The organism is Microbacterium sp. AC215 (genome assembly GCF_979258645.1).
The window spans coordinates 1,570,991-1,626,674 of sequence record NZ_OZ409869.1; the positions used below are offsets into that span (position 1 = coordinate 1,570,991).

A 55,684-nucleotide genomic window follows, 5' to 3' on the forward strand; every position below is an offset into this window, starting at 1 on the left:
GAAGACCTCAGCACAGCGCACCGCCGAAGCCGCTCTCGACGCGGCGAAGGATGCGGCGAAGGACGCGAAGAAGCTGATCAAGTCCCTGCCCAAGAAAGACGCCAAGAAGCTGAAGCCTCTCGTCGAGGACGCGAAGGACGCGGCGAAAGTCTCGAAGAAGAAGGTCGCGGACCGGCCCAAGAAGGTCGCGAAGTCGGCGACCGCGGCGACCGCGCGCCTCACCCAGGCCACCGCACGCCTGGAGGCCGAGAAGAAGGCGTCGGACAGGAAGTCCGCCGCGAAGAAGGATCAGAAGAAGGCCGACAAGAAGTCCGCCGTCGCGCCGACGCCGGATGCGAAGCAGCCGGCCCCGAAGAAGGCCCCCAAGAAGGCCGAGGCGAAGAAGGCCGTGGCCACGAAGGCCGTGGTCGCGGCTCCGACCGTCGAGCCGACGGTCACGATCACGACCCCGACGTCGGCACCCGCACTGGCACCAGCACCAGCACCAGCACCGGCACCGGCACCGGCACCGGTACCAACAGAGACCTCTGCAGCGGCACCGGAGCTCAGCGCGCTGACCCTGGTCCAGCTGCGCGCCCGCGCCCGCGCCGAGGGCCGCACCGGATACTCGCGCCTGACGAAGGCCGCTCTGCTCGACCTCCTTGCGCGCTGACGTGCAGGAGGCGCTCGACCGGGGCGCCGACGCGCCTCCTCCCCGCACGCTGATCGACATCCTTCAGGAGACGACCCGGCGATATCCCGACGCCTCGGCCATCGAGGACGCGGACGGGGCGCTCAGCTACGCCGAGTTGCTCGCGCACGTCTGGCGTACGGCGGCCCTGCTGCACGAGAGAGGCGTGCGCCGCGGCGACCGCGTCGGCATCCGCATGTCGTCCGGACACCGCGAGCTGTACATCGCGATCCTCGGCACCATCGCGGCGGGCGCCGCCTATGTCCCCGTCGATGCCGACGACCCGCAGGAGCGTGCCGATCTCGTGTTCCACGAGGCCCGCATCGCGGGCACGATCACCGACGCCGGCTACATGCCGGCCGGGGCGACCGAGGCGGTCGATCTCCTCGGCGGCGAGTCACCTCATCCGCGCACCTCCGCGATCCCGATCGTCGCGCCGCCGACGGTCGACGACGATGCCTGGATCATCTTCACCTCCGGGTCGACCGGCGTGCCCAAGGGCGTCGCGGTCTCGCACCGTTCGGCCGCGGCCTTCGTCGACGCCGAGGCACGTCTGTTCCTCCAGGCCGCACCGCTGAGTCCCGGTGATCGCGTGCTCGCAGGCCTCTCGGTCGCCTTCGACGCGTCCTGTGAGGAGATGTGGCTCGCGTGGGGCCACGGCGCCTGCCTGGTGCCCGCACCGCGAGCTCTCGTGCGCTCGGGCGAAGACCTGGGGCCCTGGCTGCTCGGCCACGGCATCACCGTCGTCTCGACGGTGCCGACGCTCGCCGCCCTCTGGCCGCAGGACGCGATCGAGAACGTGCGCCTGCTGATCTTCGGCGGGGAGGCCTGCCCGCTCGAGCTCGTCGCCCGGTTGGCGTCGGACGGACGTGAGGTGTGGAACACCTACGGCCCGACCGAGGCCACGGTCGTGGCCTGCGCCTCGCTGATGGACGGTACGGGTCCCGTGCGTATCGGCCTCCCGCTCGACGGGTGGTCGCTCGCCGTGGTCGATGCTGACGGACAGCGCGTCGCCGAGGGCGAGACCGGCGAGCTGATCATCGGCGGAGTCGGTCTCGCCCGGTACCTCGACCCTGCGAAGGATGCCGAGAAGTACGCGCCCATGCCCACTCTCGGCTGGGACCGGGCCTACCGCTCCGGCGACGTCGTGCGGGTCGAGTCCGAGGGACTGATCTTCCAGGGTCGCGCCGATGACCAGGTCAAGATCGGCGGCCGCCGCATCGAGCTCGGCGAGGTCGAGGCGGCGCTGCAGGCGCTGAGCTCCGTCTCGGCGGCGACCGTGGTGGTGCAGAAGACCGAGACGGGCATGCCGATCCTCGTCGGCTATGTCGTGCCCGACGAGGGGTTCGACCGGCAGGTGGCGCGTGGTGAGCTCTCGGAGACGCTTCCCGCTCCGCTGATCCCCCTGCTCGCCATCGTCGACGACCTGCCCGTCCGCACGTCCGGGAAGGTCGACAAGGCGGCTCTCCCCTGGCCGCTCGATTCCGGCGACGCGAACGACTCGTCCCTGTCCGGCACGGCGGCGTGGCTCGCCGAGCAGTGGTTCGCCGTGCTCGGCGTGCGCCCGGGCGACGAGGACGCCGACTTCTTCCAGCTCGGCGGCGGGTCGCTCGCGGCCGCCCAGCTGGTCTCCCGCCTGCGCACCCGGGCGCCGGAGTTCACGATGACCGACGTCTACGATCTGCCGCGGCTGCGCCAGATGTCGGATGCCGTCGACGATGAGGCCGATGACGAGGACGCCGAGGAACGCGTCTTCAGCCAGCCCGTCCCGACTCCCCGACGGATGCAGTGGGTGCAGACGATCGCGGGTCTCCCGCTGTTCGTGTTCACCGGCATCCGCTGGCTGCTGTACCTGCTCGCCGCGAGCTGGCTCCTGCGGCTGTCCCCCGGATTCGAATTCCTGCCCGCTGTTCCGGTGTGGACGATCATCGTCGGCCTGCTGATCTTCGTCACCCCGGTGGGGAAGATGACGATCGCCGCCGTCGCCGCGCGTCTGCTGCTCGCCGGACTCCGCCCTGGCGACTATCCGCGCGGCGGCGGAGTGCATCTGCGTCTGTGGCTCGCGGAGCAGATCGCCCAGCAGGTCGACCCGGTCGGCCTGGCCGGTGCTCCCTGGGTCGTCTACTACGCACGAGCTCTCGGCGCCCGCATCCACAGAGATGTCGATCTGCACACCGTCCCGCCGATCACGGGCATGCTCGACATCGGCTCCGGAGCCTCCATCGAGCCCGAGGTCGACCTCACCGGCTATTGGATCGATGGCGACACCGTGCGCATCGGCGGCATCCGCATCGGCGCGGGAGCGACCATCGGCGCCCGCAGCACCCTCGCCCCCGGCACGAAGATCGGTCGCGGCGCCGAGATCGCACCCGGCTCGGCCGTGTTCGGTCGAGTCCGCGCCGGGCAGCGCTGGGCAGGATCGCCGGCGGCACGCGTCGGCGGAGTGTCGCGGCCGTTCGCGGAGGGCCGCCCACCCAGCCGCACCCGGTGGTTGTGGGCCTACGCCGTCTCCTCCGCCGCGCTCGGCGTCCTCCCTGTCCTCTCGCTCGCCGCCGGCGCCTGGGTGCTCGCGCTGGGCATGCGCGGGTCCGACTCCCTGACAGCGGCCGTCCCGAGCATCCTGGCGCTGCTGGTTCCTGCAGTGCTGCTCGCCGGATTCGTGTTCGCCGGTCTCGTGCTCGTCTTCGTGCGTGTGCTCGGAGCCGGTCTCGGCGAAGGCGTGTACCCGGTGCGCTCGCGCATCGCCTGGCAGGCGTGGACGACCGAGCGTCTGCTCGATTCCGCCCGTACCTTCCTCTTCCCGCTGTACTCGAGCAGTGCCACTCCCTTCTGGCTCAGGGCCCTCGGGGCCGAGGTCGGGCGCGACGTCGAGGCGTCGACCGTGCTGCTCATCCCGAAGCTCACGACCATCGCCGACGGAGCGTTCCTCGCCGACGACACCATGGTCGCGACCTACGAGCTGCAGGGCGGATGGATGCGGCTGGGCACCGCGCGCATCGGCAAGCGCGCGTTCCTCGGCAACTCCGGCATGGCCGCCGGTGGGCACAACGTGCCTCGCGACGGCCTCGTCGCCGTCCTGTCCGTCGCTCCGCCCAAGGCCAAGGCGGGCTCATCGTGGCTGGGCTCGCCCGCCGCGCGACTGCGCCGTGTGGTCAACGACTCCGATCTCGAGCGCACGTATCGCCCGCGCCCGGGACTCCGCCTCGCGCGGGCTCTGTGGGAGCTGTGCCGCATCATCCCGGTGTTCGTGACCTGCGCGATCGGAGTGAGTGTGATGCTCACGCTCGCCGCGGTGGTCGAGGCCTGGGGACTCGCATGGGCTGTGCTGCTCTCGAGCGCCGTGATGCTCGCCGCAGGCGCCTTCGCCGCTCTGATCACCACCGCCGCCAAGTGGCTGATCGTGGGGCCGATCCGTGCCGGCGAGCATCCGCTCTGGTCGAGCTTCGTGTGGCGCACGGAGGTGTCGGACACGTTCACGGAGATGGTGGCCGCACCCTGGTTCGCCAACGCCGCATCGGGCACTCCTGCACTCGCCATCTGGCTGCGCACCCTCGGCGCGAAGATCGGCCGAGGCGTCTGGACCGACAGCTACTGGCTGCCCGAGCCCGACCTGGTCACCCTCGGGGACGGTGCGACCGTGAACCGCGGATGTGTGGTTCAGACGCATCTGTTCCATGATCGAGTGATGAGCATCGACGCAGTGACCCTCGAGAGCGGTGCGACCCTCGGTCCGCACAGCGTGATCCTGCCCGCGGCCACGATCGGATCGGATGCCACGGTCGGGCCCGCCTCACTCGTGATGCGGGGCGAGTTCGTGCCGATCGGCAGTCGATGGAGCGGCAACCCCATCGGGCCGTGGCGTGCCGTCAAAGTGCGCTCCTACCAGGCCTCGAACGCATGACCGTCGACCCCTACACCCCGCACAGCGGCGATCGGCGCTACGGGGTGCTGCACTACGACCTGGCCATCGACTATCGCGTGACCACGAACCGCATCGCGGGCACGGCGACGATCCGGCTGCAGATGCAGGAATCGGCGAAGCACGTCTCGTTCGACCTCGTCGGGCTCAAAGTCACGAAGGTGCGGGTCGTCGGTGATCGCGCCGCCTCGTTCAGACAGGACGACCGGCGGCTCAAAGTGGTCTTCGGGGGCGAGCGGGCGAGCGGTCAGGAGCTCACGGTCGCGGTCGAGTACTCCGGTTCTCCGTCGCCCCGGCGCACTCGATGGGGGCTCCTCGGGTGGGAAGAACTCGAAGACGGCGTGCTCGTCGCGTCGCAGCCGACCGGCGCGCCGACCTGGTTCCCCTGCAACGACCTGCCCTCGGACAAGGCGACGTATCGGTTGGAGTTCACGGCCGATCCCGAGTACACCGTGGTCAGCGGCGGCGCAGCCACGCGATCGACGCAGCGCGGTCGCACCCGATGGATCTTCGAGCAGCCGGTGCCGACCGCGACATACCTGATGACCGTGCAGATCGGCCAGTACGACGATGACAGGGTCGCTCTCGGCACGACTCCCGGGCGTCTGTTCCACCCGCGGGCGCTCGCGGGCCGCGTGCGCTCCGACTTCGCCCCGCTGCCGCGCATGATGGAGACGTTCGTCGAAGCCTTCGGCACGTATCCCTACGAGTCCTACAAGGTCGTCATCACACCCGACGATCTCGAGATCCCCCTCGAAGCGCAGGGCATGGCGATCTTCGGTGCCAATCACGTGGACGGAGCCGGGGGCAGCGAGCGCCTCATCGCGCATGAGCTCGCGCACCAGTGGTTCGGCAACAGCGTCGGCGTCGCCCGCTGGCGGGACGTCTGGCTGAACGAGGGATTCGCCTGCTACGCCGAGTGGCTGTGGTCGGAAGCGTCCGGCGCGTCGACCGCCCACGAGAACGCTCTTGCCCATCACGCGGCCCTCCGCGGCCTTCCCCAGGATCTGCTGCTCTCGGATCCCGGTCCGAACGACATGTTCGACGATCGCGTCTACAAGCGCGGCGCCCTCACCCTGCATGCCCTGCGACTCACGATCGGCGATGAGCAGTTCTTCGCCCTGACGCGGGAGTGGACCGCGCGGTTCGCGCGACTCGCTGTCACCAGCGACGACTTCCTCGGCCTCGTCGGCGAGGTGGCCGACGACCGGGCGCGCACCCTGGTGCGGACCTGGATCGACGAACTCCCGCTGCCCGCGCTTCCTGCATCCCGGTCCTGAGACCGAGAGGGATCACCCCCGAGCGACGCTCAGCACGTACCCCGGTGGCCCGACCAGCGTCGTGACGTCGATCGTGGCGGCACGACCCGGAAGCGCTGCCGACCACACGCAGGGATCCGTGTTCGCGCGCGGTCGGAGGAGCACCTCTGACGGCTCTGTCTCGAATCCGCGACCATCCGCCTTGACCGCCGCCTCGATGCGCGTCCACCCCGCGAGATCCGGGGCTGCGCCGTCAGGGAACATCGTTCGCAGCTCGTCGACCCGGCCGGCCGCAGATGCCTGCTCGACATCGACGCCGAGCGACGCCGCGGTCCCCACCGCTGCCGGAGCCACTGCGACGACGACGAGACCCTCCGCATGACTCACGCTGAGCAAGACGCCGTCGGCGCGCGGCCGACCGTGGTCCGCCCCGCACCTGGCACAGCGGCTCGAGATGACGACGTCGTGAGTCCCGGTGATCCTGCGTACGAGGGCGCGCATCAGTGCCCTGCCGGCGAGGAACGCCTGGGCACGGCTGCCGCTCAGCTCGCGGAGGCGTTCCCGCTGACCCATCGCCGCGGCATCGGCTTCAGTGAAATCGTGCAGCTGTGAGGGCGATGCCCAGGCGATCGTGATGTCACGCCAAGTGGTCTCTCCTGCGATTCCCCCTGCGCTCATCACACCGAGAACCGCCGATCAGAGGTTCAGATTTCGAAGTCGACGGCCACACGGGAGGCGACGACCGAGCGCACATACGCCACGACCTCTTCGTGCGCCGGGTGCACCTGGTACTCCTCGAGAGCAGCGATCGAATCGACGTCCGCGACGAGGGTGACGTCCCAGTTCGCGTCGGGATAAGCGACGTTCGCGCCCGCGGTGATCGAGCGCAGCTGCGGCACGACGCCGTCGAGAGCGTTCAGACGACGGGCGACCTCGGCGGCCTGCTCGGCGCGTGTCGCCGCATCGTCGGCTGCGAGCTTCCAGGTGACGACGTGACGGATCATCGGGCTTCCTTCTCGAGTGCGTCCTGCTGCACGGCTGATTCGAGCGCGTCGCGCAGTCGGTCGGCGGACAGACGCCAGTGCGCGTGCAGGTCGCCGTCGATCAGGACGACGGGGATCTTCTCCCACCACAGCTCGTAGAGCACAGGATCGTCGGCGATCGAGGCCTCCACGATCTCGATGCGCTCGGCTGCCGCGTCAGGCAGGTCGGCGACGACGGCGTCGATGATCTCGGACGCGACATCGCAGAGATGGCAGTCCGGCTTGCCGATGAGGGTCAGCGTGGTCACGCCGACGGCACCTCGATATCGCGGCCCTGCGCGATCCACTCGCCCGTTCCGCCCTCGACGTTGGTGGCGTCGTATCCGCGGGACTCGAGCGCTTCGACGACGCGCGCCGACCGCCCACCCGCTTGGCAGATGACGTCGAACGACTCTGCGGGCAGCTCTTCGAGCCGGTTGCCGATCTCGGACATCGGGATGTTGACGGCCCCGGGTACGTGACCGGCGGCGAACTCATCCACCTCTCGGACATCGATGAGCGGGGTGTTCGACCGCTCGGCGAGTTCGGTGACGGTGATCGACTTCATGGCATGCTCCTGCGACGAGTGGGAAACCGGGGGCAGAGACACAAAGCGCCCGTCCGGAGACAGGCGCTCGTGTCTGGTCGCTTACTTCTTGTTGCGACGCTGGTGGCGAGTCTTACGAAGCAGCTTGCGGTGCTTCTTCTTCGCCATGCGCTTGCGGCGCTTCTTGATGACAGAACCCACGGAAACCTCACTAAGTCAGTGGCTGGGTGTCGTCGGTGACGGACACCCGGGTACGGGCACGGAAAAATGCCTCGGATCAGTCTAGCAAACCGTGGAGCTTCTGCTGCACGCGCTCACGAGACGACGCCGAGGACGTCAGCCGACGTCGGCTATCGGTCGCTGCAGGGCCTCGGCGACCGCGGATTCCGGAACACGGAAACTGCGACCGAAGCGGATGGCTGGCAGCTCCCCAGCGTGCACCATCCGATAGACCGTCATCTTCGACACACGCATGAGTTCGGCGACCTCGGCCACCGTAAGGAACCGGACATCTGGAACCTCGGGCATCCCACGTACCCCTTTCTGGATTGTGTGCACACTCTATGGGCAAGGTGGGACACGTGTAAACCCATGTGGCCTGTGTGATCAGTGTGCATCCCCGATGGTCGCGAAGGCGCGCACGGGAAAGGTCCCGAATCCGCGCACGGCCCGCGGAACGGGCGAGGTCACAGCGGAGACATAGGACGTATGCCGGAACCGCTCAGACTGCCCTGCGAGGCTGACCACACGACTCACGATGGCACCATCCGAGTCACGCGGGCTGGGGCCCGCGGCCTCGCCCCTGACGACACGCCCCCCGATCGTCAGGGGCGATGTGTGTCTCCGGCCGCGATCAGCCGCCGAGGCGCTTGAGGGCCGTCGCGACCACGTGCTTCGCCGATGCCGCGGCGCGGCCGACGACCTCGGCCGCGTGTGCGGCTCCGTCGGGCAGCGGCAGTCCGGGGTAGTCGATGTCGGGTGCGTCGTCGCCGTAGGCATCCATGAGGAAGGGCACGAGCCAGTCGTCGACGACCTCGAGCGGCTCGACGGCCAAGCTGTAGAAACGACGCTGCCCGTCTTCGCGGACGCTGACCAGCTCGGCCTCGCGCAGGACCTTCAGATGCTTCGAGACGGTCGGCTGGCTGATGCCGAGGTCGGCGACGATCTGGCTCACGCTCGTTCCGGCATCCCCTTCGGCGGTGCGTCGCAGGAGAAGCTGGAGAATGTCTCGCCTCGTACCGTCTGCGATCACGTCGAAGATGTCCGTCATGTGATCAGGGTAGTCGTCCCCGGCACGGAGTACCATGACGAAGGCTCGGCGATCAGCGCCGTGCATCCGCGCACGTCGGAGCAGGAAGATCGAAGGGGGACGCGATGTCGGGCATCGTTTCGGCGTCGTCGCCTCGACAGCGTCTCCAGAACGCCGCCTCCTGGGGCAAGCACATCATCACGTCGTCGCCCTCGCGCTTCGCGATCGTCATCTTCGCGCTGCTCATCCTGGTCTTCACGGTGCTGCTCTCGCTGCCGATCGCCTCGGCCTCGCGCACGGTCACGCCGTTGGCGGATGCACTGTTCACCGCGGTCTCCACCATCTGCGTCACGGGACTCGCGACCGTCGATATGGCGACGTACTGGTCGCCCTTCGGTCACGTGCTGATCTTCATCGGCGTCAACATCGGCGCGCTCGGCGTTCTCACCCTCGCCTCGTTGATGGGCATGCTCATCTCCAAGAGACTGGGACTCCGCGCCAAGCTCCTCGCCGCGGGAGACACCAACCCCCTTCGCGCGCACGGTGGCGTGGTGAACGAGAGCCAGACCGTCCGGCTGGGCGAAGTCGGTCAGCTCCTGACGACCGTGGCCGTCTCCGCGCTGATCATCGAGGGCGTGCTCGCGGTCCTCCTCTACCCCGCACTCGTGATGGCCGGGGTCGAGCCGATCGCAGCGCTCTGGGAGGCCCCCTACTTCGCCGCGATGGCCTTCACCAACACCGGCTTCGCGCCGAACGCCGGCGGAGTCGCCGTGTTCGCCGACGACTATCTCGTCCTCACGCTGCTGATGGCCGGCGTGTTCCTCGGCAGCATCGGCTTCCCGGTGATCTACACCCTGGCCAAGCACGTGTGGCACGTGAAGAAGTGGTCGTTGCACACCAAGCTCACCCTGGTCACCACGGTGCTGCTCTTCATGCTCGGCGCCGCCGTCTTCCTGATCCTCGAGTACGCGAACCCGAAGACGTTCGGGTCGATGGATGCCGCGGACACGACCTTCCAGGCGTTCTTCCTGTCCGCGATGACGAGGTCGGGCGGCTTCAACGTGATCGAGATGGACGATCTGAACGGCTCATCCCTCCTCGCCGCGAGCATGCTGATGTTCGTCGGCGGCGGCTCGGCCTCCACCGCCGGCGGAATCAAGGTGACGACCCTCGCGGTGCTCGCGATCGCGGTGTGGTCAGAGGCCAAGGGCCGTCAGTCCGTCGAGGCGTTCGGCCGTCGCATCCCCAGCGACGTGCAGCGCGTCGCGTTGAGCGTCGTCGCCTGGGGAGCCACGATCGTGGCACTCTCGACGATCATCATCGCCCAGATCACCAAGGCGGACATCAGCCACGTCCTCTTCGACGTCATCTCGGCTTTCGCCACCGTCGGACTCTCGACCGGCCTCACCGCCGATCTCCCCGACGCCGGTTCGTACGTCCTCGCGACCACCATCTTCATGGGGCGCGTTGGTACAGTGACTCTCGCCGCGGCCGTCGCCGCGACATCGCGAACGCAGTACTACTCACTGCCCGTGGAAAGGCCGATCGTTGGTTGAAGTCCTCCGGGGCGACGCTCCCGTCCTCGTCATCGGTCTCGGCCGGTTCGGTGCCGCCTGCGCAGGCGAACTCGATCGTCTCGACCGCGAGGTCCTGGCGATCGACGACAACCTCGAGCTCGTGCAGAAATGGTCGGACCGCGTCACGCACACGGTGCAGGCCGACGCCAAGAACATCGACGCCCTGCGGCAGATCGGCGCGCAGGACTTCCAGGTCGCCGTCGTCGCCGTCGGCTCGTCGATCGAGGCGTCGGTGCTGATCACCGCGAACCTCGTCGACCTCAAGGTGCCGCAGATCTGGGCCAAGGCGGTCTCGCAGTCGCACGGCAAGATCCTCGCCCGCGTCGGCGCCAACCACGTCATCTACCCCGAGCGAGAAGCCGGTGAGCGCGTCGCGCACCTCGTCTCCGGCCGGATGCTCGACTTCATCCGCTTCGACGACGACTTCGTGCTGGCCAAGATGTACCCGCCGAAGTTCATCCGCGGCGTGGGTCTGAACGAGTCCGGCGTGCGCAGCAAGTACAAGGTCACGGTCGTGGGAGTGAAGAGCCCGGGCAAGCCGTTCCGCTACGCCGAGGCGAACACGATCGTGACCAACCACGATCTGATCATCGTCTCGGGCACCAACAGCGACATCGAGCGCTTCGCCGCCCTCGACCGCTGACCGGCATCCGCGCGACGGACGTCAGGCGTCGATGTCGAGCGCGATCTCGACGAGGTCGTCGACCGCGACGCCCTCACGGTCTTGCAGTGCCTTCTTGATCGGCACGATGTAGCCGCCGTCCTTGGGCCAGAGGGCGGTGGTCACCGTCGTGTCGCCGATCGTGACGGATGCGGGGATCATCCCCCATCCGTAGGTGACGACGCTCGCGACCTCACCGATCATCTCGCTCTCCGCCGGCGGCACGGTGACGAAATGGAACGGCGCGGGACCGCGCCAGAACCAGATCTCCCCGGAGAACCGCAGCTGCATGTCAGGCTCCGGCCGCGAGTTCCTTCGCGCGTGCGAGCGCGGCAGCGGCGGCATCCGCGAAGGTGCGATCGAGGTGCGCGTCCTGCAGCACCGCCACGGCCTTCTCGGTGGTGCCCTTGGGGCTCGTGACCCTGCGGCGGAGCTCGGACGGCTCCTCACCCGACGCATCGAGCAGCGCAGTGGCGCCAATGAAGGTCTGCTCCACCATGACCCGCGCGTCGCTCTCGCTGAAGCCCATTCCGACGGCTGCCTTCGTCAGCTCCTCGATGAGCAGGTAGACGTAGGCGGGGCCGGAACCCGAGATCGTCGAGAGTGCGTCGATCTGCGATTCGGGAACCTCGACGACCGCGCCCACGGTGGCGAAGAGGCGGTGCACGAGGGCGAGATCGTCGTCGGATGCCGCTGCCCCCGCGGCCAGACCGGTGACTCCCTTGCCAACTGTCGAGGGCGTGTTCGGCATCGATCGAATGACCCGCACGTCGGCGCCGAGGTTGTCGGCGAAGGTCTGGAGCGTGACTCCCGCAGCGAGGCTCACGACGATCGCGTCGTCGGCCAGATGCGAGGCGATCTCGCGCAGCAGATCGGGCACCATCGCGGGCTTCACCCCGACGAGGACGATGCGAGCCTTCGCGACCGCATCCGCGTTGCCGTCGGTGGTCTCGGACAGGGCGATGCTCCTGACCCCGTCGAGGTCGGCAAGGGCCGCCGCCTTCTCGGGCGTGCGGTTCGTCGCGGTGATTCCCCCGTCGACCTGGATGCCGGATGCGACCACCCCTCGGAGGATCGCGCCGCCCATCGATCCGGCACCGAGGAACGCGAGAGCGGGAAGCGAGTCAGCCATGTCGCCATCCTACGGCGGGCGCACCGGGCGACCACGGACGAGCCGATCTAGACTCGACGCATGAGTGCATCCGGCGGCGGCAAGGCCATTCTCGCGGCGTTCCTGGCGAACCTGGGCATAGCCCTGGCGAAGTTCCTCGCGTGGGCGCTGTCGGGATCCGCATCGATGCTCGCCGAGGCGATCCACTCGGTCGCCGACTCCGGCAACCAGCTGCTGCTCATGCTGGGCGGACGCAAGGCGAAGCGCGAGGCGGACAGGGCGCACCCCTTCGGCTACGGGCGGGAACGGTACGTCTACGCGTTCGTGGTGTCGATCATCCTGTTCTCCGTCGGAGGTCTGTTCGCGATCTACGAGGCGATCGACAAGCTCACGCACCCGCATGAACTCGACAAGACGTGGTGGTGGCTGCCGATCGTCGTGCTGGTGGTCGCGATCGGCCTCGAGTCGTTCTCGCTGCGCACCGCCGTCAGAGAGAGCAATCTCGTCCGTGACACGGGCCAGTCCTGGGTGTCGTTCGTGCGCCGCGCGAAGGCGCCGGAGCTCCCCGTCGTGCTCCTCGAGGACGTCGGGGCACTCACCGGTCTCACGTTCGCACTGCTCGGCGTCGGTCTCACCGTGATCACCGGAAACCCGCTGTTCGACGCACTCGGCACATTGATGATCGGCATCCTGCTCGTACTCATCGCGATCGTGCTCGGCGTCGAGACGAAGAGCCTCCTCGTGGGCGAGGGCGCCACGCAGGCCGATCACGATCGCATCGTCGACGCGATCAACGCGGGCGACGAGATCGAGAAGATCATCCACATGAAGACCCTCTACCTGGGCCCGGACGAGCTCATGGTCGCGGCGAAGATCGCACTCAACGCCAACAAGCCGCTGCGCGAGGCAGCTGTCGACATCGATGCGATCGAGGCCCGCATCCGCGAGGCTCTTCCGATCGCACGCGTGATCTACATCGAGCCCGACGTGTACCGGCCGTCGCTCGACCCCGAGCCGTCGACCGACGTCTTCGTGCTCAAGTCCTCCGACTGATCGCGCGCGGGGTGCCGTAGCCGTCAGCGCCGCTGCTCGAAGAAGCTCCGCAGCAGGGCCGCGGCGGCATCCGCTTCGACCCCGCCGACGACCTCGGCGCGGTACGGCAGCCGACGGTCGCGCAGCACGTCGTACATGGAGCCGGCGGCCCCCGCCTTGTCGTCCCACGCGCCGAAGACGACGCGGCCGATCCGCGCCTGCAGGATCGCCCCCGCGCACATGATGCAGGGCTCGAGGGTCACGACGAGGGTGTGGCCGTCGAGATTCCACGAGCCGACGGATGCCGCGGCCGACCGCAGCGCCGCGATCTCGGCGTGCCCCGCGGGGTCGTGGGTCGCCTCACGATGATTGCGTCCTTCGGCGATGATCCGGCCCTCTGCGTCGAGCACCACCGCGCCGACCGGGATCTCCGAGGCCGCCGATGCCTCGGCCGCGAGCTCGAGCGCGCGTCGCATCGCACGGGCGTCGGAGGCGGTCATGCGTCGAGCCTACGACAGCCGCTCGGGCGGCCGACGGCATCCGATGTCGTACCGGAGCCCCCGGCGCATTAGCCTGTATCCATGCGTGTCCACGTCGCCGACCACCCTCTCGTCACTCACAAGCTCTCGGTGCTGCGCGACCATCGCACCCCGTCGCCCGTCTTCCGGCAGCTGACCGAAGAGCTCGTGACGCTTCTCGCGTATGAGGCGACCCGCAACGTGAAGGTCAGTCCGGTCGAGATCACCACTCCCGTGACGACGACGATGGGCGTGAAGATCTCGGAGCCCCGTCCGATCGTCGTGCCGATCCTGCGCGCCGGCCTCGGCATGCTCGAAGGCCTGGTGAAGCTGCTGCCGACGGCAGAGGTCGGGTTCCTGGGCATGGTCCGCGACGAGGAGACCTTCGAGCCGACCACCTACGCCGAGCGCCTTCCCGACGACCTGAGCGATCGTCAGTGCTTCGCGATCGATCCGATGCTCGCGACCGGCGGCTCGCTGGCTGCCGCCATCCAGTTCCTCTTCGACCGCGGGGCCAAGGACGTCACGGCGATCTGCCTGCTCGGCACTCCCGAAGGCCTCGCCGCCATCGAGGCGCTCGTCGGAGACCGCGACGTGACGATCGTGCTCGGGGCCCTGGATGAGCGCCTCAATGAGAAGGGCTACATCGTGCCCGGACTCGGCGACGCCGGCGATCGGCTCTACGGCACCGTCTGACGGATCTCCGGCTCGCGCGGTTCGTCCTCGAGAAGGGGCACGCCGAAGCTCGCCACGACGTCTCGCACCTCGCCGAGGTACTGCTGAGCCTGTTCGGTGAGCGGTATGGCCGTGCGTCCGATCCAGCCGATCTCGATGCGCTCGTCGACGTCGAGGGGCACGGCGACGATCTCGGGATCGAGATCGTCGCTGATGATGCCGGTCGAGATCGTGTATCCGTCGAGACCGATCATCAGGTTGAAGATCGTCGCTCGATCGGAGACCCGGATCTCCCGCGCACTCGAGAGGGTCGAGAGGATCTCCTCCGCGAAGTAGAACGAGTTGTTCGCGCCCTGGTCGAAGGTGAGTCGCGGAAGGCCGACGAGATCGTCAAGGGTCGCACGGTCTCGCGACGCGAGTGCGTTCCGTCTTGAGACGAAGATGTGCGGCTCGGCGATGAAGAGCGGATGGAATGCGAGACCCGAGTCCCGCAGGAGCTTGTCGATCACGTTGCGGTTGAAGTCGTTGCGGAAGAGGATGCCGAGTTCGCTGCGGAGCGTCCGCACATCCTCGATGATGTCCCACGTGCGGGTCTCGCGGAGCGAGAACTCGTATTCGGCGGCGCTCGAGCGCTTGACCATCCGCACGAATGCGTCGACGGCGAAGGAGTAGTGCTGGGTGGAGACCCCGAGGAGGCGGCGCGACGGTGGCCGCCCGAGGTAGCGCTGCTCGAGAAGCTCGGCCTGCTCGACGATCTGTCTGGCATACCCGAGGAACTCCGTGCCGTCGCTCGTGAGCGTCACCCCTCGCGCCGAGCGGGTGAGCAGATCGCGTCCGACTCGGCTCTCGAGGTCTTTCATCGCCGCGGACATCGTGGGCTGCGCGACATAGAGCACGTCGGCCGCCGCGGTGATGGACCCCTCCGCAGCGACCTCGATGAAGTACTGGAGCTGTTGCAGTGTGATCCCGCTCGATCGTCTGGGCATAGGAGAAGGCTATATCACCGCATAGCGGAGCCGAATTACCCGATAGCTCCGGCATCGCTGCACTATGAGATCACCGCTTTCGCGAGGCCCGATGGGCCTCCCCTCTCCCGGATTGGCCCCTCATGGCGAACGAGATCACGTTCAGCATCACGACCACTCGCTTCGACGAGGACTATGCCCCGTCCGACAGCTCGCGCATCACCACGAACTTCGCCAACCTCGCGCGCGGCGAGCGCCGCCAGCAGAACCTCCGCAACGCCCTGGAGATGATCGACCGTCGCTTCAACGACCTCGCGGGCGGCGACGAGCGCTACACGGTCGAGCTCGACATCGTCTCGGTGCAGTTGCGATTCGCCGATGGCAACGATGAGGAGTTCCCGGTGCTCGAGGTGCTCGACGTCCACATCGTCGACCGGCTGACCGGCGAACGCCACCATGGGATCGTGGGAAACAACTTCTCCTCCTACCTCCGCGACTACGACTTCAGCGTCGTCCTGCCTGCGGCGAGCGCGGCCGCCGGCGGATTCTCCACTCCCGACGACTTCGGCGTGCTGCACGGCAAGCTCTTCCAGCATTTCCTCGAGTCCGAGGCGTACCAGGAGCGCTTCTCGACCCTGCCGGTGATCTGCATCAGCGTCTCGACCAGCAGGACCTATCAGCGCAACGGCAACCACCACCCCGTGCTCGGCGCCGAGTACGTGCAGGACTCCTTCTCGGTCACCGACGAGTACTTCGGGAAGATGGGGCTGCAGGTCCGCTACTTCATGCCACGCGGCAGCGTCGCCCCCCTCGCCTTCTACTTCCGCGGCGACCTCCTGAGCGACTACTCCGATCTGCAGCTCATCGGCACGATCAGCACCATGGAGACCTTCCAGAAGATCTACCGGCCTGAGATCTACAACGCGAATGCGCCCGCCGAGAGCGTCTACCGTCCGAGCCTCGCCCACGACGACTATCAGCAGACGGAGATCACGTACGACCGCGAGGAGCGCAGCCAGCTCGCCGTCGTGCAGGGACGCTACGCCGATGAGCACTTCGTCACGCCGCACCGGACGGTGCTGGACCAGTGGGCTGCCGGGTATCCCGCTCCGTCCTCCCCCGCGTCCGCCTCCCCCGTTGCGGTCCGATGACCGGCCGCGGATCGTCGACCGTGCGAGAACTCCTCCCCACCTCGATCGTCGGAAGTCTGCCCAAGCCGGCGTGGCTCGCCCGGCCCGAAGTCCTCTGGTCGCCGTGGGAGCTGCAGGGCGATGCGCTCGTGGAGGGCAAGCATGACGCGCTGCGCGCCGCTGTGCACGAGCAGCGTCGACGCGGGATCGACATCATCAGCGACGGGGAGCAGACCCGTCAGCACTTCGTCACCACCTTCATCGAGCATCTCGACGGAGTCGACTTCGAGAATCGGGAGACGGTCCGCATCCGCGACCGCTATGACGCGAGCGTGCCGACCGTCGTCGGCGCAGTGAGCCGCCGCGCACCCGTGTTCGTGGACGACGCGGCCTTTCTGCGCCAGCAGACCGACCAGCCGATCAAGTGGGCGCTGCCTGGCCCGATGACGATGATCGACACGCTGTCGGACCGCCACTACCGCAGCCGCGAGAAGCTGGCATGGGAGTTCGCGACGATCCTCAATCAGGAGGCGAAAGAGCTCGAGGCAGCCGGAGTCGACATCATCCAGTTCGACGAGCCCGCGTTCAACGTGTTCTTCGACGAGATGAAGGACTGGGGCGTCGCTGCTCTGGAGCGGGCAGCAGAAGGACTGCGTGCGGAGACCGCGGTCCACATCTGTTACGGCTACGGGATCAAGGCCAACAACGATTGGAAGGCGACCCTCGGAGCCGAGTGGAGGCAGTACGAGGAGTCGTTCCCCCTTCTGCAGCGATCCACCATCGACATCGTCTCGCTGGAGAGCCACCACTCCCACGTGCCGCTCGACCTCATCGAGCTGATCCGCGGCAAGAAGGTGATGCTCGGCGCGATCGACGTCGCGAGCGAGCAGATCGAGACTCCGGAAGAAGTCGCCGACACCCTGCGGCGCGCGCTCGAGTTCGTCGATGCGGACCTGCTCATCCCCAGCTCGAACTGCGGGATGGCGCCCCTACCGAGGCGCGTCGCTCTCGACAAGATGAGCGCCCTGTCAGCGGGAGCGCGAATCGTGCGCGACGAACTCGGCGGCACCGGCGCCTGACCGCGCTCGAGCAGCCGCGTCGTGTGACTCACGCCCTCACGAGGTAGCAGCGCTCCTCGCCGTACTTCGTGAAACCCGCTCGCGCGAGGATCGACGCGGAGGTGGCGGTGCGCCCCTTCACCAACGCCGTGGTCGCTCCCCGTGCCGCGCTCTGGCGAAGCCGCTCCACGAGGACGGCACGGTAGGCTCCTCGTCCCCGTGCCTGCTCGATCGTCGCCGCTCCCCACAGGCGTGCGAAGCCGTCGACGATCGTGCAGCCGCCCGTGCTGACCGCCTCGCCGTCCGCGCCGAGACGGGCGAGAACACGCACCTGCGTGCCTGCGTCGTACGCCGATGTGATCTCGTCGAGTTCGATGCGCAGGCCTTCGTCATCGAGCGGCTGCTGCTTCCAGACCGGCACATTGATCGCGTCGACTTCGCGAACCTGCTCGAGCGTTCGCACGACCTCCGCCCTGGCTTCAGGCGGGACATCGCTCGCGGCGCTGTCGATCGTGGCGCTGTCAATCCGGCTCGCGAAGACGGCTACGGTGTCGATGTGCTCGGCTCCGCGCTTGCGGAGCTCGGCTTCGAGATCGGGGCGGTCGGACGCGTTGGTCCAGAACCGCAGTTCGCTCTCGTCCCACGCCCTCGTACGGTCGATGGCGTGTTCTACGACGGTTGCGGCATCCGCATCCGAGTCGACCTGAGAGCCGCGCACTCCGCCACCGAATCGCGTCGGATACCGCACCAGCTGCAGATGGCTCCGCTGCTGCTCGCTGCCGCGGGGAAACCACACCCACGCGGCCGAGGCTCGCAGGACATCATCGATCGTGTGAGTCATCGCTCTCCTCTGCCGACGGCGACCTCAGCTCGCCGCTCCGACCAGACGCGCGAAGGCGCTCATCCGAGCGACCCCCTCGGGAGTGCGCGGAAGATCGTCGAGCAGGGCCGGTGAGTGGATGAGGTACGCCGCGACCTGCGCCCTCGAGATCGCCACGTTCAACCGATTCTGCAGCAGGAGGAACTCCGGGCCTCGCGGAGCATCGCGTCCGCTGGACGCCGCGAGCGAGGTGATCGAGACCACCGCCTCCTTGCCCTGGAAGTTGTCGACCGTGCCGACCGGGACGTCGTGGAAGCCCGCCGCGGCGAGCGCATCGTGCACGGTCTGACGCTGGGCGTTGTACGGCGCGACGACGATGATGTCGTTCTGCGCCAGGGGGCGCGCCGTGGACTCCGCATCATTGTCGGTGAACGTGCGTCCGACGAGACCGCGTACCAGCGCCACCACTTCGGCCGCCTCTTCCGGCGAATCTGTGGCGTTGCCTCGATGCCGCAGCGGGACGACGTGGAGCCCCGCGTCGACGCCGTCGATCGACCGCCTCTCGGTTCCGGGTGCCGAGGCGAGCTGGCCCGCGTACGCGAGCCTGGACACCGGGGCCGCGACGAACGGATGCATGCGCCACGATCTCGCGAGGAAGTAGCCGTGATCGGGCTTGATGACCGCGTCGCCGTCCATGACCCAGCCGAGCGCCGAGGTGTCGACCGGCTCGGGGTGCGCGCCCTGACTGACCTGAGGAAGCTGCTGCGGGTCTCCGAGGAGTAGCAGGTTCTTCGCTCCGGCCGCGACGGCGATCGTCGACGCGAGCGAGAACTGCCCTGCTTCGTCGACCACGAGGAGATCGAGCCCTCCGCGCTCGACGCGGGCGGTGTTGCTGAAGTCCCACGCTGTGCCGCCGACGACCGCACCGTGCTCGGCCTGCTCGGCGAGGAATGACGCCATGCCGTTCTTGGGGATGACGGTGTAGCCCGGCTCGACGGAGGGGTCTTTCGGAGCCTTGCCGACCTGACTCGCCGGCACACCGTCGGCGACGACTCGTTCGAGGAGGTTCTCGATGATCGCGTGGGACTGCGCCACGACACCGATCCGGAATCCGTGCTCCTTCACCAGCCGGGCGATCACCTGCGAGCCCGTGTAGGTCTTGCCGGTCCCCGGGGGGCCCTGCACGGCGAGGTAGCTGCGGTCGAGATCGAGCACGCCTCGGACGATGGCGTCGATCACGTCGTCGCCCTGCTCGGGCAGCGGACGACCGGACAGCGTGCGCGGAGGGATGCGACGAAGCACGTCGGTGGCCGCGTCACGCGGGAACCCGGGTGCGGCCGCGTGGACGGAGTCCGCCCACTCATCGATCGCGCCCTGCAGCGAGACGACGCGTGGCGGCGCAGCCGGAGTGAGAGCGAGGGGAAGCTCGTCCCAGGTCTGCCCCTGGATCGCCGTCTCGGTGATCAGGTAGCCGTCGTCGAGCAACTCGGCGACCGTGACGGTGTGAGGGACATGCACCGCTCGTGACGGTGCCTCGGTGTCGAAGGGAGCCGGCACCGGATACAGGGCGAACGGCTGCGCCCCGGCGCCCAGAGTGGTGCCCGGCGACACCTCGCCGCGGATCTCGATGTCGCGCGACATCACCCGTCGGCCCTCGCCGATGCTCCAATCCCTCTGCACGCGCGATGAGGCGCGGTCGATGCGCACGACGTCACGCGTGCCGTCCCACATCGTGACCGGTTCGCGCAGTCGCTGGAAGTGCGAGACCCAGAAGCTCTTCGCCTCGCGCGGGAAGTAGTCGATCGCCGCGGCCGCGATGCGATGCACCTGACCGTCGTCGCCTGCGTCGACCGCGCGCTCCGCATCGGCGAGCAGTGACACAGAGCGCGGTGACGGCTCGTAGATCACCTCGTCCGCTTCATCCGGCGGCGCCGGAGTCACGCCCTCAGCCCTCGCGATGTCGATCAGCCAGTTGCGGAGGCGCCGGGTGGAGACGCAGTCGTAGCGGTTGTAGTCGGCGAGGTCGGCGAACACGGCATCCGCTTCTTCCTGCTCCCCCGCCGCCGCGAGCTCTCGAGCCGCGACGTACTGCACGATCGAGTCATCGCCCTTCTGGACGTCGCTCGTGCGCACATCCGCGCCCATATAGAGAGGCTCGAGCTTCTTGATGGAGTACGACCTCGTGCCGACCCGCACGGTCCGCAGCACGAGCGGATACAGGTCGACGAACACTCCTTCACGCAGCAGTCGATCGATCTCACCCTCACGGACGCCGTGCCGCGCCGCCATGGCCACGAGGTGCGAGGTCTCATACGGGGCGTAGTGATAGATGTGCATGCCCGGATGAGCCGCGCGCCTCAGCTTCACGAAGTCGAGGAACCTCTCGAACGCCTCGCGTTCCGCCGCGAAATCGTGTGCCCAGAGCGCGGTGTACTGATCGGAGTTGTCGACCCATCCGAAGAGGTAGTCGATCCCCCAGTGAGCCTGGCCGTCCGGCGCCGGCTCGGTGTAGAGAGGGTCACCCTCGAAGTCGAAGAAGATGTCTCCGTGGCTCGGCACCGGGAGCGTATGGATCGCGGCCGCGTAGTGCACGTCATAGGTCGGCGCACCGTCGGCATCCGCCTGGATCTGCAGTCGGGCCTGTGCCCTCAGAGTCTCGAACGTGTCGGTGTTCATGCCGTCAGGGGGCGTGGGCGCCTCTGCCAAGGCGTCGATGGTCTCGATGCCGGCGGCTCTCAGTCGCGCACGCTGCACGGGCCGCATGCGGGCGACCATGAGGAGATCTCGGTGCGCGATCACCTGTTCCTCGCAGGTGGCGCAGCGCCCGCACGCCACGACCTCGAGATCGCCGCGGTCGTCGCCCCACGCCAGCGCCGCCCCGGCGGAACCGTCGCCGATGCGACGATCTGCGATGAGCGCGCGCAGACGCGCCCGTCGCACCTGGAACAACGGAAGGAGGTCGTCGACGGAGTGGGTGCTCACTGAGCCGTCGCCGAGGATGAGGTCGACCTCGTCGGATCGTGGGATGCCGAGCCGATCGAGCTGATCGACATATGCCGCGAGCTGCATGAGGGCCGTGACCCGCGCTTTTCGGGCGAGCTTCGAATCCTGCACCCGCCAGCGACCGTCGTCGTCGCGCTTCAGGAAATCTGCGAATCCCACGAACTCGGGTGTAGCGAAAGCCGCCTGGAAGACGACGACAGCGTCGGAGCCGAGTGCCTGAACCGTCTCTTCGACCGCCGCCGCCAGGGCAACTGCGTCGACGGACGACACCTTCTCGACGAGATGCACCCGATCGGCGCCGAGATCATCGAGATAGCGCGCCAAGACGTTCCGCTCATGCACGTCTCCGAGCAGCGCCGCCCGCGCCAGCGTCGCGTCTTCGGGCTCGTCGACCGCGGGGACCCGCCCCAGCTTGGCGTCGATCGCACGGCACCACGCGAACTCGCATTCGGCGGCCGCCTTGAGGTCGCTCGCGCTCCAGATGACGCGCTGCGCCTGAGTGTCGATCCGCACGATGCTCCCGTTCTGTCGGACACTTCGACACTAGCCGCGGCATCCGACACGGGATCACGATGGGCCGCTCAGCGCCACCAGGAGTCGTCGGGCGTGACCGGCAGGTTGCGCTTGTGCTGGGTGGCGAGATAGCGCGACTCGATGCGCCCGGCGACCTCCGGGTCGACCTGGCGCCCTTCGAGGAAGTCGTCGATCTGCTCGTAGGTGAGTCCGAGCTCGTCCTCATCGGCGCGACCGGGCTGACCGTCGAGCAGATCGGCGGTGGGCACCTTGTAGGCGAGCTGGTCGGGAGCGTCGAGGAGCAGGAGAAGCGAACGCCCCTGCCTCTTGGTGAGTCCGGAGAGCGGGAGGATGTCGGCGGCCCCGTCGCCGAACTTCGTGTAGAAGCCCGTCACGGCCTCAGCCGCGTGGTCGGTGCCGATCACGAGCAGACCGTCGTGGCCGGCCAGCGCGTATTGCGTCACCATGCGCACTCGCGCCTTGATGTTGCCGCGATTGAAGTCGCTGATGTCGCTCGTGACGGCGAACTCGATGTCCTCCTCGACGCCGTCGACGCCGTTCTGGATGTTCACCTCGACCGACGCATCCGGCTCGATGAACTCGAGTGCTGCCTGGGCATCCGCCGCGTCCTTCTGGATGCGGTACGGCAGCCGGACGGCGAGGAACTTCGCCTCCTCGCCCTCTGCTCGCACCCGCTCGACGGCGAGCTGCGCCAGACGACCGGCGAGTGTCGAGTCCTGACCGCCCGAGATGCCGAGCACGAAACCTTTCGCGCCGGTGGTGCGCAGGTAGTCGACGAGGAACTGCACGCGGCGCTCCACCTCGATCTCGGGGTCGATCTCGGCCCTCACGCCGAGCGCTTCAGAGATCTGCTGCTGCAGGGTCATGTGTTCCTCCGGTCTACCCGACGTCAGTATCCTCCTCCAGTGTTACATCGAGATGACGTGGATCGCACGCGCGTGACTCCGCGGCGGCCGATGCACCTGAGAGGATGGCGGAGTGAAACTTCTCGTCGCAGCCATGGCCTCCGAACTCGCAGCGTTCCCGGAGGAGCTCGAGGGATTCGACCAGCTCGTGACCGGCGAGGGCAAGATGCAGGCCGTCTACGCCCTGACCCGTGCGCTCGACGCCAAGGAGTACTCCGAGGTCGTGGTCGTCGGCACCGCCGGTGGGATCGACCCTGAACTCGAGGCGACGGTCCACGAGATCGGCAGCGCGCTGCAGCATGACGTGTTCGACCTCGACGGTGTCGCAGGGCAGCACGTCTCCCTGCCGGCGCGCGTGTCGACGGGCCGTGAGGGTGTGCTGATCGCGACCGGAGACAGCTTCGTCGGCGATGCGGGGATCACGGCCGTCATCCGGCCGTCCGGTGCGGGACTGGTCGACATGGAGACCTATGCGTACATCTGGGTCGCCGGGAAGTTCGGGGTGCCGATCCGTGCTTTCCGTGCGATCTCCGATCGAGCCGAGGACGGTGCGCTCGTCGACTTCCGCGAGGCGATCGCCCGCTGCAGCGTGCAGCTGCGCGAGGTGATCCGTCGGGAGTACGGCGTCTGAGACGGGCACCGCGCCGGTGCGGGGTCTCAGCGCGTCTCGATGACGCTCGGCCCGTTCGGCGTCGCGCGTACGGAGAGCTGCGCGGGGATCTGCTCCTGCATCGCCTCGACGTGGCTGATCACCCCGACGGTCCGACCGCCCTGTCGGAGCTCGTCGAGGGTGCGCATAGCGACGTCGAGCGTGTCGCCGTCGAGGGATCCGAACCCCTCGTCGATGAAGAGGGTGTCGAGACGGATGCCGCCGGCTCGCGCCGTGACCACCTCGGCTAGTCCGAGAGCGAGGGCGAGCGAACTCAGGAACGTCTCGCCGCCTGACAGGGACTGCGCTGGCCTTGTCTGGCCGGTGAATGCGTCGAACACGACGATCCCGAGCCCGGATGCCGCGCCGCGCGCGGCGAGCGCGTCGGAGTGACGCAGTTGGTAGCGCCCGGTCGACATGTCACCGAGGCGTCGATTGGCCGCCTCGACGATCTCCTCGAGCTCCGCGGCCAGCACGAACGTCTCGAGGGTCATCTTGCGCGTGTTCGCACCGCGCCCGGCGATGGTGTCGGCCAGGTTCTGCAGGACTTCGTACTCGGCGGCGTCCTCCGCGGTGCGCGCGTGCTCGGCGGCGGCGGCCTCGATGAGTGCCGCGAGCTGCTCCGCCACGGCGGCAGCTCGCCCGGCTTCGTCGACCGCTGCCGACCAGCGCTGCCGAGCGGCGAGGGACCTCAGCTCGGCGGGATCGAGATCGATCGGCTCCTCGGGCAGCGTGCGCAGTTCGAGGTCGAGGAGGATCGCGCGCTCCTTCTCTCTGAGCACGGCATGCTGCGTGATCCGGCTCTCGAGCGCCGCCTGGGAAGCGGCGGAGCGCAGCGCCCGCTCGACAGCGGCCACGTCGGGAAACTCGGAGGCGGCGAGTGCGGCGTCCCGCTCGAGCATCGCCGCGGTCGCCGCCTCTGCTCTGCGCTCACGTTCGGCCGACGCCTCGACCAGCGCGAGAGCAGCCTGAACTTCATCGAGCGTCGCAGCGAGCCGCGCTGCCACGGAGTCGAACGGTCCTTTCGCGTCGGCGATCGCCTGACGCGCCTCGGCCATGCGCTGAGCCACGAGCGAGTGCTCCTCGCGGGCTGCGGCCAGCGCGGCGGTGTCACGTTCGCGATCGATCTCGAGCCGCCGGATGCGTTCGATCAGGGCGTCGCGCCGCTGTTCGAGCATCGTCCGCTCGTGCGAGGCCTCGACGCTTTCCGCGTGTGCGGCGGTCGCGTCGTGCAACTCTGTGGCAGCCTCATCGGCTGCTCGGCCGTCGGCCCGGGTGACTGCGGCGGCGAGATCCGCACGCAGCGAGGACACGTGCTCGGCGGCGTCCCGCTCACGCCCGGCGATGATGTCGCGCTCGGTCTCGGCTTCGTCGACGTCGTCGGCGGACACCGGATCCGTGTGCACGGCGGGAGCGGGATGCTCGGGGGATCCGCATACCGGACACGCTTCGTCGTCCTGCAGGGAAGCCGCCAGCTCTCCCGCGATGCCGTCGAGGCGGCGCTGTCTGAGCTGAGCCAGCGCCGTCTGGGCCGCGGCGAGCGCGGCGCTGGCCTCAGCGAGCTCTCGCTCCGCTCCGCCGTGCGCGACACGGAGGCGTTCCGCCTCGAGCGCCGCGGCATGCCGCACGGCGGCACCATCTCGCGCTGCAGCCAGATCCGCGACGCGATCGGCACGCTGCCTCGCGGCGTCGCGGTCCAGAGTGAGCTGTTCGAGCTGTCCCGGAAGAGCGACGCGATCGGCCTCCGCGGCCTCGATCCGCGCGGTCGCCGCCGCCACGGCATCCGCGGCCGCGGTGAGCTCGGCGTCGAGAGCGGATGCGGAACCCTCCAGTTCCGCCGCCCTCTGCCACGCGCCCGTCTGCCTGGTGCGTTCAGCCGCCCATTCCGCGAGATCGTCCGTGACGATGTCGTGAGCCGCCCACACGGCGCGTGCGCGCTTCTCGGCTTCGATCGACGCATCGAGCGCAGAAGACGCCGTCGCCGCGGCCGTGATCGGGCCCCGAAGAAGCTCAGCAGTCCGAGCCTCGTACAGTTCCGTCCGCGCGTCCGCGATCCGATGCTCCTCGGCCTCGAGACGATCGAGCGCTGCCCTGGCGCGATCGCGCTCGATCTGCGCCCTCTGCTCGTCTCGCAGCGTCGCGAGCGCCGCATCCGCGGCATCCGACTCCTTCTCGGCGTCGACACGCTCCGCCGCGCGACGCTCGGCGCGGTAGTCCGCTCGAGCCTGAGCGCGACGCAGACGGTCGAGACGCTCGTCCGTCGTCATCACGAGGGACTCCGCCTCACTCGAAGCGGTGTCGCCTCCCTGCGCGTCGCTGTCATGCCCGAGGTCGGCGTTGTCGACCAGTCGCTCGCCTTCGTCGAGGCGGGCTGACACGGTGGCGAGACGGGCTCCGAGTGACCGCTCCGCCGCCTTGCGTCGCTCGTCGAAACGTGTCTGCACGTCCTCGAACCGCTCGGTGCCGAACAGCCGCCGCAGCAGTGCCTGCCGCTCACGGCTTCCGGCGAGCAGGAACTCCGAGAAGCGGTTCTGCGCGAGCAGGATCACCTGCAGGAACTGCTCACGGCTGAGCTGCAGGATCTCGTCGAGTTCGTAGGCTGCCTCGCGCTCCTTCGCAGCGAGTCCGATCCACTCGCCGCCGATCAGGGTGTCGAGCTGCACGGCTGCCGACTGCACCGTCATCCCGCCGCCACGCTTCTTGGGCCGCTCGTACTCGGGCGAACGTGTGACCCGGTATCGGCCGGCCGGAGTGCTGAACTCGACGACAACCTCGGTGACGTCGTCGGGCTCGCAGTGGTCGCTGCGCAGTCGCTTCTCGCCACCCTCGTACCGTGGCACCCCACCGTAGAGAGCGAAGCAGACCGCATCGAGGATGCTGGATTTGCCTGCTCCCGTGCGACCGGCGATCAGGAAGATGCCGTCGTCTGCGAAGGCGTCGAAGTCGACGACCTGACGATCGCGGAACGGCCCGAAGCCCTCGACCTCGAGGAGGTGCAGCTGCATCAGAGCGCCTCCTTCGCTGTCGGAGAGTCTTCGCGTCGAGCGGCCACCGGACTAGACGAGGGCTTCTGCACGAACGCGGTCATCGAGCACCTCGCGGATCAGCTCGGCCTCGCGCTCGGTCGCCCCGTGTCCTGAGCGGACGTGCTCGAGGAAGGCCTCGATCCGTTCAGGATCGGTCACGGCACCCTGCAATCTCTCGACGTACGACCGCTCGATCGTCTCCGAGGTCTGGGACGGCTGATGCTGCACCATCGCGCAGTGCGGATACCGCTCACGGAGTCGGCGCATCGGCTCTGTCTGGGCGAGCGCGTCGGTGTAGACCGCGCAGACCCAGTCCTCCGCGTGGGCGGCGACGTTCTCGGTCGACAGGATCTCCTCGAGGGTGCCCGTGAGCGTGACGAGACGGCGAGGCACGGGGAGCTCGAGCCACTCGACCGATGCCAGTCCGGTCGCGTCGAGCTCGACCAGCCAGGACCCGCGCGGCTTGTTCTGCTCGCCGAAGCTGTAATGCAGGGGGGCGCCCGAGTAGCGCACGCGCTCGCTGATCTGCTGGCGCCCGTGGATGTGACCGAGGGCGACGTAGTCGGGACCGTCGAACACGGTCAGCGGCACGACGTCGAGACCGCCCTGCCGGACCTCGCGCTCGAGGCCCACCGTGGCGTCGACCCCGGCGGAGAAGCAGTGGGCGATCGCAACGGACCGACCGGGGTGTTCATTCATACCGACCCGTACGAGGTCCATGGCGTGCGCCAGCGTCTGCGCCTGCGTGCGCAGTTCGGCCCCGTTCCAGTGCTGTCGGACGATGGCGGGCTCGAGGTAGGGGATGCCGAAGAAGTGCACGGGGCCGTCGGCGTCTGTCAGTGTCACCGGAGTGCCGATCGCGAGGGGGTCGGTCAGCACATGGATGCCGTCACGCAGCAGTCGCGCCTGGAACCCCAGCCGCGCGGCGGAGTCGTGGTTGCCGCTCGTGACGATCACACGGGCCCCCGTCTCGTGCAGCGCCACAAGAGCGTCACCGAGAAGCGTGTACGCGGGGCCGGCGGGGGTCGCCGAGTCGAACACGTCGCCGGCGACGATGACGACGTCGACCGCGTGGTCGCGAACCTGCGCCGTGAGCGCCCCGAGCACCTCGGCCAGCGCGTCCATGGTCGAGTTGCCATGGAAGGTGCGGCCGATGTGCCAGTCGGAGGTGTGCAGGATTCGCATACTCACACGCTACGAACCCCCACCGACATTCGGTCCGAGGCGTGCCGTGGCGCCCGTTCCCCGCATCGAGATCTCCGCGATCCGGCCGAGAGAGGACGCCACGACGACGTCAGTGCGCAGCGACGGCCAGTCCCGGCTGCGCCGGCATCAGCTCGTCCTTCGTGCCCCGCACCATCACCGCGGCGATCACGGCGGCGACGAGCATGAGGATCGACGCGACGATGAAGACCCAGCCGTAAGCGTCGGTCAGCTGCCCGGGGTCGAGATCCGCCTGGGCGTGCCCTCCGACCGACGCGGCGTACACGGCTGTGAACACCGACAGGCCGATCGATCCGCCGATCTGCATGGCCGAGTTGGCGACTGCCGACGCGATGCCCGCGTCGTGCGGAGCCACTCCGGTGAGAGCGAGGTTCTGCAGCGGGATGAAGACGAAGCCCATGCCGACGCCGAGCAGCACGAGCGCCGGGGCGATCTGCACCAGGTAGGCGCCGTCCGGGGTGATGCCCGACAACAGGAACAGACCCGCCGCGGCGATGAGCGGTCCGACGATCATCATCGGCCGCGGTCCGATCACTCCGAGCAGCTTGGTCGCGATCGGGGCGATGATCATCGTGGCGATCGGCAGCGGCAGGGTCGCCGCGCCCGCCTGAAGCGCGCCCATCCCGAGCACGAACTGCAGGTGGAAGGTCAGGTAGAGCGTCGCGCCGATCATGATCGCTCCGGCCACGCCCTGGATCAGGAACGCACCACCCCTGACCCGGTCCGCGACGACCCGCAGCGGAAGGAGCGGCTGGGCCACGCGGCTCTCGACCCAGACGAACGCGGCGAGCAGCACGACTCCGAGCGCGAGGAAGGTGATGGTGAGCGGGTCGCCCCAGCCGTTCTCGGCGAGGCTGAACCCGTAGACGAGGGAGCCGAGACCGAGGGTCACGGTGATCGCGCCCCAGACGTCGTAGCGGTTGTCGCCGTCCGCCCTGCTCTCCGTCAGGAAGAGCGCTCCGCCGATCAGTCCGATCGCGACGAAGAACAGGTTGACGAGCAGGCACCAGCGCCAATCGGTGAACTCCGTGAGGAATCCGCCCAGGAGCAGACCGACGGCCGCTCCTGTTCCTGCGACCGTCCCGAAGACGGCGAACGCCGTGTTGCGCTCCTTCCCGGAGGGGAAGGTCACGGTGAGGAGAGCGAGGGCGGCGGGAGCGAGGAGCGCGGCGAAGACCCCCTGGAGGCCGCGCGCGAGGATCAGCTCCCAGCCGGACTGCGCGAGGCCGCCGAACAGGGATGCCGCGCCGAAGCCCACCATCCCGATCATGAAGGTGCGCTTGCGACCGAGGTAGTCGGCGATGCGTCCTCCGAGCAGAAGCAGCGCGCCGAAGGCGAGGGCGTAGGCCGTGACCACCCACTGACGCTGGCCATCGCTCAGACCCAGTGATGCCTGCGCCTGCGGCAGGGCGATGCTGACGATGGTGCCGTCGAGGACGACGATCAGCTGCGTGAGGGAGATGACGACGAGCGCCCACCACCGTGTCTGGGGGCGGGCGCGCAGGGACGATGACATGGAAGAACCTCCGGTGTCGGGGACGATGCCGGAGGTTTCGAGCCTCGGACCAGCGCGCGTCAGCGCCTGACCACCTCAGCCGACGGGGCTGAGCAGAGCATCCATATTACCGGAGGAATGACGCCGCGTAACACAGCGTCACACGTCGATGCGTCAGCGCGAGCGCAGCAGAGACGCGTGCTCGGGATGCGCCTGGAACCAGTCGGCGACATACCAGCACACGGCGTCGACCTTGCGATCTCCGCGCTCCTCGATCTCGGCGACCGCTCCCTCCACGACGACGCCCGCGTAGCCGTGGCCGCGGAAAGTCGGGATGGTGAAGGCTCGCGTCAGGGCGATCGTGTTCCCGTCGTCGCGATAGTCGAGCACGCTGACGAGCTGTCCGTCGCGCGTCAGCGTGTACCGCGAGGCGTCCTTCTCATCAGTGAGGATGAAGCCGGCAGCGAGGGTCGAAGTGGTCACCTTCTCCACGTTACGCCTCGCTCCCCGACCGGCGGCCGTTTTGACACGCGCGGACTTCTTCCGACATAATCCCCCCATGACTACCAACGCAAGCCCTTTGTCCGCCCAGGAGGCGAACAGGACTGCCGGGATGATGATGCCCGGTCCCGTTGGCATGTGTTGCCGAATGTGTCGCTGAACGAACAGCCACTCCGTCTGACCTGACTTCTCGCGATCTGCGAGGACTGGTCTCCGAGCACCCACCCCGTGCTCGCTTCCCGGCTCGCCCGGTCATTCATGCAACGCATCAGAGCCTTCTTCCGGCTCACGTCCTGAGGACTACATCATCATGTCGAACACCGCACTTCTCGAGCGTCCCGCCGCCACCGCCGTCCGCACCGTCTCGTCGGAGCCCGCCGCACCGCTCGATGCAGATCTTCCCGCCGTCCGCTCGCCGCGAGGATTCGCCCTCTACGTCGGTCTCGACGAGATCAAGGCGGCCGAAGCCGGCGTCAGCCTCCCGCTCCTGGTCGACGCTCTGCGCCGCACCCTCGCCGAGCTCGCACCGGGTGCCGAGACGCACGCCACCGTCGCCCTGGCCCCGCACGGCTCCGGCGGCCGCGACCTCGACGTCGTCCGTCTCGCACTGCACGAGCCGGGTGCGATCGCACGCACCAAGGCCGCTGCCGAAGAGGAGGCGACCGACGAAGAAGGCGGCGTCGTGGTCGACATCTCGCGCAAGCGCGTGCTGATCGACGGCGAGTCCGCGGCGTTCACCTACAAGGAGTTCGAGCTGCTGCAGTACCTCGTGCTCCGTGAAGGACGGACGATCGAGCGCAGCGAGCTGGTCTCCGCGCTCTGGCAGGCGCAGGACGACGAGACTCCCGGCGAGCGCACGATCGACGTGCACGTGCGGCGTCTGCGCGCGAAGCTCGGCCGCTACGAGGACATCGTCCGCACCGTGCGCGGCATCGGCTACCGCTTCGACCGGCACGCCGACGTCGTCATCCGCTACGGCCACGGAACGCCCTCGCCCGACCGCTTCTGATCCGAGTGTCAGCCCCGCCACGTATGGTGGGCGCATGACCCTGACCGCGGATGCCGGAGCCGCCGATGCGGCCTCCCGCGGCGCGCCGCGCGAGACCGTGTATCGGCCGGCCGCACCCCTCGATCTCCGCGCGACGGTGGGCATGCTGCGACGGGGGCCCGGCGACCCGACCATGGTGTTCGACGGCCCGGTGATCTGGCGCACGCTGCGAACGCCGCTCGGTCCTGCCGCACTCGCGCTGCGCGCCCGCGGCGACGAGATCATCGCCACGGCGTGGGGCGACGGAGCGGAGCACGCGCTCGACAGCGTCCCGGAGCTGTGCGGCGCGAACGACGACCCCACCGGCTTCGATCCCTCCCATCATCCGCTGATCGCCGACGTCGCACGCCGGTCGGTCGGCATCCGCCTGGCTCGCACGGGCGTCGTGTTCGACGCTCTCGCGTGCGCGATCATCGAGCAGAAGGTGACCGGCCTCGAGGCGTTCCGCGCATGGAGACAGCTCGTCACGAAGTTCGGCGAGCGCGCACCCGGTCCCACCCCGAGGCCGATGTACACCGCCCCCACCGCCGCGCAGTGGCGCCGCATCCCGTCGTGGGACTGGCACCGGGTCGCGGTGCAGCCGCCGCAGTCGAAGACCGTCGTGCGCGCCGCCGAGCGCGCTGAGAGCGTCTCGCGCGCACTTCTGGCCGCCCCCGCCGGCGAGGAGCGCGATCGCGTGCTGACGAGCTTGCCGGGCGTCGGCATCTGGACCTCGGCCGAGACCCGCATCAGAGCCCTCGGCGATCCTGACGCCGTGAGCGTCGGGGACTACCACCTGGCCCATCAGGTCGGCTATGCCCTCACGGGCCACCGCACGGATGACGACGGGATGCTCGAGCTGCTCGCCCCGTGGGCCGGCCACCGGCAGCGAGTGATCCGCCTCATCTTCGCGAGCAGGGTGAGCGAACCCCGTCGTGGGCCGCGGCTCTCCCCCGAAGATCATCGGAGTCGCTGACCCTGCCGCACGGCGCGGATCGCCCCTAGGCTGAGGCCATGTCCCGCAACGCACTCCGCTTCTCCGTCACGGCAGGGCTGCTCATCGTCGGTGTCGTGATCGGCCTGATCTTCCAGAACGTCTGGCTCGGCATCCTGCTCGCCGCGATCGTCTGGCTCGGCTGGTTCATCGGCTACGAGTCCCGGCGCGGCCACAACACCGGCGTCAACGACGAGGACCACGGCGTCGAGCTCTGAGCGTCAGTAGTAGACCGCCAACGGACCGGACGGCCCCTCGACCACCCGCACGGGCGTATCGAACACCCGGGTGAGCACGTCGCCGGTCATGATCTCGGCGGGCGCCCCGAACTCGATGACGGCTCCGTCCTTCATGGCGCAGATGTGGTCGGCGTAGTGCCCCGCGAAGTTGACGTCATGCAGCACGATGACGATCGTGCGCCCCAGCTCCTCCGACGCCCGGCGCAGGTGCTTCATCATCTGCACGGCGTGCTTCATGTCGAGGTTGTTGAGTGGCTCGTCGAGCAGAACGAACTCGGTGTCCTGCGCCAGGACCATGGCGACGTAGGCTCGCTGTCGCTGGCCGCCGGAGAGCTCGTCCAGGTATCGACCTTCGAGGTCCCCGAGATCGAGGAAGTCGATCGCTCTGCTGATGAGCTCCTCGTCGGCGCGCGTCAGCCGGCCCTTCGAATGCGGGAAGCGCCCGAAGCCCACCAGCTGGCGCACGGTGAGACGGGTGACGAAGTGGTTCTCCTGCCGCAGCACCGAGACGATCTTGGCGAGATCCTTCGACTTCGTGGTCGCCACGTCGTATCCGGCGATCTCGATCGCTCCGGCGTCCATGCCGCCGAGCCGGCCGATCATCGTCAGCAGAGTCGACTTTCCCGCGCCGTTCGGACCGATCAGTGCCGTGATGCCGCCGGAGGGGATCCGGAGGTCCACAGGGCCGATCGCGACCTGGTCGCTGTAGTCGCGGCGGACGCCGTCGAGTGTGATCACAGCCTGCCCTTTCTGAGGATGACGACGAGGAACACGGTTCCTCCGACGAGTTCGATGAGGATCGACACCATGCCCTGCGCGTAGAAGACGTTCTTCATGACGAAGTACGCCCCGGCGAGGATCGTGAAGGCGGTGAGCACCGCCACCGGGAAGATGAGCCGGTGGTCGTATGTATCGGCGAACTGGTACGCGAGGGTCGCGACGAGGAAGCCGAGGAACGTCATCGGGCCCACCAGCGCGGTGGAGGTCGCCATCAGCACGGCGACAAGGAAGAGCACGGCGTAGAGCTCGCGCTTGTGGTCGAGTCCGAGCGAGCGCGACACGTCGGGTCCGAGCGCGAGGAGATTCAGCCGCCGTGCCCGCAGCCACAGCAGCGCGGACGCGGCGACGCACAGCGGGATCGCGAGCGGCAGGTAGGACGCGTCCGCGTTGGAGACGTTGCCGAACAGGCGAGCCGCCAGCACGTCGAACTCGCTCGGTGTGAGCAGCCGCTGCATGAAGGTCGATATCGCCCCGAGTCCGCCGCCGATGATGATCCCGATCAGGAGCATGATCTGGAGGTTTCCGTAGCGCCCCGACAGCAGCCATCCGTAGAGCGCCATCGCGAGACCCACCATGATGACGACCTGCAAGCCGAACTGCCAGACGCCCTGGATCGCGACGAGCCCTGCGACGCCGAACAGGTAGACCGTAGTCGTCTGCACCACCCGATAGAGCGATTCGAACCCCATGATCGACGGCGTGATGATGCGGTTGTTCGTGACCGTCTGAAAGCTCACGGTCGCAATCGCCTGCGCCACCGCGACCACTGCCATCACGGTCACATTCGTCACGCGGAGCTTCGCGATGCGCCAGAACCCAGGCGATCCGATCGGCATGGGGTTGTCCCAGGCGAGCAGGGCGAAGGCGAGGGCCGCGGAGAGGACGATGAGGACGCCCAGCACCAGGGCGTAGCGACGGCGCGCACGCGCGGATGTGAAGGATCCGGAGGTGCGGGCATCGACCGCGAGTGCGCTAGCCACGACGACGCTGCCTCAGCAGGAGGAGGATGAAGACGATCGCGCCGACGATCCCGAGGATCAGCGAGACCGGGACCTCGAACGGCATGATGATCGTGCGGCCGATGATGTCGCAGACCGTGACGATCGCGATGCCCAGCAGACACACCCACGGCAGGTTGCTGCGCAGGTCGTCTCCTCGGACCATCGAGACGATGTTGGGCACGATCAGTCCGAGGAACGGGAGGTTGCCGACGACGACCGTGACGACTCCGGTGGTGACGGCGATCAGCACGGTCCCGAGCAGGATCACGCGGTTGTAGTCGACGCCGACGTTGGTGGCGATCTCCTCCCCCAGTCCGGCGATCGTGAGGCGGTCCGCCACGATGAAGACGACGACCCCGACGACCGCCACGATCCAGAGCATCTCGTACTGCCCGCGGAGCACCGACGTGAAGCTGCCGGCGAACCAGACGCCGATCGCCTGCAGCGAGTCGGTGACGAGCGCGAAGTACGTCGACACCGATCCGACGACGGCACCGAGCATGATCCCGACGATCGGGACGATGAGCGACGACCGGAGGGAGACGCGGCGCAGGAACGCGAAGAAGACCATCGTGCCGATGAAGGCGGCGATGATGGCGCCCGTCATCCTCAACGGGATCGACGGGTTCGGCACCAGCACCATGACGGTCAGCAGACCGAGCCCTGCCCACTCGGTCGTGCCGGTGGTCGTGGGTTCGACGAAGCGGTTCTGGGTGAGGAGCTGCATCACGAGTCCGGCCATCGCCATGGCGGCTCCCGCGAGGACGAGAGCGATCGTGCGCGGCACGCGGGTGATCTGGAACATCTCCGCGCCGTCCGCGGCCCCCGCGATGTCGTATACGCCCGTGAAGAGCGACACGACGAGGAGTGCGACGACGACGAGGATGCCGACGAGCAGCTTCACGTCGAAGAGCCGCCCGACGGAACGGGGCGACTCGATGGATGCGGTGCGGGTGTGGGTGCGGGTCATCATGCGACGCCGGACGGCGGCATCCGCTCGGAGCGGATGCCGCCGGTCGGCCCTACTTCTGCGCGGCCTCGAGCGCGTCGGCGAGGTCCTCGAGGAACGTGGTGTACGTCTGGATGCCCTCGTTCAGGTAGGTGTCCGTGGGCATGTAGACGATCTGCTCGTCAGCGACGGCGGTGACGCCGGAGAGCGCCTCCGAGCTCTCGAGGATCTCGGACGCCTGCACGTAGTCGGGGGTCTCGGCGGCGAAGACCGCATCGCGGTCGAGCACGAGAAGCCAGTCGGGGTTGGAGGAGGCGATCGCCTCGACAGAGATGTCGTCGCCCTGGTGGTCGTCGGAGGCGTCATCGACCTCGAGCGCCGGCGTCAGACCGAGGATGTCGTAGATCGGTCCGAGCGAGCGCCCGACGGTCGGCGCGAGGTACCCGATCTCGCCGCCGGAGGTGTTCACCGCCATGACGGTGTCGGCGTCGTCGTATGCGGCCTTGGCCCGCTCGACGGCCGCGTCGAAATCGTCGACGAGCGCCTGCGCCTCGTCCTGCTTGCCGAAGATCTCGCCGAGGACGGTGGTCTGACGCTTGAGCTCCTCGTCGAAGGGCTCGCCCTCGCGCGGCTCGAGGTCGATGATCGTGGCGTCCGGCACGAGCTCGGCGATCGCCTCGTTGTGCTGGGTGAATCGCTGGCCGCTGATGATGAGGTCGGGTTCGACGGCGACGATCGCCTCGAGGTCGGGCTCGCTGTGCAGGCCGATGTCGACGATCGACTCGTCGTCGAGGTACGACACGGTGTCCGGCATGAGCGCGACAGCGCCGGCCGAGAGCTCGACTCCCCAGTCGGAGAGGGTCTGGAACGTGCGGTTGTCCAGTGCGACGACGGATGCAGGGGGCGTGGCGATCTCGTGCGATCCGCTGTTGTCCTCGACGGTGACCGAGTCCGCTGCGGCTGCGGTCCCCTGCGGCTCGGCGTCGGAGCCGGAGGCGCAGCCGGCGAGGGTGAGGAGGCCGACGAGACCGACGCTCGTAGCGGTGAGGATTCTGGGCATGGACATGGAGAGACTCCTGTTCTGCGGTGATGAGTGCGCGGAAACGGCGCGGGAACGGCGGACTTAGGATGCCCTAACTCCACCTCCAAGATAGGTTAGCCTTACTTTATGAGCGATACGAAATCCCGCTTCTCCATCGAGCGCCGCGGCCTCGATCTGCGCTTCCGCACCGTCACGCTGACCGCCCGGGAATGGCTGGCCCCTGGCTACGTGCGTGTCCGACTCAGTGGCAGTGACCTCGAGGGCTTCGACTCTCCCGGCTCCGACGACCACATGCGCCTCTTCTTCCCGTCCGGTCCCGTGGAGTCCCTCGAGCAGATGCGGGAGGCGCCGAGTCGCGAGTACACACCTCTCGCCTGGGGCGACGACTGGCTCGACGTCGAGTTCGCGGTGCACGGCGACGCAGGGGTCGGCGCCCCGTGGGCCGCGACCGCTCCGCTGGGTGCATCGATCGGAGTCGGTGGCCCCCGCGGTTCGGCCGTGCTCAGCGGCAGCCCCGGATCCTGGCTTCTCGTCGGAGACGAGACCGCCATCCCGGCGATCCGACGCTTCGCCTCGTCGATACCCGCCGGGGTGCCCGCCCGCATCGTGATCGAGACGGCCTCCGTCGGCCGGGAGATCGAGATCGACACCCCGGTCGACGTGGAATGGCTGCACCGTGGCGACGCCGCCGAAGGCTCCGCCCTCATCGCATTCCTCAACCGCCTGACCGCCGACGATTCGGTCGGCGACGACCCGTTCGTGTTCATCGCCGCCGAGCAGTCGGTCGTGAAGCCCGGGCGCGCGCTGCTCAGCCGGTGGGGCGTCGACTCCGCGAACGCGGTGGTCAAGGGCTATTGGAAGCGGGGCGAAGCGGAGTACCACGCTCCGCACTAGTGCGATCCGGGCGCCGACTGGAAGACTGGACGCATGGCTCTTCTGGATCACCTGGGCATCACCGTCAATGAGCTGGAGCGCGGTCGCGCGCAGTTCCATCCCGTGCTGACGGCCCTCGGCTATCAGAGCGGCGGCGAGGACGACCACTCGATCTCGTGGCACAACGGCGACGAGACCGAGATCATCCTGTACGCCTGGGATGAGGAATCCGGCCCCCATCGTCACGGCCGCGTGGGATGGCAGCACATCGCTTTCTCTGTGCCGACGCGAGACGAGGTCGACCGCCTTCACGCCGTCGCGCGCGATGCGGGATGGTCGGCCGTGCGCGAGCCCAAGGAATATCCGCGATACACGGAGCGCTACTACGCCTCGTTCGTGGAGGATGCCGACGGCATCCGGATCGAGTTCATGCACAACCCGCCGCGCGAATCCGAGTGACGCGCGAGCTCTGCGGCGCGTGAGCCCGGCTCTCCTGCACACCGAGGCCGGAACACGAGTTCCTCCCACTGCTCGGGATGGCGGTATACAGCGACGCCTCTTCCGATTCCTCGTCTGGAACGATGCGAGGATGACACGGTGCACCTCATGAACGACGCTCAGATCTGGACCATGATCGGGTGCTTCACCGCGCTCATGTTCGGCATGCTCACGGTCGTCTCGACGTTGTTCATCCGCGTGGTGCGCACCGAGATCGGCGGGCTGCGCGGGGAGATGAACGCACAGATCGGCGGACTTCGGGGCGAGATGAACGCCCGCTTCGATGCCGTGAACACGCGGATCGACGGACTCGACCGCGACATGCAGGCCGTCGTCAAGCGCTCATTCGGCCTCGACCGCGACTGACACCGGCAGCCGGCCGCCCGCAGCTCAGACCACGGGTGCGGCGACGGCCTCGGCATCCGTGCGGTCGGTGAAGGCCTCTTTCGGAACGAAGACGAGGATCGCGGCGGCGATCAGCGCGGTCACACCGCAGACCACCCACACGGTGATGTACCCGGCGAACGATCCCGCAGTGCCTTCGACCGCCCCGCTCACGCCGTTGAGGAGCGCGATCCCGAAGATGCACGAGGCGATCGCGCCGCCCACGGTCTTGACCGAGTTCGTGAGGCCTGTCGCGACGCCCGTCTGGGTCGCCGGAGCCGCCGATGCCGCAGCCGCGGGAAGGGCGGCCACGAGAGCACCCGAGCCGAGGCCGACGATGACCATGTTGGTCACCACCTGCACGTACGAATCGTGGAACGGAAGGAACAGCAGGAAGCCGATGCCGACGAGCAGAGATGCGCCCATCAGGGTGATCCGCGGAGTCAGCAGACGAGCGATGAGCGGGAACAGCAGGGCTCCCGCGATCATCGCGATCAGGTAGAGCCCGATGATCAGGGACGTCGCGAAACCCGTGGTTCCGAGCCCGTAGCCGTAGACACCGGGGTCGGTGCGGGCGAACGTCGACAGCGGCGCCTGTGCACCCAGCACGCTCACCCCGAACAGGCCGGCGGTGAGGAAGACCGGGCCGAGTGCCGGCGAGCGGAACATGCGCACGTCGATGAGCGGGTCGTCGCAGCGCAGTTCCCAGAGCACGAACGGGATGACGAGCAGAAGGCCGAGGACGACGACGGCCCAGGACCAGGGGTTGACGAGTCCGCCCTCGAGACGGAGCAGGCTGAGACCCCCGGTGAAGCAGATCAGGGCGAGCGAGATCAGCACGACGCCGACAGTGTCGAAGACACCGCCGGTCGGATCGGGAGACTCCTTCACCCCGAACAGGATCACGAAGAAGCACACGACGATGAGCACGGCGGGGATGAGCAGCACCACCGTCAGGGGCAGGACATCGATCAGGGCTCCGCCCACGAGCGCACCGATGATCGCGCCGCCTTCGAGCGCCGCGACGAGGAGTCCCGCGGCCTTCGCCGTGATCGACGAACGCCCCTCCATGCGACGAGAGCGCGACCAGATGAGCGCGATCTCGAGCGGCAGCCAGACGACGTAGAACCCCATCAGCGTCCAGCCGATCAGGAACACCGGGAACGAATCGGTGAAGGGCAGGACGAGCGCCGCCGCGGCGGTGAGCGCCGTCGAGATGAGCAGCATCCGCTTGTGGCCGACCATGTCGCCGAGCTTCGCGAAAGCGGGCACCACCAGAGCCGACAGCATGAGCTGCGTGCCCTCGAGCCAGTTGACATCGGCGTCGTGGATGCCGAGGTGCCGCGCGATGTCCGTGAGCATGGGCGTGTAGTAGCCCTGCAGCACGCCGCTGGTGAACTCGACGAAGGCGAGGAAGCCGACGACGGTGGCGAGGGTTCCCAGAGTTCGGGTGCGCGTCATCGCGGCTCCTCGGTGAAAGGACTGGATCGGGCACCGAAGCGCCCGCGGAGGGGTGAGATCACCCTAGCCGCTCGAGGAGCGCCCGATGGAACCGCTCCCCCCGCTCGAGCGCGACGATCTCGACGTTCTCATCGACGCCGTGGATCGACGCCCGCTGTGCGTTCGACATCTCGAGCGGCGCGAAGCGGTAGACGGCGGGGGCGAAACGGTGGAAGTGGCGGGAGTCCGTCGCCGCCATCATCACGTACGGGACCGCGGGGACTCCCGGGTGAGAGACGGCGAGAGCGTCGGCGAGCAGCGTGAACTGGGCGTTGTCGGTCGCGGACTCGGGCGACGGCTCGCTCGCCTCCTCGACGGATACGGTGATGAGCGGATCCCGGATGCGCCGACGCACCCGCAGCACCGTCTGCTGCGTCGTCTCACCCAGCGCGATGCGCAGGTTGACCGTCGCCGAGGCCTGCGACGGCAGGACGTTCGCGGCAGTGCCGCCCGACTGCATGGTCGGAGCCACCGTTGTGCGCACGAGTGCTGCGGGCTCGCCGCCGAGCGCGGCGAACAGCCGGCCGGTGACCGGCGGGGCCGAACCGAGCAGCCTGAGCAGATGCCCTGCCGGACCGGGAGTCTGAGCTCCGAGCTGCGACAGCATCCGTCCGATCGCCTTCGACGGACGCGGTCGGAACGTGCGGGGGCCGAGCCGATCGACGGCCCTCGCCACGCGCCGGACCGCTGTGAGAGCGGGCGGTGCCGAGGCGTGACCGCCCTCACCACGCGCCGAGAGCGTGAGCGTCATGACGCCCTTCTCCCCCACGCCGATCATCGCCGCCCGTCCCGGAACGAAGGGCAGCGGCGCATCCACGACGGCGCCACCCTCGTCCACCACGAGCCACGGGATGATGCCGCGATCGCGCAGGACGCGGGCGATCTCCTCGGCTGCTCGACCGAAGGTCTCCTCATTGCCCCCGAACGACAGGTAGACGTCCCGTGCGGGGGTGAACCCGTCGGCGAGCAGGTTCTCGATCGCCTCGAGCACGACGATCAGCGGACCCTTGTCATCGAGAGCACCACGACCGTAGACGACTCCGTCGGCGATGACGCCCTCGAACGGGGGATGCGTCCATGCGTCGCTCTCGTCGACGGGGACGACGTCATAATGCGCCATCAGCACGACCGGCCCCGCAGCGCCGGCGTCCCTGCCCGTCCAGTGGAAGAGCAGCCCGAAATCGGTGTGCCGTTCGAGTGCGAGATGCTCGTGGACGAGCGGGTAGAGCTGCGCGATCAGAGCGACGAACGACTCGAACGGCTCGGTTCCGCGCTCCTCGACCTCGGCCGACACGGTCGGCAGCTGGATCATCTGCGAAAGCCGTTCGGCGATTCCCGGTCGAGGTTCCGTCACGTCGGCCATCGTATCGCCGGGGACGATTCCCGCCGGCTCGCCGTACTCCGGTCGACGTCCGTCCTGCTCGGCGCCGGCGCCGCGAGACAATGGAGGGATGAGCCTGTTCGCCCTGGCACCCAAGCGCGGTCCGCGCTGGCATCTCGCCACCCAAGCGGCGCTGGGCATCGCGGTGCCGATAGCGGTCATGACCGTGCTCGGCGAGCCGTCGCTCGGCTACGTCGCGGCCTCGGGCGCGTTCACGGTCCTCTTCGCCGGGACGGCACCGGTGATCGATCGGGCGAGGATCCTGCCGTTCGTCGCCGCGGGCCTCATCGTCAGCGCCGCTCTCGGAGTGGTTGTCTCCGCCAACGCCTGGCTCGTGAGCATCGGCGTCGTGGTGGTCGCGGTCGTCAGCGCGGCCCTGGCGTTCGGGTTCCGGCTCGGACCGCCCGGACCGCTCTTCTTCGTGCTGGTGTTCGGTCTGTCGGCGCACGTCGTGGCGAGCTCGCCCCTGGCACCGCTGACCTACCTCGGGGCACTCGCGGCCGGCTGCGTGTTCTCCTATCTGGTCGCGATGGCGCCGCTTCTGCGTCCTCGAGCGCGCTCGATCTCCGCTCGGCCGCTGAGCGAGCTGCTCCCGGGCCCCGCATTCACCCCCGATTCGCGCATGCTCGTGATCCGGGTCGCGATCGTCGCCGTCATCGGCGTCCTGCTGGGACTGGTGATCGACCCCACCCGGACGTACTGGATCGTGGGGTCGGCGGTGGCGGTGATCGGCGTGGCCGCCGCCCGTCGCGCCGCCGTCCAGCGCGGACTCCATCGCATGCTCGGAACCGTGGTCGGGGCCGGCGTGTACGCCCTGCTCGCGCTGCTGCATCCGTCGGGGCTGTGGCTCGCGCTGCTGCTGGGCGCGCTGCAGTTCACGATCGAGCTCGTCGTCGTCAGGCACTACGCTCTCGCGCTCGTCTTCATCACCCCTCTGGTGCTTCTGCTGACGGGCGCAGCGACGGGCGAGATCGGTTCGATGGACGTCGCCGGGGAGAGGATCGTCGACACCCTCGTCGGAGCTGCTCTGGGTGCGATCTCCGGCTTGCTGCATCCGCGCGCGACCACGTCTTCCGCGTGACTCTCTCGACGTCTGCCGTCGCACGCGCCATACTCGCAGCATGACCCGTGCGCCTGAGATCGCCGACTACCACCGCAGGCTCAGCTCGGAGGATCGGCTGATCTGCGACCTCCTCGCGGACGAGATCGACCGAGCACTCCCCGACGCCGCCGCCAAGGTCTGGCACGCGCACCCGGTCTGGTTCCTCGACGGCAATCCGATCGTCGGATACGACCGCTTGAAGGATGCCGTCCGACTGATGTTCTGGAGCGGCCAGTCGTTCGCAGAGCCCGGACTCGTCGCCTCAGGATCCTTCGAGGCCGCCGAGAAGAGATTCACCTCCGCCTCGGAGATCGACACCGACCGGCTCGCCGTCTGGCTGTCGGAGTCGCGGGTCGTGCAATGGGACTACGAGCACATCCGCACGAACCGGGGCCTCGTCAAGCGCACCTCGTTCTGATCGCGGCTCGGGAACACCGCGAGACGGTGCGCGGTTGCACCTCGAGAGCCGAGAGGAGAGCCATGGAACTGACGCTCGTGACCTCCGCGTTCTGCGGAGCGTGCTCGCGCACCCGCTCGGTCGTGGAGGACGCCGTGCGCTACCTCCCCGACGCGACCGTCACCGAGATCGACGTCGCGAGAGAACCGGATGCCGCGGAGGCGCTCGACATCCGCTTCACCCCGACCGTCATCATCCGCGATGATTCGGGCGCAGAAGTGTTCCGCGCCGAAGGTGTGCCGACGGTGCCTCAGGTGCTCACGGCGGCGGTGAAGGCCCTCCCCGCCTGAGCGCGACGTCGCTCTTGCGGATGTCCGACCCCCGGCGCAGAATGAGCCGCAGCGGGACCGACGGCGGCCCCGCCTGACAAGGCTGGGGGCAGTCATGGCCAATCTCAATCCCTATCTCTCGTTCCGCACCGAGGCGCGACAGGCGATGGAGTTCTATCAGGGCGTGCTCGGTGGTGATCTCGAGATCAACGTGTTCGGCGAGTTCCCCGACATGGTCCAGAACCCGGATCAGCACGATCTCGTGATGCATGCGCAGCTCACGACGCCGGACGGCCTGGTGCTCATGGCCTCAGACACCCCCGACGGCATCCCGTTCGAGCCGCCCCAGGGATTCTCGGTCTCACTCAGCGGCAACTCGCAGGAGAAGACGCAACAGGTCTGGGACGCCCTGTCCGACGGTGCGGCGATCACCATGCCGCTCGACACCCCGCCGTGGGGCGGCACGTTCGGAATGCTCGTCGATCGTTTCGGAGTGCCCTGGATGCTGCACGGCGACCCCGAGTGAGTCGCTCAGCGCAGGGCTTCGGCCTCGATGAACGCTCGGAGCTCGTGCTCGTCGTCGGCCATCTCGGTCCTGCGCTGCGGAGCATCGAGCATCGCGCGCAGCTCTGAGGAGTACTCGAGCTCGACGCCGATCGCCTCGCGGATCGTCTCGGCGAACTTCTGCGGCTTCGCCGTCTCGAGCACGAGCATGGGCACACCGGGCTCGACGTTCTCGCGAGCGACCTTGACTCCGTCGGCCGTGTGCGGGTCGATGATGTCCCCCGTCGCCTCATAGACGGACCTGATCGTCGCGAGCCTGTCGTCGTGCGTCGAGGTGCCGCTGACGATGCCGAACTCCTCGACGAAACGCGCCAGATCGGAGGTGAAATCGAAGAAACCCTGGGTGTCGAGCTCCTGCCAGGCCTTCACGACGCGGCTTGCGTCACGACCCACGAGTTCGAAGATGAAGCGCTCGAGGTTCGACGCCTTCGAGATGTCCATCGACGGGCTCGAGGTGGCGAGCGTCTGCGCGGCGCTCCGCGGCCGGTAGACGCCGGTGCGGAAGAACTCGTCGAGGACGTTGTTCTCGTTGGCGGCGAGCACGAGGCGACGGATGGGCAGCCCCATCTCCTTCGCGAAGAACCCCGAGAGGATGTTGCCGAAGTTTCCGGACGGCACCGTGAACGACACCTCGGTCCATCCGCCGGCGTCCGTCGCACGCAGCCACGCCCAGAAGTAGTAGACGACCTGGGCGGTGATGCGGGCGAGGTTGATCGAGTTGACCGCACCGAGGTGCTGAGCGCGCTTGAAGTCGAGGTCGCCGGCGAGGGACTTGACGAGGTTCTGGCAATCGTCGAACACGCCGTCGACGACGATGTTGTGGATGTTGTCATCGTCGAGCGAGAACATCTGCGCGCGCTGGAACGCACTCATGCGCCCCTTCGGGGACAGCATGAACACCGAGATGCGGTCCTTGCCGCGAAGAGCGTGCTCGGCAGCCGAGCCGGTGTCTCCCGAGGTCGCGCCGAGGATGTTGAGGACAGAGCCCTTGCGCTCGAGCGCGTACTCGACGACCTGCCCGAGGAACTGCATGGCCATGTCCTTGAAAGCGAGGGTCGGCCCCTCGGAGAGACCCACCAGGGTGAGATCGTCGCCGATCGACCGCAGGGGCACGACCTCTTCAGGGAACGGCTCGTAGGCGGCCTCCGTCATGCGGGCGAGATCGGCCCGCGGGATGTCCGTGGCGAAGAGACCGAGCACCTCGGTGGCGAGCTGCGGATACGTCAGGGCACGCCAGCGCTCGAGCGTCTCTCCGTCGACCGTGGGCATCGTCTCGGGGACGGCCAGTCCTCCGTCGGGCGCGAGCCCCTCGAGCAGGGTCTCGCAGTACGGCAGCGGCTGCATGCCGCCTCGGGTGGAGATGTACTGCACGGGAGCTCCTCGGTTCGGGATCGGCACGGGGCTTCCATTGTCGCAGGTGGGCGCGGGGTGATTTCACGATCAGGATGCGCGTCTCACGACATAGCGCGTTCATCGCGCGGAGGCAATGGTGTTCCGCTGTGAACTCGTATCTCTTAGCGTGGACCCCATCAACAGAACAGGAGCCCTCATGACTGCGAAGACCCATACCGCGCATGACCACAAGCCCGCGGACGGCCAGGCTCCCACGACAGCCTCGACGCCGGCCGAACCCCTCTACGAGCGTGTCGACCTCGATCGCTACGTCGTGCTGCACGACGGCCCCGTCGGATACGTCGAGCACGTGCATCCTGTCTTCGTCTGCTACGTCGGCCACCCTTACCCGCACGCCGACGAGATCGCTCAGGTGCATGACTTCCACGACGCGGTGAGGACTGTCCTGCACCGCGCCGTCTCGAAGCGGCGCGCTCAGTGAGCCACGAGGTCTGGCCCGGTTCCCCCTATCCGCTCGGCGCGACCTTCGACGGCCAGGGCACGAACTTCGCCCTGTTCAGCGAGGGCGCCGAGAAGGTCGAACTGTGCCTGTTCGACGACGACGGCAGCGAGGAGCGCGTCCCGCTCGAAGAGGTCGACGCGTTCGTCTGGCACGGCTATCTGCCCTCCGTGCAGCCCGGACAGCTCTACGGATACCGCGTGCACGGACCGTACGACCCCGCGCAGGGAAAGCGATTCAACCCGAACAAGCTCCTCCTCGACCCGTACGCGAAATCCGTGGCCGGCCGGGTCGACTGGGGGCAGCCCCTGTTCGGCTACGACTTCGGCGACCCCGATTCCCGCAACGATGAAGACTCCGCCGCGACGATGGTCAAGGGCGTCGTCGTGAACCCGTTCTTCGAGTGGGCGGGCGACCGACTGCCCAAGACCCCTTATGCGCAGAGCGTGATCTACGAGGCGCACGTCAAGGGACTGACCCAGCTGCACCCGGACATCCCCGAGGAGCTGCGGGGCACGTATGCGGCCATCGGCCACCCGTCGGTCATCGAGCACCTGGTGCACCTCGGCGTCACCGCGATCGAGCTGATGCCGGTGCATCAGTTCGTCTACGACTCGACCCTCGAGGAAAAGGGCCTCACGAACTACTGGGGCTACAACACGCTCGCCTTCTTCGCGCCGCACAACGACTACTCCTCCAGCGGGCAGCACGGTCAGCAGGTGCAGGAGTTCAAGGCCATGGTGCGCGCACTGCACTCGGCGGGGATCGAGGTCATCCTCGACGTGGTCTACAACCACACCGCCGAGGGCAACCACATGGGGCCGATGCTGTCGATGCGGGGCATCGACAACGAGGCGTACTACCGCCTCGAAGAGGACCGTCGCTACTACACCGACTACACGGGCACGGGCAACAGCCTCAACGCCGGCAACCCGCACGCGCTGCAGCTGATCATGGACTCGCTGCGGTACTGGGTCACGGAGATGCATGTCGACGGCTTCCGCTTCGATCTCGCCTCGACTCTCGCGCGCGAGTTCTACGACGTCGACCGTCTCGCGGCCTTCTTCGAGCTGGTGCAGCAGGATCCGATCGTCTCGCAGGTGAAGCTCATCGCCGAGCCGTGGGATGTGGGCCCCGGCGGATACCAGGTCGGCAACTTCCCTCCGCAATGGACGGAGTGGAACGGCAAGTACCGCGACACCGTGCGCGACTTCTGGCGCGGTGAGCCGCAGGCGCTCGGCGAGTTCGCATCGCGTCTCACCGGTTCCGCCGACCTGTACGAGCACTCCGGTCGGCGTCCCGTGGCGTCGATCAACTTCGTCACCGCTCACGACGGCTTCACGCTGCGCGACCTCGTGTCGTACAACGAGAAGCACAACGAGGCCAACGGCGAGGACAACAACGACGGCGAATCCCACAACCGCTCGAGCAACAACGGCGTCGAGGGGCCCACCGACGACGAGACGATCAACCGCGTCCGCGCCCGACAGCAGCGCAACTTCCTCGCGACACTGCTGCTGTCGCAGGGAGTGCCGATGATCGCGCACGGCGACGAGCTCGGTCGCACCCAGGACGGCAACAACAACGGTTACGCGCAGGACAACGAGCTCACCTGGGTCGATTGGGAGGCGGCGGATCGTCCTCTCGTCGAGTTCACGGCAGCGGTGGCGAGACTGCGCCGCATGCACCCGACGTTCCGCCGCAGCCGGTTCTTCGACGGCCGGCCGGTGCGGTCGGAGGACGGCGAACGAGTGCCGGATGTGGTCTGGCTGCGACCCGACGGCCGCCGGATGGAGCCCGAGGACTGGGATTCCGGATTCGGTCTCGCGATCGGCATGTTCTTGAACGGACAGGGCATCCGCGAGAAGGACCGCCGTGGACAGCCGGTGACGGATCAGAACTTCCTCGTCTACTTCCACAGCGGGACGGAGGCTATCGACGCCGTGCTCCCCGACGAGCGCCACGGGCGTGCGTGGGAGGTCGCCGTCGACACCGCCGGCGACCGTGCCGGAGGCGACGCGATCGACGCCGGCGCTCCGGTGACCCTCGAAGCCAACTCGATGCTGGTGCTGCGCGAAGTCGATCAGACCGAGGTGCCGACGGACGACTCCGTCGAGGCCTCGCTGCGCATCCAGACCGAGCGCGCCGAAGCTCCGTCACCCGCCCCGACCCCGGAGCTGCCTCGATGACCCACCGCCCGCTCTCGACCTATCGTCTGCAGATCCGAGCGGGTTTCACGCTCGACGACGCGGCATCGATCACGGAGTACCTCACCGAGCTGGGTGCCTCGTGGGCGTACCTCTCACCGCTGCTCGCGGCCGTGCCGGGGTCGGACCACGGCTACGACGTCGTCGATCATTCCCGGGTCGACGATGCCCGCGGTGGCCCCGAGGGGCTCGAGCGCTTCTCCGCCGCGGCCCGCTCAGCGGGGCTCGGGGTCCTCGTCGACATCGTCCCGAACCACGTCGGCGTGGCCGTCCCGCGCGCGAACCTCTGGTGGTGGGATCTGCTGCGACTCGGGCGCTCATCGCGCCATGCGCTGGCATTCGACGTCGACCCGCGACTGTCCGACGGACGGGTGCGACTGCCGATCCTCGGGTCGTCGCTCGCGGAGGTGCTGTCAGCCGATGAGATCGTCGTCGACACGACCCCGGCCGACGATGCCCCCGACGGAACGCTGTCGTACTTCGACCACGTGCTTCCCCTGGCACCGGGATCGGGAGAGCTCGCAGACGATCTGCCTGCCCTCCTCGACGCCCAGCACTACGAGCTGCGGTTCTGGGAGGACCAGAACACCGACCTCGACTACCGTCGGTTCTTCGCCGTGTCCGAGCTCGCCGGCATCCGCGTCGAGATCCCGGATGTCTTCGAGGAGTCGCACCGCGAGATCGCCCGGTGGATCACCGACGGTCTGGCCGACGGACTCCGCGTCGACCATCCCGACGGGCTGACGGATCCCGGCGAGTACCTCGAGCGACTCGCCGACATCACCGGCGGCGCGTACACGGTCGTCGAGAAGATCCTCGAACCGGGTGAGCAGCTGCCGTCCTGGTGGCGCACCGACGGCACGACCGGCTACGACGCGATGGGCGAGATCGACCGCGTGCTGATCGACGGCGACGGAGTCGCAGCCCTCGACCTCCTCGACTCGCGGCTGCGGGACGAGACCGGTCTGCCGGCCGCGAAGTCCTGGGCCGACCTGATCCACTCCACGAAGCGGATGATCGCCGACGACCTCCTGCAGTCCGAGGTGCGACGCCTCGTCAGGGCTCTGCCGTTCGGCGTGGTCGGCGCCGAGGACGCGCTCGCCGAGATCGTGGCGAGCTTCCCGGTCTACCGGTCCTACCTCCCGGCGGGACGCGAGCATCTGCAGCACGCGATCGACGACGCCGCACGGCGCCGCCCCGACCTCGCGGGATCGATCGCCGAGCTGACGCCCCTGCTGCTCGACACCTCGCTCGAGGTCTCGCAGCGCTTTCCGCAGGTGACGGGAGCGGTGATGGCCAAGGGCGTGGAGGACACCGCGTTCTACCGCCACACCCGCCTCGGCACCCTCACCGAGGTCGGCGGCGATCCCTCGATCGCCTCCGTCTCGGTCGACGAGTTCCATGACGCCCAGCAGGCGCGGCTCGCGTCGTGGCCGTACTCGCTCACCGCTCTGTCGACCCATGACACCAAGCGATCCGAGGACGTCCGTGCGCGTCTGTCGGTGCTCTCCGAGATTCCGGACCGCTGGGCGCAGGTGCTGACCGAGCTCCGTGCCGTCGCCTCGACAGGACACGGGCCACTCGATTCCCTTCTCTGGCAGGCCGCGGTCGGAGCATGGCCGATCTCGTCGGAGCGCCTGCTCGCCTACGGGCTGAAGGCCGCGCGCGAGGCTGCGGAATCGACCGGATGGCAGCATCCGGATCTCGAGTTCGAGAAGGGCGTCGAAGCGATCGCCGAGGCGGCGAACGGGCGGGCTCGACCGATCCTCGAGGGATTCGTCGGCGAGATCGTCGACTCCGGTCGGGTCAACTCGCTGTCCGCGAAGCTCCTGCAGCTCGCAGCCCCCGGTGTGCCCGACGTCTACCAGGGCACCGAGCTGTGGGACCACTCGCTCGTCGACCCCGACAACCGGCGGCCGGTCGACTTCGCAGCGCGTTCGGCGATGCTGGGTCGACTCGATGCCGACGTCTCTCGCGGCATCCTTCCTCCCATCGACGACTCGGGCCTCGCGAAGATGCTCGTCACGTCGCGCACGTTGCGTCTGCGCCGGGACAACCCCGAGCTCTTCTACCGGTATCGCCCGGGCGGTGTCGCCGGTGAGGCGTCGGATCATGTGGTCGCGATGGACCGGGGCGGTGTGCTGGCGGTGGCGTCGCGTCTGCCCGTCGGACTCGAGCGCCGCGGCGGATGGGGCGACACCGTGCTGCTGCGCCGCGAACTGCCGGCGACGGACGCGATCACCGGTCGCCGCTTCGGCCGCGGTCCGGTCCGGCTGGCCGACCTGCTCGACACGTATCCGGTCGCGCTGCTGGTGGACGAGCGATGATCTCGGTCTGGGCTCCCCGCGCCGACAGCGTGCGGTTGCGTCGTCTGACACCCGCGTGCACCACGATCTCGGAGCACGACCTCACGTCGGCTGATGACGGTTCGGGATGGTGGAGCACCGATGTGGCGATGTCCGAGGGCGAGCGCTATGGCTTCCTCCTCGGCGACAGCACCGACCTGCGCCCTGATCCGCGGTCGCTGCGGCAGCCGCGGGGCGTGCACGGGCCCTCGGCTCTCTTCGATCCGGCCCGCTTCGAGTGGACCGACGGGGACTGGCGCGGTGCGCCGCTCGACGGTGGCGTGATCTACGAGCTGCACGTCGGGACATTTACACCGGACGGCACGCTCGACGCGCTCATCGGGCATCTCGATCACCTCGTCGAACTCGGCATCACGCATGTCGAGCTGCTCCCGGTCAACGCGTTCAGCGGCGACTGGAACTGGGGTTACGACGGCGTGCTCTGGTACGCCGTGCATGAGGGGTACGGCGGACCCGCCGCATACCAGCGGTTCGTCGACGCCGCCCACTCACGCGGCATCGCGGTGATCCAGGACGTCGTCTACAACCACCTCGGACCCAGCGGCAACTACCTGCCCGAGTTCGGTCCCTATCTGCGCGAGGGCCGGCACACGGCGTGGGGCGACTCGGTGAACCTCGACGAGCCGGCCGTGCGCGAGTACATCATCGAGAACGCGCTGATGTGGCTCCGTGACTTCCACGTCGACGGGCTGCGGCTCGACGCCGTGCACGCACTGCACGACGAGAGCACCCCGCACCTCCTGCACGAGCTGTCCGAGCGCGTAGATGCGCTCGCTCGCGAGGTCGATCGCCCGCTGAGCCTGATCGCCGAGTCGGATCTGAACGACCCGGTCATGGTCCTCTCCCACGAGGAGGGAGGGAACGGCCTCACCGCGCAGTGGTCAGACGACTGGCATCACGCGGTGCACGTCGCGCTCACCGGCGAGACCGACGGGTACTACGCCGACTTCGCCGCGCCGGACGCGCTGGCGAAGGTCACTCAGACCGGGTTCTTCCACGACGGGACGTACTCGTCGTTCCGCGGGCGCACGCACGGCGCGCCGCTGCCGCCGAGCGTCCCTGCCTGGCGACTGGTCACGTTCGCGCAGGACCACGACCAGATCGGCAACCGTGCAGCGGGAGATCGGCTGACCGCTTCGCTCTCCTCCGATCGACTCGCCGTCGCCGCGGTTCTCACTCTGACCGCACCGGGCACGCCCATGCTGTTCATGGGTGAGGAGTGGGCTGCGTCCACCCCGTGGCAGTTCTTCACCTCGCACAAGGAACCGGAGCTCGCGAAAGCCACCGCGGAGGGGCGGATCGCGGAGTTCGCGCGCATGGGGTGGGACCCGGCCGCCGTGCCCGACCCACAGGACCCGGCTACGTTCGAGCGATCGCGGCTGGACTGGAGCGAGCTCGCATCGGCATCGCACGCCCGCATCTTCGATCTGTATCGACGCCTGATCGCCCTGCGGCGCGAGGTGCCCGAGTTGACCGATCCCGAGATGTCGCACAACCACGTCATCGTGTCGAAGACGGAGGGCGCACCGGAGAACCGGGCCTACCGGATCGAACGAGGCGAGGTGTCGGTGCTCGTGAATCTCGCCGAGCAGGAGGTGGAGTTCGATCTCGCCCCCGACTCGCGGATACTGCTGGAGACGGCGCCCGTGCGGACGATCGCGCGGACCGTCGTGCTCGCACCCGAGTCCGCGGCGATCGTCGCACCTGCACGCTGATCGCCTTTCGGCCAGGTCAGAGAGACTTGGCGAAGCACAGGGACAGACCGCTGCCGATGTAGTGGCCGAACAGCGGGATCGGTCCGTAGCCCTCGCGTTCGTAGAAGCGCACGGCATCCGGCTGAGCGGTGCCCGTCTCGAGCACGAGGGACCGGATGCCGAGCAGGCGCGCTTCTCTCTCGAGTGCGCGCAGCAGCGCCACAGCCGCGCCCGTCCCGCGCGCGGAGGGAGCCGCGTACATCCGCTTGATCTCTGCGACGTCGGTTCCGAGCACGGCCGGATCGAGGGGTCGGAGACCGCCGCATACGATGGCGAGCCCGCTCTCCTCTCGTGCGACGAGGAAGACGGGCACGTCGTCCGCCGAGGGGATGACGCCCGGCTCATGGTCGTCGCTGCCGTACCGCGCATCGAGTTCGCTGCGCTGCGCGGCCCTGAGCCGCTCCGCATCCGGATGCGACCATGCCACCCGCTCGACCGTCACTCCCATGTCGCCCTCTCGATCCGATGTCGCCGCCCGATTCACGGTACCGAGCGAAGATGTCGGGGATGTTGCCGCGCGTCACCATAGATTCACGATTCTCTTAATTCACGCTTTTCTGTACAGTTGCATCGTGACCCTCGCCGCCTCGCCCACCCATACCGCCGCCGTCGCCCGCCTGGGTCATGCCCTGTCGGACTCGACGCGCGCAGCCATCCTGCTGGCGCTTCGAGCGGCGCCGGCGTACCCGTCCGACATCGCGGACGAGCTCGGGGTCAGCCGACAGCTCCTGTCGAACCATCTCGCGTGCCTTCGAGGATGCGGGCTCGTCGAAAGCGTCCAGGACGGACGCCGCAGCCGCTACGCGCTCGCCGACCCGCATCTCGCGACCGCGCTCGACGAGCTCATGCGCATCACGCTGATCGTCGAACCGGACTGCTGCGACGGCGAAGGATGCAGCTGCTGATGTCGACGAGCACTCTCACCGCCGAACGGCGCGCGACTCTGCACCGCCGCATCCGCCTCATCGTGGCGTTCACGATCGTCTACAACGTGATCGAGGCGGCCGTCGCGATCGCCGCAGGGTCAGTCGCATCGTCGGCCGCGCTGATCGGGTTCGGGCTCGACTCGAGCATCGAGGTGCTCTCGGCAGCGGCCGTGGCCTGGCAGTTCACGCGACGCGACCCCGAGCGCTGGGAGACGCCCACGCTCCGTGTCATCGCCGTCGCGTTCTTCGCTCTCGCGGCCTATGTCGTCACGTCGTCGGTGCTGTCGCTGCTCGGCGGTGATCGGCCGGAGCACAGCACGGTCGGTCTCGTGCTGACCGCGGTCAGTGTGATCGTGATGCCGCTCGTGTCGTTCGCCGAGCGACGCGCCGGCCTCGAGGTCGGGTCGACCACGGCCGTCGCCGACTCGAAGCAGACGCTGATCTGCAGCTACCTCTCGGCCGCCGTGCTCATCGGACTCGGCGTCAACAGCCTGTTCGGGTGGTGGTGGGCGGATGCCGTCGCCGGCCTCGTCATCGCGGTCTTCGCGGTACGCGAGGGTCTCGAAGCCTGGAAGGGCGACGCCTGTGCCACTTCGATCGGCATGATCCTCGAGGACGAGCACGAGCACCACGACCACGACCACGACCACGAGCACGTGCACGACGACCACCGTCACGACGACGCGCGTCACATGCACTGACGACCACGGAGTTCCAGAAAGAATTCCCGCCCGCGTCACTTTCCGTCGAGTTCGGGGTCTTGCATACGAGACCTGAAGTCGGCCTGGGGGGATACGAGCCGGTTTCGGGTCTGAGCCGCACTCTCCCCTTTGAGCGGCTCGCGGGTGGGGCAACTCCCACGGCCCCACCCGCCCTTCCGGGCTTCACGGGTCAGGCGTCCGCGCAGTCAGATCCAGCCGCGCTCCTCGGCCATCAGCACCGCCTGCTGGCGGGTGCCGACCGACAGCTTCGCGAGCACCGCCGAGATGTGGTTGCGCACCGTGCCGGGCGCGAGCGAGAGGGTCCTGGCGATCTGGGTCGTCGTCTCACCGCGGCGCCCGGCGCGGAGCACGTCCAGCTCCCGATCCGTGAGGGGCGACCGTTCGTCGCTCAGCGCGTCGGCCGCGATCTCAGGGTCGACGTAGCGGGCACCCGCGGCGACCCTGCGGATGACATCGGCGACCTGATCCGCTCCTCGCGACTTCGGCAGGAAGCCCGCGACACCCGATGCGAGAGCCCGCCGAAGCACCCCGGGACGCGCGTGACGGGTGACCACCACGCAGCGCGTGACGATGGCTCGGTTCAATCGCTCCGCGACCTCCACACCGTCGAGACCGGGCATCTCGAGATCGAGCAGGCACACGTCGGGCGTCAGAGCGAGCGCGGCAGCGAGCGCCTGCTCACCGTCGGCGCACTCGGCGACCACCTCGATGTCTCCTTCCAGACGCAACAGGGCGGCGAGCGCCGAACGGATCATCCCCTCGTCGTCAGCGAGGAGCACACGGATCATCGGCTCTGCCCATCTGCGGTCGACACATCGGATCGCGGAACCGTCACCGAGACGATGAACTCGTCGGCATCCTCGCGGATCTCCAGGGTTCCTCCAGCCTCCGAGATCCGGCGCCGCACTCCGTCGAGGCCCGACCCGACGGGGTGTGTCGCCACGCCGGTCACCACATCGTTCGCGACCTCGTAGCGCCACCCGTCGTCGACCCTGCGAAGGTCGAGCCGAGCCCGTCGCCCGGCCCCGTGCCTCAGGACGTTTGTGGTCGTCTCCCTGATGACGGGACCGAGAGCCGATGACGGCGCCTCATCGGCGTCGGGTGCGATGTCGGCCTCGACGGAGAGTCCGGCCGCGGCGAGAAGGTCTCGGGCATTCGCCACCTCGTCACCCAGCGGCACCGAGCGGAAGCGCGTCGCCAGATCTCGGGTCCCCTGCCTGGCTTCGTCGACGCTGACCCTGGCGGCCCGGAGCTGCTCGAGAGCGGCGTCGGGATCGATCCTCATCAGGCGCTCGGCCAGTTCGAGCTGCAACGCGATCACCTGCAGGTGGTGCCCCTGGAGGTCGTGCACGTCGGTCGCCACGCGCAGACGCTCCTGCGTCGCGGCGAGGCGGGCCTCCGACGCCCTCGCACGATCGACGGTGACCAGCACATCCCACCACCACAGCGAGCTCACCGACATCGCCGGGATGAGGATCGCGTACAGGGCAGGGATCCAGCCGGGGAGCGCGATCTCGGTCGCGCCCCGAGCGGCGTCGGCGACGGCGACGAGCACGAGCACCACGGTGGTCAGGACGACCATCCGCAGGCGCACCCCCTTGGGCCAGTTGAGCAGCAGCACCGACTGAGCGATGGGCATGAGCGCGAGCAGCCAGCTGTCGAGCACGAGGCCGCCCGCGATCCCGTAGCCGACCGCGATGAGCAGCGGAAGGGCGATGCGCGTCCACGCGATGCCCGGCTCGGCATCCAGCCGGTGGCGATAGTCCGCGAGCAGCACGATGGTGGAGCCCCACCAGAGCAGGCCACCCACGCCGACGACGAACGCCGCCGTCGCATCGCCGGGCACGGCGAGCGCCTGCAGCGTCCAGACCAGCACCAGGAAGAGCTCGAGGAAGGCCACGGCCGACACCGTGTACCACCAGGTCGCGGTGATGCCTCGGGCGAGCTGGCGGGCTCCCGGGGGTGGGTCGTCGGCAGGATCGACGACCGAAGAAGTGCTGCGCATGCCCCCACGATACGGGCGTGACACATGTCATGGATGCCGCGGGCGAACCACCCGGAAAGCAGTGACGGTTCGGCACTGCCGCAGCGCGACACCAGACGGTGGACTGGATGCATCGCGACGGAGACACCGTCGCTCAGACCGGCAGGAGCCACCCATGAATCTCATCGAGACCTTCCAGGGCTTCGTCGCCCAGGTGCCTGAACTCATTCAGCCGCTCATCGTCGCCCTCGCGGGCGCCATCCCCTTCATCGAGGGCGAGGGAGCCGTGTCGATCGGCATCATCGGCGGCATCAATCCGGTGATCGCGGCCGTCGCGGCGATCGTCGGCAACTTCCTCTGCGTGGCCGTGCTCGTCATCGCGAGCTCCGGTGCACGCACCGCGATCGTGAACCGGTCCCGCAGCCGGCAAGCCGTTGCGGCCGGTGGCGGAGCCGTCGAGGCAGCACCCGCAGACACGATCGACTCCGACCGCGGTGGCGCCCGCCGCGAGAAGTTCCAGCGGGCGTTCGAGCGCTACGGCGTGCCGGGGGTCAGCCTGCTCGGTCCGCTGCTGCTGCCGACGCAGTTCACCGCCACGATGCTCGCCGCGGCGGGTGTCGGCAAGGTCCGCATCCTCATCTGGCAGGCTGTCGCGATCATCGGCTGGACGACGATCGTCGCGGTGATCGTCGGCAGCGCCGTCTACGCGATCCGCTGAGACAACGACGTCGAACGCACGGAAGCCCACTCGCCGAACGCGAGTGGGCTTCCGTGCGTGTCGGGGTCAGCGACGTCCGGCGCTCGAACGGCGCCTGGCGGCGATTCCGGTGGCCAGTCCGCCACCGACGATCAGTGCGACCGCCAACGACAGGAATGCCGCGCCCGATTCGCCTCCCGTCAGAGCGAGCTCGCCGGGAGCCGCGACCGGGGTCGGCGCCGGCGCCGGAGTCGGTGCCGGAGTTGCGACCGGCGTCGGGGTCGGGGTCGGAACCGGCGTGGCCGGGGTCGGCGTCGGAGTCGGAGTCGGAGTCGGAGCCGGAGTCGGCGTCGGAGTCGGCGTCGGCGTCACGACGGGCACCGGGTTGGCGATGTTGGTGAGGGTGAGCTCGATACCGGCCGTGGTTTCCGGCGTGACCTCGAAGGTGCCGTCTCCGACGTCGACGACGCCGTCGCCGGTGATCGTCCACTCACCCCAGGTCACCCCCTGGATCTCAGGCAGATCGATCTCCTCGATCACGAAGGTCGAACCGAGCGGAGCACGTC

The 55,684-nt window shown here is 68.4% G+C and carries 56 protein-coding genes (2 of these 56 cut by a window edge); 27 read left to right on the plus strand and 29 right to left on the minus strand.

Features of this window, described 5'->3' with window-relative positions; genetic code table 11:
* The 3 genes in view from ACZZZF_RS07800 to ACZZZF_RS07810 are tightly spaced (each overlapping or abutting the next) and all read left to right on the plus strand, a layout consistent with a single transcriptional unit that may run on beyond the window.
* Positions 1-652: the 3' portion of a hypothetical protein gene (locus ACZZZF_RS07800; protein WP_463497846.1), read on the plus strand. 8 nt of this gene lie to the left of the window's left edge; the window shows 652 of its 660 coding nt (coding positions 9-660); its start codon lies beyond the left edge, outside the window; the stop codon is at positions 650-652.
* A complete protein-coding gene (locus ACZZZF_RS07805) occupies positions 642-4,571 on the plus strand; it encodes a Pls/PosA family non-ribosomal peptide synthetase (protein ID WP_463497848.1) in 3,930 nt (1,309 codons plus the stop codon). Before ACZZZF_RS07800 ends, ACZZZF_RS07805 begins: the two co-directional genes overlap by 11 nt.
* A complete protein-coding gene (locus tag ACZZZF_RS07810; protein ID WP_463497849.1) occupies positions 4,568-5,869 on the plus strand; it encodes a M1 family metallopeptidase in 1,302 nt (433 codons plus the stop codon). Before ACZZZF_RS07805 ends, ACZZZF_RS07810 begins: the two co-directional genes overlap by 4 nt.
* Positions 5,870-5,881: 12 nt before the next feature.
* Here ACZZZF_RS07810 and ACZZZF_RS07815 read toward each other — a convergent pair whose 3' ends face one another.
* The 7 genes from ACZZZF_RS07815 to ACZZZF_RS07845 form a co-directional block, all read right to left on the minus strand.
* Positions 5,882-6,526, minus strand: a complete 645-nt coding sequence (locus ACZZZF_RS07815; protein ID WP_463497851.1) for a 4'-phosphopantetheinyl transferase family protein — start codon at positions 6,524-6,526, stop codon at positions 5,882-5,884.
* Between the two features lie 26 nt (positions 6,527-6,552).
* Positions 6,553-6,852, minus strand: a complete 300-nt coding sequence (locus ACZZZF_RS07820) for a Dabb family protein (RefSeq protein WP_463497853.1) — start codon at positions 6,850-6,852, stop codon at positions 6,553-6,555.
* Positions 6,849-7,139, minus strand: a complete 291-nt coding sequence (locus ACZZZF_RS07825) for a glutaredoxin family protein (protein WP_053098851.1) — start codon at positions 7,137-7,139, stop codon at positions 6,849-6,851. Before ACZZZF_RS07825 ends, ACZZZF_RS07820 begins: the two co-directional genes overlap by 4 nt.
* Complete coding sequence (locus ACZZZF_RS07830) at positions 7,136-7,438, minus strand: rhodanese-like domain-containing protein (protein WP_053098850.1); 303 nt, start codon at positions 7,436-7,438, stop codon at positions 7,136-7,138. Before ACZZZF_RS07830 ends, ACZZZF_RS07825 begins: the two co-directional genes overlap by 4 nt.
* Positions 7,439-7,519: 81 nt before the next feature.
* Positions 7,520-7,618: a 30S ribosomal protein bS22 gene (locus tag ACZZZF_RS07835; protein ID WP_003792170.1), complete on the minus strand. Its 99-nt coding sequence runs from the start codon at positions 7,616-7,618 to the stop codon at positions 7,520-7,522.
* Between the two features lie 135 nt (positions 7,619-7,753).
* Positions 7,754-7,945, minus strand: a complete 192-nt coding sequence (locus ACZZZF_RS07840; RefSeq protein ID WP_053098849.1) for a helix-turn-helix domain-containing protein — start codon at positions 7,943-7,945, stop codon at positions 7,754-7,756.
* 325 nt (positions 7,946-8,270) lie between these two features.
* A complete protein-coding gene (locus ACZZZF_RS07845) occupies positions 8,271-8,687 on the minus strand; it encodes an ArsR/SmtB family transcription factor (RefSeq protein WP_053099390.1) in 417 nt (138 codons plus the stop codon).
* Positions 8,688-8,791: 104 nt separating this feature from the next.
* Here ACZZZF_RS07845 and ACZZZF_RS07850 point away from each other — a divergent pair, with 104 nt between their 5' ends.
* Complete coding sequence (locus ACZZZF_RS07850; protein ID WP_463497855.1) at positions 8,792-10,222, plus strand: TrkH family potassium uptake protein; 1,431 nt, start codon at positions 8,792-8,794, stop codon at positions 10,220-10,222.
* Positions 10,215-10,886, plus strand: coding sequence for a potassium channel family protein (locus ACZZZF_RS07855; RefSeq protein WP_047520565.1), 672 nt, complete (start codon positions 10,215-10,217; stop codon positions 10,884-10,886). Before ACZZZF_RS07850 ends, ACZZZF_RS07855 begins: the two co-directional genes overlap by 8 nt.
* A 21-nt stretch (positions 10,887-10,907) precedes the next feature.
* Here the strand turns inward: ACZZZF_RS07855 and ACZZZF_RS07860 are convergent, their stop codons facing one another.
* Both ACZZZF_RS07860 and proC read right to left on the minus strand, forming a co-directional pair.
* On the minus strand, positions 10,908-11,195 hold the full coding sequence (locus ACZZZF_RS07860; protein WP_072590792.1) for a DUF1905 domain-containing protein: 288 nt from the start codon (positions 11,193-11,195) through the stop codon (positions 10,908-10,910).
* A 1-nt stretch (position 11,196) separates the two neighbouring features.
* Positions 11,197-12,036 (minus strand): pyrroline-5-carboxylate reductase, encoded by an 840-nt coding sequence (proC, locus tag ACZZZF_RS07865; RefSeq protein WP_400340329.1) that lies wholly within the window; start codon positions 12,034-12,036, stop codon positions 11,197-11,199.
* A gap of 60 nt (positions 12,037-12,096) precedes the next feature.
* Here proC and ACZZZF_RS07870 point away from each other — a divergent pair, with 60 nt between their 5' ends.
* The gene (locus ACZZZF_RS07870; protein ID WP_072590790.1) at positions 12,097-13,068 is read left to right on the plus strand and encodes a cation diffusion facilitator family transporter; all 972 of its coding nucleotides are present in this window, start codon (positions 12,097-12,099) and stop codon (positions 13,066-13,068) included.
* A gap of 23 nt (positions 13,069-13,091) precedes the next feature.
* Here the strand turns inward: ACZZZF_RS07870 and tadA are convergent, their stop codons facing one another.
* Positions 13,092-13,547, minus strand: coding sequence for a tRNA adenosine(34) deaminase TadA (gene tadA / locus ACZZZF_RS07875; RefSeq protein ID WP_463497857.1), 456 nt, complete (start codon positions 13,545-13,547; stop codon positions 13,092-13,094).
* A gap of 81 nt (positions 13,548-13,628) precedes the next feature.
* On the opposite strand from tadA, the gene upp reads away from it, so the two are divergent.
* On the plus strand, positions 13,629-14,261 hold the full coding sequence (gene upp / locus ACZZZF_RS07880; protein WP_042538962.1) for a uracil phosphoribosyltransferase: 633 nt from the start codon (positions 13,629-13,631) through the stop codon (positions 14,259-14,261).
* Here upp and ACZZZF_RS07885 read toward each other — a convergent pair.
* Positions 14,246-15,226, minus strand: coding sequence for a LysR family transcriptional regulator (locus tag ACZZZF_RS07885; RefSeq protein ID WP_056277084.1), 981 nt, complete (start codon positions 15,224-15,226; stop codon positions 14,246-14,248). The two genes, upp and ACZZZF_RS07885, sit on opposite strands and share 16 nt — an antisense overlap.
* A gap of 122 nt (positions 15,227-15,348) precedes the next feature.
* Between ACZZZF_RS07885 and ACZZZF_RS07890 the strand changes: the two genes are divergently transcribed.
* Together ACZZZF_RS07890 and ACZZZF_RS07895 are read left to right on the plus strand one after the other, a co-directional pair.
* Positions 15,349-16,356: a putative oxygenase MesX gene (locus tag ACZZZF_RS07890; protein ID WP_463497859.1), complete on the plus strand. Its 1,008-nt coding sequence runs from the start codon at positions 15,349-15,351 to the stop codon at positions 16,354-16,356.
* 20 nt (positions 16,357-16,376) lie between these two features.
* Positions 16,377-17,414, plus strand: a complete 1,038-nt coding sequence (locus tag ACZZZF_RS07895) for a methionine synthase (protein WP_295101159.1) — start codon at positions 16,377-16,379, stop codon at positions 17,412-17,414.
* Between the two features lie 28 nt (positions 17,415-17,442).
* Here ACZZZF_RS07895 and ACZZZF_RS07900 read toward each other — a convergent pair whose 3' ends face one another.
* From ACZZZF_RS07900 to nadE, 3 genes are all read right to left on the minus strand, one after another.
* A complete protein-coding gene (locus ACZZZF_RS07900) occupies positions 17,443-18,234 on the minus strand; it encodes a GNAT family N-acetyltransferase (protein ID WP_463497861.1) in 792 nt (263 codons plus the stop codon).
* Positions 18,235-18,258: 24 nt separating this feature from the next.
* Positions 18,259-21,729, minus strand: a complete 3,471-nt coding sequence (locus tag ACZZZF_RS07905; RefSeq protein ID WP_463497863.1) for a TM0106 family RecB-like putative nuclease — start codon at positions 21,727-21,729, stop codon at positions 18,259-18,261.
* Positions 21,730-21,797: 68 nt separating this feature from the next.
* A complete protein-coding gene (gene nadE / locus ACZZZF_RS07910) occupies positions 21,798-22,616 on the minus strand; it encodes an ammonia-dependent NAD(+) synthetase (protein WP_463497865.1) in 819 nt (272 codons plus the stop codon).
* Positions 22,617-22,728: 112 nt separating this feature from the next.
* On the opposite strand from nadE, the gene ACZZZF_RS07915 reads away from it, so the two are divergent.
* Positions 22,729-23,286 carry a phosphorylase family protein gene (locus ACZZZF_RS07915; protein ID WP_072590787.1) on the plus strand — a complete coding sequence of 186 codons (558 nt, stop codon included), beginning with the start codon at positions 22,729-22,731 and terminating at the stop codon, positions 23,284-23,286.
* Between the two features lie 26 nt (positions 23,287-23,312).
* Here the strand turns inward: ACZZZF_RS07915 and ACZZZF_RS07920 are convergent, their stop codons facing one another.
* The 4 genes from ACZZZF_RS07920 to ACZZZF_RS07935 form a co-directional block, all read right to left on the minus strand.
* Entirely contained in the window at positions 23,313-26,309 is a 2,997-nt protein-coding gene (locus ACZZZF_RS07920; protein ID WP_463497867.1) for an AAA family ATPase, read from the minus strand.
* A gap of 51 nt (positions 26,310-26,360) precedes the next feature.
* Positions 26,361-27,515, minus strand: coding sequence for an exonuclease SbcCD subunit D (locus tag ACZZZF_RS07925; protein WP_053098836.1), 1,155 nt, complete (start codon positions 27,513-27,515; stop codon positions 26,361-26,363).
* Positions 27,516-27,624: 109 nt separating this feature from the next.
* On the minus strand, positions 27,625-29,070 hold the full coding sequence (locus tag ACZZZF_RS07930; RefSeq protein ID WP_447647429.1) for an MFS transporter: 1,446 nt from the start codon (positions 29,068-29,070) through the stop codon (positions 27,625-27,627).
* A 153-nt stretch (positions 29,071-29,223) separates the two neighbouring features.
* Positions 29,224-29,532 carry a GNAT family N-acetyltransferase gene (locus tag ACZZZF_RS07935; protein WP_053099389.1) on the minus strand — a complete coding sequence of 103 codons (309 nt, stop codon included), beginning with the start codon at positions 29,530-29,532 and terminating at the stop codon, positions 29,224-29,226.
* Between the two features lie 328 nt (positions 29,533-29,860).
* On the opposite strand from ACZZZF_RS07935, the gene ACZZZF_RS07940 reads away from it, so the two are divergent.
* The 3 genes from ACZZZF_RS07940 to ACZZZF_RS07950 are packed head-to-tail and all read left to right on the plus strand — an operon-like array spanning position 29,861 to position 31,789.
* Positions 29,861-30,559: a winged helix-turn-helix domain-containing protein gene (locus ACZZZF_RS07940; RefSeq protein WP_463497869.1), complete on the plus strand. Its 699-nt coding sequence runs from the start codon at positions 29,861-29,863 to the stop codon at positions 30,557-30,559.
* 34 nt (positions 30,560-30,593) lie between these two features.
* Positions 30,594-31,553, plus strand: a complete 960-nt coding sequence (locus ACZZZF_RS07945) for a DNA-3-methyladenine glycosylase family protein (protein ID WP_463497871.1) — start codon at positions 30,594-30,596, stop codon at positions 31,551-31,553.
* 38 nt (positions 31,554-31,591) lie between these two features.
* The gene (locus tag ACZZZF_RS07950; RefSeq protein WP_053098832.1) at positions 31,592-31,789 is read left to right on the plus strand and encodes a hypothetical protein; all 198 of its coding nucleotides are present in this window, start codon (positions 31,592-31,594) and stop codon (positions 31,787-31,789) included.
* 3 nt (positions 31,790-31,792) lie between these two features.
* Here ACZZZF_RS07950 and ACZZZF_RS07955 read toward each other — a convergent pair whose 3' ends face one another.
* From ACZZZF_RS07955 to ACZZZF_RS07970, 4 genes are read right to left on the minus strand one after another with little or no spacing between them, the layout of a single operon-like run.
* Positions 31,793-32,548: an iron ABC transporter ATP-binding protein gene (locus tag ACZZZF_RS07955; RefSeq protein WP_463497873.1), complete on the minus strand. Its 756-nt coding sequence runs from the start codon at positions 32,546-32,548 to the stop codon at positions 31,793-31,795.
* Complete coding sequence (locus ACZZZF_RS07960) at positions 32,545-33,570, minus strand: iron chelate uptake ABC transporter family permease subunit (RefSeq protein ID WP_463497875.1); 1,026 nt, start codon at positions 33,568-33,570, stop codon at positions 32,545-32,547. The genes ACZZZF_RS07955 and ACZZZF_RS07960 overlap by 4 nt, the downstream gene beginning before the upstream one ends.
* Positions 33,563-34,561, minus strand: a complete 999-nt coding sequence (locus ACZZZF_RS07965) for an iron chelate uptake ABC transporter family permease subunit (RefSeq protein WP_056277730.1) — start codon at positions 34,559-34,561, stop codon at positions 33,563-33,565. Before ACZZZF_RS07965 ends, ACZZZF_RS07960 begins: the two co-directional genes overlap by 8 nt.
* 52 nt (positions 34,562-34,613) lie before the next feature.
* The gene (locus ACZZZF_RS07970) at positions 34,614-35,606 is read right to left on the minus strand and encodes a siderophore ABC transporter substrate-binding protein (RefSeq protein WP_463497877.1); all 993 of its coding nucleotides are present in this window, start codon (positions 35,604-35,606) and stop codon (positions 34,614-34,616) included.
* 102 nt (positions 35,607-35,708) lie between these two features.
* Between ACZZZF_RS07970 and ACZZZF_RS07975 the strand changes: the two genes are divergently transcribed.
* The 3 genes from ACZZZF_RS07975 (at position 35,709) to ACZZZF_RS07985 (ending at position 37,319) form a co-directional block, all read left to right on the plus strand.
* Entirely contained in the window at positions 35,709-36,476 is a 768-nt protein-coding gene (locus ACZZZF_RS07975) for a siderophore-interacting protein (RefSeq protein ID WP_072590780.1), read from the plus strand.
* 33 nt (positions 36,477-36,509) lie between these two features.
* A complete protein-coding gene (locus ACZZZF_RS07980; protein WP_056277047.1) occupies positions 36,510-36,914 on the plus strand; it encodes a VOC family protein in 405 nt (134 codons plus the stop codon).
* A 147-nt stretch (positions 36,915-37,061) separates the two neighbouring features.
* Entirely contained in the window at positions 37,062-37,319 is a 258-nt protein-coding gene (locus ACZZZF_RS07985) for a hypothetical protein (RefSeq protein WP_072592217.1), read from the plus strand.
* Between the two features lie 24 nt (positions 37,320-37,343).
* On the opposite strand, the gene ACZZZF_RS07990 is transcribed toward ACZZZF_RS07985, so the two are convergent.
* Together ACZZZF_RS07990 and ACZZZF_RS07995 are read right to left on the minus strand one after the other, a co-directional pair.
* Complete coding sequence (locus ACZZZF_RS07990; RefSeq protein WP_463497879.1) at positions 37,344-38,798, minus strand: MFS transporter; 1,455 nt, start codon at positions 38,796-38,798, stop codon at positions 37,344-37,346.
* 58 nt (positions 38,799-38,856) lie between these two features.
* Positions 38,857-40,200 (minus strand): M20/M25/M40 family metallo-hydrolase, encoded by a 1,344-nt coding sequence (locus ACZZZF_RS07995; protein WP_463499928.1) that lies wholly within the window; start codon positions 40,198-40,200, stop codon positions 38,857-38,859.
* Positions 40,201-40,288: 88 nt separating this feature from the next.
* On the opposite strand from ACZZZF_RS07995, the gene ACZZZF_RS08000 reads away from it, so the two are divergent.
* From ACZZZF_RS08000 to ACZZZF_RS08015, 4 genes are all read left to right on the plus strand, one after another.
* Positions 40,289-41,299 (plus strand): FUSC family protein, encoded by a 1,011-nt coding sequence (locus ACZZZF_RS08000; RefSeq protein ID WP_463497880.1) that lies wholly within the window; start codon positions 40,289-40,291, stop codon positions 41,297-41,299.
* A 40-nt stretch (positions 41,300-41,339) separates the two neighbouring features.
* Positions 41,340-41,738 carry a DUF1801 domain-containing protein gene (locus ACZZZF_RS08005; protein WP_053098823.1) on the plus strand — a complete coding sequence of 133 codons (399 nt, stop codon included), beginning with the start codon at positions 41,340-41,342 and terminating at the stop codon, positions 41,736-41,738.
* A gap of 62 nt (positions 41,739-41,800) precedes the next feature.
* Positions 41,801-42,067, plus strand: coding sequence for a thioredoxin domain-containing protein (locus ACZZZF_RS08010; RefSeq protein ID WP_053098822.1), 267 nt, complete (start codon positions 41,801-41,803; stop codon positions 42,065-42,067).
* Between the two features lie 94 nt (positions 42,068-42,161).
* Positions 42,162-42,572, plus strand: coding sequence for a VOC family protein (locus ACZZZF_RS08015; RefSeq protein ID WP_053098821.1), 411 nt, complete (start codon positions 42,162-42,164; stop codon positions 42,570-42,572).
* A gap of 5 nt (positions 42,573-42,577) precedes the next feature.
* On the opposite strand, the gene thrC is transcribed toward ACZZZF_RS08015, so the two are convergent.
* Positions 42,578-43,981 (minus strand): threonine synthase, encoded by a 1,404-nt coding sequence (gene thrC, locus ACZZZF_RS08020; protein ID WP_072592216.1) that lies wholly within the window; start codon positions 43,979-43,981, stop codon positions 42,578-42,580.
* A gap of 178 nt (positions 43,982-44,159) precedes the next feature.
* Between thrC and ACZZZF_RS08025 the strand changes: the two genes are divergently transcribed.
* The 4 genes from ACZZZF_RS08025 to treZ are packed head-to-tail and all read left to right on the plus strand — an operon-like array spanning position 44,160 to position 50,750.
* The gene (locus tag ACZZZF_RS08025) at positions 44,160-44,444 is read left to right on the plus strand and encodes a hypothetical protein (protein ID WP_053098820.1); all 285 of its coding nucleotides are present in this window, start codon (positions 44,160-44,162) and stop codon (positions 44,442-44,444) included.
* Positions 44,441-46,651: a glycogen debranching protein GlgX gene (glgX, locus tag ACZZZF_RS08030; protein ID WP_053098819.1), complete on the plus strand. Its 2,211-nt coding sequence runs from the start codon at positions 44,441-44,443 to the stop codon at positions 46,649-46,651. Before ACZZZF_RS08025 ends, glgX begins: the two co-directional genes overlap by 4 nt.
* On the plus strand, positions 46,648-48,996 hold the full coding sequence (gene treY / locus ACZZZF_RS08035; protein WP_463497881.1) for a malto-oligosyltrehalose synthase: 2,349 nt from the start codon (positions 46,648-46,650) through the stop codon (positions 48,994-48,996). The genes glgX and treY overlap by 4 nt, the downstream gene beginning before the upstream one ends.
* Positions 48,993-50,750 carry a malto-oligosyltrehalose trehalohydrolase gene (treZ, locus tag ACZZZF_RS08040; protein ID WP_056277029.1) on the plus strand — a complete coding sequence of 586 codons (1,758 nt, stop codon included), beginning with the start codon at positions 48,993-48,995 and terminating at the stop codon, positions 50,748-50,750. The genes treY and treZ overlap by 4 nt, the downstream gene beginning before the upstream one ends.
* Before the next feature lie 16 nt (positions 50,751-50,766).
* Here the strand turns inward: treZ and ACZZZF_RS08045 are convergent, their stop codons facing one another.
* A complete protein-coding gene (locus ACZZZF_RS08045; RefSeq protein WP_463497882.1) occupies positions 50,767-51,237 on the minus strand; it encodes a GNAT family N-acetyltransferase in 471 nt (156 codons plus the stop codon).
* 121 nt (positions 51,238-51,358) lie between these two features.
* Here ACZZZF_RS08045 and ACZZZF_RS08050 point away from each other — a divergent pair, with 121 nt between their 5' ends.
* Positions 51,359-51,694, plus strand: a complete 336-nt coding sequence (locus ACZZZF_RS08050; RefSeq protein ID WP_053099385.1) for an ArsR/SmtB family transcription factor — start codon at positions 51,359-51,361, stop codon at positions 51,692-51,694.
* On the plus strand, positions 51,694-52,416 hold the full coding sequence (locus ACZZZF_RS08055; RefSeq protein ID WP_053099384.1) for a cation efflux transmembrane domain-containing protein: 723 nt from the start codon (positions 51,694-51,696) through the stop codon (positions 52,414-52,416). Before ACZZZF_RS08050 ends, ACZZZF_RS08055 begins: the two co-directional genes overlap by 1 nt.
* Before the next feature lie 206 nt (positions 52,417-52,622).
* Here the strand turns inward: ACZZZF_RS08055 and ACZZZF_RS08060 are convergent, their stop codons facing one another.
* Positions 52,623-53,225, minus strand: a complete 603-nt coding sequence (locus tag ACZZZF_RS08060; RefSeq protein WP_053098815.1) for a response regulator transcription factor — start codon at positions 53,223-53,225, stop codon at positions 52,623-52,625.
* On the minus strand, positions 53,222-54,442 hold the full coding sequence (locus ACZZZF_RS08065) for a sensor histidine kinase (RefSeq protein ID WP_463497884.1): 1,221 nt from the start codon (positions 54,440-54,442) through the stop codon (positions 53,222-53,224). The genes ACZZZF_RS08060 and ACZZZF_RS08065 overlap by 4 nt, the downstream gene beginning before the upstream one ends.
* A 154-nt stretch (positions 54,443-54,596) precedes the next feature.
* Here ACZZZF_RS08065 and ACZZZF_RS08070 point away from each other — a divergent pair, with 154 nt between their 5' ends.
* The gene (locus tag ACZZZF_RS08070) at positions 54,597-55,139 is read left to right on the plus strand and encodes a hypothetical protein (protein WP_053098813.1); all 543 of its coding nucleotides are present in this window, start codon (positions 54,597-54,599) and stop codon (positions 55,137-55,139) included.
* A gap of 66 nt (positions 55,140-55,205) precedes the next feature.
* On the opposite strand, the gene ACZZZF_RS08075 is transcribed toward ACZZZF_RS08070, so the two are convergent.
* Positions 55,206-55,684, minus strand: the 3' end of a protein-coding gene (locus tag ACZZZF_RS08075; RefSeq protein ID WP_463497885.1) for an Ig-like domain-containing protein. The gene runs 1,195 nt beyond the window's last position; the window shows 479 of its 1,674 coding nt (coding positions 1,196-1,674); the start codon falls outside the window, past its right edge — the gene reads right to left on this strand; it ends in the stop codon at positions 55,206-55,208.

Excerpts from the sequence above, each read along its gene's own strand:
- ACZZZF_RS07810 (WP_463497849.1), top strand. The coding sequence starts at position 4,568 with ATGACCGTCGACCCCTACACCCCGCACAGCGGCGATCGGCGCTACGGG.
- ACZZZF_RS07815 (WP_463497851.1), bottom strand. The coding sequence starts at position 6,526 with ATGAGCGCAGGGGGAATCGCAGGAGAGACCACTTGGCGTGACATCACG.
- ACZZZF_RS07820 (WP_463497853.1), bottom strand. The coding sequence starts at position 6,852 with ATGATCCGTCACGTCGTCACCTGGAAGCTCGCAGCCGACGATGCGGCG.
- ACZZZF_RS07830 (WP_053098850.1), bottom strand. The coding sequence starts at position 7,438 with ATGAAGTCGATCACCGTCACCGAACTCGCCGAGCGGTCGAACACCCCG.
- ACZZZF_RS07840 (WP_053098849.1), bottom strand. The coding sequence starts at position 7,945 with ATGCCCGAGGTTCCAGATGTCCGGTTCCTTACGGTGGCCGAGGTCGCC.
- ACZZZF_RS07845 (WP_053099390.1), bottom strand. The coding sequence starts at position 8,687 with ATGACGGACATCTTCGACGTGATCGCAGACGGTACGAGGCGAGACATT.
- ACZZZF_RS07850 (WP_463497855.1), top strand. The coding sequence starts at position 8,792 with ATGTCGGGCATCGTTTCGGCGTCGTCGCCTCGACAGCGTCTCCAGAAC.
- ACZZZF_RS07860 (WP_072590792.1), bottom strand. The coding sequence starts at position 11,195 with ATGCAGCTGCGGTTCTCCGGGGAGATCTGGTTCTGGCGCGGTCCCGCG.
- proC (WP_400340329.1), bottom strand. The coding sequence starts at position 12,036 with ATGGCTGACTCGCTTCCCGCTCTCGCGTTCCTCGGTGCCGGATCGATG.
- ACZZZF_RS07870 (WP_072590790.1), top strand. The coding sequence starts at position 12,097 with ATGAGTGCATCCGGCGGCGGCAAGGCCATTCTCGCGGCGTTCCTGGCG.
- tadA (WP_463497857.1), bottom strand. The coding sequence starts at position 13,547 with ATGACCGCCTCCGACGCCCGTGCGATGCGACGCGCGCTCGAGCTCGCG.
- upp (WP_042538962.1), top strand. The coding sequence starts at position 13,629 with ATGCGTGTCCACGTCGCCGACCACCCTCTCGTCACTCACAAGCTCTCG.
- ACZZZF_RS07885 (WP_056277084.1), bottom strand. The coding sequence starts at position 15,226 with ATGCCCAGACGATCGAGCGGGATCACACTGCAACAGCTCCAGTACTTC.
- ACZZZF_RS07890 (WP_463497859.1), top strand. The coding sequence starts at position 15,349 with ATGGCGAACGAGATCACGTTCAGCATCACGACCACTCGCTTCGACGAG.
- ACZZZF_RS07900 (WP_463497861.1), bottom strand. The coding sequence starts at position 18,234 with ATGACTCACACGATCGATGATGTCCTGCGAGCCTCGGCCGCGTGGGTG.
- nadE (WP_463497865.1), bottom strand. The coding sequence starts at position 22,616 with ATGACCCTGCAGCAGCAGATCTCTGAAGCGCTCGGCGTGAGGGCCGAG.
- ACZZZF_RS07920 (WP_463497867.1), bottom strand. The coding sequence starts at position 26,309 with ATGCAGCTGCACCTCCTCGAGGTCGAGGGCTTCGGGCCGTTCCGCGAT.
- ACZZZF_RS07925 (WP_053098836.1), bottom strand. The coding sequence starts at position 27,515 with ATGCGAATCCTGCACACCTCCGACTGGCACATCGGCCGCACCTTCCAT.
- ACZZZF_RS07930 (WP_447647429.1), bottom strand. The coding sequence starts at position 29,070 with ATGTCATCGTCCCTGCGCGCCCGCCCCCAGACACGGTGGTGGGCGCTC.
- ACZZZF_RS07940 (WP_463497869.1), top strand. The coding sequence starts at position 29,861 with ATGTCGAACACCGCACTTCTCGAGCGTCCCGCCGCCACCGCCGTCCGC.
- ACZZZF_RS07945 (WP_463497871.1), top strand. The coding sequence starts at position 30,594 with ATGACCCTGACCGCGGATGCCGGAGCCGCCGATGCGGCCTCCCGCGGC.
- ACZZZF_RS07950 (WP_053098832.1), top strand. The coding sequence starts at position 31,592 with ATGTCCCGCAACGCACTCCGCTTCTCCGTCACGGCAGGGCTGCTCATC.
- ACZZZF_RS07965 (WP_056277730.1), bottom strand. The coding sequence starts at position 34,561 with ATGACCCGCACCCACACCCGCACCGCATCCATCGAGTCGCCCCGTTCC.
- ACZZZF_RS07970 (WP_463497877.1), bottom strand. The coding sequence starts at position 35,606 with ATGTCCATGCCCAGAATCCTCACCGCTACGAGCGTCGGTCTCGTCGGC.
- ACZZZF_RS07975 (WP_072590780.1), top strand. The coding sequence starts at position 35,709 with ATGAGCGATACGAAATCCCGCTTCTCCATCGAGCGCCGCGGCCTCGAT.
- ACZZZF_RS07980 (WP_056277047.1), top strand. The coding sequence starts at position 36,510 with ATGGCTCTTCTGGATCACCTGGGCATCACCGTCAATGAGCTGGAGCGC.
- ACZZZF_RS07985 (WP_072592217.1), top strand. The coding sequence starts at position 37,062 with ATGAACGACGCTCAGATCTGGACCATGATCGGGTGCTTCACCGCGCTC.
- ACZZZF_RS07990 (WP_463497879.1), bottom strand. The coding sequence starts at position 38,798 with ATGACGCGCACCCGAACTCTGGGAACCCTCGCCACCGTCGTCGGCTTC.
- ACZZZF_RS07995 (WP_463499928.1), bottom strand. The coding sequence starts at position 40,200 with ATGGCCGACGTGACGGAACCTCGACCGGGAATCGCCGAACGGCTTTCG.
- ACZZZF_RS08000 (WP_463497880.1), top strand. The coding sequence starts at position 40,289 with ATGAGCCTGTTCGCCCTGGCACCCAAGCGCGGTCCGCGCTGGCATCTC.
- ACZZZF_RS08005 (WP_053098823.1), top strand. The coding sequence starts at position 41,340 with ATGACCCGTGCGCCTGAGATCGCCGACTACCACCGCAGGCTCAGCTCG.
- ACZZZF_RS08010 (WP_053098822.1), top strand. The coding sequence starts at position 41,801 with ATGGAACTGACGCTCGTGACCTCCGCGTTCTGCGGAGCGTGCTCGCGC.
- ACZZZF_RS08015 (WP_053098821.1), top strand. The coding sequence starts at position 42,162 with ATGGCCAATCTCAATCCCTATCTCTCGTTCCGCACCGAGGCGCGACAG.
- ACZZZF_RS08025 (WP_053098820.1), top strand. The coding sequence starts at position 44,160 with ATGACTGCGAAGACCCATACCGCGCATGACCACAAGCCCGCGGACGGC.
- treY (WP_463497881.1), top strand. The coding sequence starts at position 46,648 with ATGACCCACCGCCCGCTCTCGACCTATCGTCTGCAGATCCGAGCGGGT.
- treZ (WP_056277029.1), top strand. The coding sequence starts at position 48,993 with ATGATCTCGGTCTGGGCTCCCCGCGCCGACAGCGTGCGGTTGCGTCGT.
- ACZZZF_RS08045 (WP_463497882.1), bottom strand. The coding sequence starts at position 51,237 with ATGGGAGTGACGGTCGAGCGGGTGGCATGGTCGCATCCGGATGCGGAG.
- ACZZZF_RS08055 (WP_053099384.1), top strand. The coding sequence starts at position 51,694 with ATGTCGACGAGCACTCTCACCGCCGAACGGCGCGCGACTCTGCACCGC.
- ACZZZF_RS08060 (WP_053098815.1), bottom strand. The coding sequence starts at position 53,225 with ATGATCCGTGTGCTCCTCGCTGACGACGAGGGGATGATCCGTTCGGCG.
- ACZZZF_RS08065 (WP_463497884.1), bottom strand. The coding sequence starts at position 54,442 with ATGCGCAGCACTTCTTCGGTCGTCGATCCTGCCGACGACCCACCCCCG.
- ACZZZF_RS08070 (WP_053098813.1), top strand. The coding sequence starts at position 54,597 with ATGAATCTCATCGAGACCTTCCAGGGCTTCGTCGCCCAGGTGCCTGAA.